This window comes from Microcoleus sp. AT3-D2 (assembly GCF_036705715.1).
Taxonomy (GTDB): Bacteria; Cyanobacteriota; Cyanobacteriia; order Cyanobacteriales; family Microcoleaceae; genus Microcoleus.
The window spans coordinates 68,094-120,805 of the sequence record NZ_JAUBVE010000011.1 but is presented as its reverse complement, the minus strand read 5'-3'; the positions used below and the strand labels follow the sequence as shown (position 1 = coordinate 120,805).

The following is a 52,712-nucleotide window of genomic DNA, read 5'->3' as shown; positions in this document are numbered from 1 at the left end:
ATATGGCACAGGCACAACGGCTCGCGGGCTATGGTCTAGACGTTTTGAAGAAGCTGTTTAGAATGAAATAGCCCTGGGAGGAACAATGACAGAGGAATATTTAGCAGAACGAACAGTTTCAGCCGTATTTAAGGAAGAAGAACAATTAGACGGCGTAATTCGGCGGTTGCTCGATCGCGGAGTTTCCCGCGACCACATCTCAGTAATGGGAAAAAACTTTCAATCTAAAACTAAAATTGCCGGCTTTATTACTAAAAAAGATGTGATATTAGGCGGTCTGCGAAGCGGGGCGATTTTTGGTTCCTTATTCGGTTCTTTTTTGGGTTTGCTAACAGGCGTCGGCGTGCTGTTTATTCCCTTTGTCGGTGCAGTAGTCTCGGCGGGCCCGCTGGGTGCGGTACTGTTGGGTGCAGCTAGCGGCGCGATCGCAGGTTCGGCCGGTGCGGGTCTTGTTTCCGCTTTAGTGGCTGTGGGAATGCCCGAAGACAAAGCAACTATCTATCAAACCCGCGTTGAAGCAGGCGAATTTCTCGTGATGGCAGAAGTTGCCGCCGACCGTGCGGGCGAATTTCAACTATTGCTAGAAAGTGCAGGTGGCGAAGAGATAGCTATTAGCGAAATGACGCTGCCACGCGCCGTCAAAGGTCGCTGCAATAGTCCGGCAGACTTGTCTCCCGAAGTGCGATCGCACCTGTCGGAAGCAGCTCAAAAAACCTTTATGGAATCCTACAACGCCGCATTTGACGAAAGTAACGACTCGATACAAGCGGAACACACCGCTTGGAACGCCATTCACCAGCAGTACGAAGAAGATGAAAACGGCGTTTGGACTAAGCCTTTAGCGAAAGTCTAGTCTTTCAATCGCAGCAAACTAATAAAAAATAAAATCCCGCCTCTAGAACTGCGGTTCTAGAGGCTTTGACGATTTTAGATTTTAGATTTTAGATTGAAAAATGGTGCAAAACTTAATTCGTAAAGACTTGGAAATTACCGAAAGTCTCATTAGTTTTTGAAAGTGATATAGCAATCCTAAATCATTTGTGAATTTCTTACTCCCTCCCCTTGGTAAGGGGAGGGTTGGGGTGGGATAAAAAATTTACGACTCATTTAAGATTTCTATATTGCACTAGGTTGCTTTGTCAAGTACAATCTATAGGCTTGCAATATAAAATTGAGTTAAGCAAATGCAAAAATACGTATGCATGGTTTGCGCTTACGTCTACGATCCAGAAGTAGGCGACCCCGACGGAGGCATAGCTCCCGGTACACCCTTTGAAGATATCCCCGACGATTGGGTTTGTCCCACTTGCGGGGCGGCAAAATCCGATTTTGAACCAGAATAAGCGAGAAAAAATTTGTCCGATCGAATCCTCAAAATTACAGTCATCGGCGGCGGTGCTGCGGGTTTTTTTAGTGCAATTACCTGTGCCAAAACCTACCCGCAGGCCCGCGTCACTTTACTAGAAGCTGGCCGGCAACTCCTGGCAAAAGTTCGCATCTCTGGCGGCGGGCGCTGCAATGTGACTCACGCTTGTTTTGACCCCAGTGTTTTAGTGCAGAATTACCCCAGAGGAGGGAAAGCTCTGCGCGGTGCTTTTACTCGATTTCAACCGCGCGATACTGTAGAATGGTTTGCCGGTCACGGTGTGAAGTTGAAAACAGAAGAAGACGGGCGAATGTTTCCGATCACCGACGATTCGGCGACAATTGTTAACTGTTTGATCCGGGCTGCTGAGGATGCAGGCGTAAAAATTCGCACTGGTGATGCAGTCGTTTCAGTAAAGAAATTAACCGGGAATAAAGCAGAGGGCGAACAAGAGGACACCGCCCCTAGGTTTGAAATTGAATTGAAATCCGGGGAGAGTTTTAAGTGCGATCGCATTCTTCTCGCTACAGGCAGCAATCCGTCGGGTTATAAGTGGGCAAAAGAGTTAGGTAATACTGTAGAACTGCCCGTTCCTTCTCTATTTACTTTTAATATTTCCGACAGCAGAATCAAAGATTTAGCCGGAATTTCTGTTCCTAATGCTAAGGTGAAATTGCCGGGAGCTAAATTAGAACAAAGCGGGCCTTTGCTAATTACTCACTGGGGTTTAAGCGGGCCTGCTGTACTCAAACTTTCGGCTTGGGGTGCGAGATTTTTGCACGATCGCCATTATAAAACATCTGTGCTGATTAATTGGCTTCCCCAGTACAATGCGGAAGTTTTGCGGCAGCAACTGCTAGCAGTTAAGTCGCAGTTGTCACACCGATTGATTGTCTCTAGCTGTCCGTTTCCGGTGCCGCGCCGCCTCTGGGAACGCTTGACAAGTTCGATCGGCATTGATGAGCAAAAACGCTGGGCCGACTTATCTAACAAAATCCTCGATCGCCTCCTGCAAGAACTCGTTCAAGGCGAATATCAGATTGCAGGAAAAGGCGCATTTAAAGAAGAGTTCGTCACCTGTGGCGGTGTCAACCTCAAAGAAGTTGATTTTAAGACAATGGAAAGCCGCCGCTGTCCCGGACTTTTCTTTGCGGGCGAAATCTTGGATATCGACGGCGTGACGGGCGGTTTCAACTTCCAAAGTGCCTGGACTACGGCGTGGTTGGCCGGGAACGCGATCGGCAAATGATACGATTTTAGATTTTAGATTGGGGAATATTTGTTCTGTAAAGGTTTGAGAGTTGCGATCGGCTTGTCTGTATTAAATTTTGTGTTATTTTTGAATTAAGGCGCACCAAATGTGTGTCAACTTCAGCTTGTAGACAAAATTCGCCGTTTTGCGGAGTTAACATCGGGTGAGATACATGAAAAACTTGAATCTAAAAACCCTAAAGTTCGATCGCAACCTTGACAGCCATCTTGACTCACCTTTCATCGAAAAAAATGGCTTGCTGGAATTCAACCCCAAATTTATCACTCCCGAATTTTTAACAACCTGGACGTTTGAAACACACCTGTACGACGAACAAGTTGCGATCGACCACTTTGTCCTCACATTCCCTAGCCGCACCGAACTCGAAAACTACGCCGAATCTTTCCGCCATTGCGGTGCCAAAACAGTCGAAGGCCCAGACTTATTCCCGATCAACTTTTGTGCGGAAAACATTAATGTTCCCTCCGATTTGTGGCTGCATTTAATGACCTTATTAATGCCAGCGGGCGGCTTAGTAGTATTAGATGCGCCCCACGCAGCCGGCGACCAAAAAAACCGCTTTCAGCAAGAAAGAGGATTAGAAGCAGTTCACCACGTTGCGCTTCGAGTCGAAAACGTGCAGAATGCTGCTAAAATATGGCAAAATAAAAACTTTAAACCGCTATCAGAGCGTCCTCTAGACTACGGCTCATTAACCCAGTGGTTTCTGCAAAACCCCGCCGGACAAATCATCGAATTAATCGAGCGCCACCCCGGCAATAACGCCACCTTCGACTGCAAAAACATCGCAGGTTTGCGCCTTAGCGAAGATAAAGTCAGTAGTCAGTAGTCATTAGTCAGTAGTCATTAGTTAACGGTTAACATTTAACAGTCAACAGTCAACAATGCCCAATGCCCAATTCCCAATGCCAAATTCCCAAATCTATGGTTGCAATAAAAATCCCCAAAGTCACCATTCAACCCCCAACATTCAACTCAATTGAAGAAGAACGCCGCCACCGCAAACAACGTTTAGCTGCGGCATTCCGATTATTTGCCCGCTTCGGATTCAGCGAAGGAATTGCCGGACACATCACCGTCCGCGACCCCGAACACCTCGACCATTTCTGGGTCAATTCTTTTGGAATGCACTTTAGTTTAATTCGAGTCAGCGATCTAATTTTAGTCAACCACAAAGGCGAAGTTGTTGAAGGAAATAAACCCGTAAACGAAGCAGCATTTGCCATTCATTCCCAAGTACACAGCGCCCGCCCCGACGTAATTGCAGCAGCCCACGCTCATTCTCCCTACGGCAAAAGTTGGTCGAGTTTGGGTCGCCTGCTTGACCCGCTGACTCAAGATGCTTGTTCTTTTTATGAAGACCAAAGTTTATTTGACGATTACACCGGAGTTGTTTTGGAAATCGAAGAAGCTAAACGCATCGCCAAAACTTTAGGTGAGAAAAAAGCCATTATCTTACAAAATCACGGACTGTTAACAGTAGGTCAAACAGTAGATGAAGCGGCTTGGTGGTTTATTGCAATGGAACGTTCTTGTCAAGCGCAGTTAATGGCCGAAGCAGCAGGAAAACCAATTCTCATCAAGCCAGAATGTGCGCGTTTAACACAGCAGCAAGTAGGATCTCACCGCATGGGATGGTTTAGCTTTCAACCGCTGTATGACATGATAGTGCGTCGGGAACCCGACTTATTAGATTAGAAACTCGGCGGTTGAAACCGCTATTACACAAACACAGTCCGCCTGCGGCGAATCAAGAATGAAGGGGGTATTAAAGCCGGATTTAGTATCAGGACTGCAAAATTTATAAATTCATCCTGACACGGATTCCAGCCAAGCTATCAAATCTTCTTGACTGGTAAAATCTAACAAGACTTCTCCTAAATCCTCTAATTGTTCGAGAGATAACTGCTGGATGCGAGCTTGAATTTCCGGCGCAATTTCACCAGTGCGCCGCACGAGTAGACGCAGGATTAATGCTATTTGCCCCTCAATTATGCCTTCTTTGCGACTTTTAATAATAGCACCGCGCTGGTCTTCAAAAAACATTTCCCGCTTTTCCACTTCCTCTAATTCCTTAAGGGTTAAATTAGTTCGGCTGGCGATGGAAAAAGCTGTTTTAATTTCGGGAATTGATGCAAATTTTTCAGGCATTTCATCGAAGAGGGGAGCATTTTTGATAAAATAAATCCAGCTTTGAATTAGGTTTTCGACTTGTTCTAGTTCTTTGTTAAACTTGGGAAGTTCGACAAACACTAATTCGATTTCTCTGTTATAATACTCGAAGTTTTCTTCGAGTTCTTTAAATACAAAATGGGTGAGAAATTTTTCTGTATTTTCAAAGAGAATAAAATCTGTAATTGTTAAAGCAATCAGAGGATTTAATTTAGAGTATCCTTCCCTGGGTCGGAGTTGAGTTGCGTAGGTTTTGGCGGCATTGTACACTACCCGTTTAGTAAAAGCTTCTACATTTATTACCTGCATTTCGATAATTACAGTTTTGTTGCCTGTAATTTTGGCTTTAACATCCAGGTAAGTGTCTTTTAATCCAGTAACGCTCGGCGCGGCGTAAGGATCAATAATTTCTAAGTCTTCAATGGTTGGCTGTGCGTCATAGAGCATCGCATTGAGGAAGCTAATCAAAATGTCTTTGCTCTGGGGCGAACCAAATATTTTTTTGAAACCAAAATCTGTTTTAGCACTGATGAAAGGCATAATTAATAGTGGGTAATTGGTAATGGGGGCGCTTAAATCACAAAAGTCCTTCCATTTCTAAATCTTCAATTATCTGCAATCCGCGCGGGTCGCCAACTCGCAAGAGCGAAGATTTAGCATCTTCCCGCACGCCCATGTCTTCATCTTCTTCTAAAGCTTCAATCAAACCGTCGATCGCCCCAGCGTACACTATATTATTCGGCAATTCGCGGGCCAGTTGCCCGATCGCCCAAGCGGAATTACTTCGCACAGCAGACACAGCATCTCCTCGCAGCGCTTCAATCAACGGCGGAATCGCCGCAATAACCACATAGTAACCAACTTTTGCCATTTGACCCAGAGAACTCGCCGCCCACAAACGCACCGCCGAAATATCAGTTTTCAGAGCATCAATTAAAGATGGCAAAGCGCGGTGATCCCTGCAATTTCCCAGGGCCCAAACTACCCCTTTGCGAACGTAACCGTTCCAGTCGCGGTTAAGCTGAAGAATCAGCGGTTCCACAGCATCGGGACTCGGATTTCGCCCCAACGCATAAGCCGCGCTCACCCGCACCAAGGGGCAACCGTCTCTCAATAAATTAATTAAATGCGAAATTGCTCGATCGTCCTGCAGTTCGCAAAAAGCCCGCGCCGCCATCATCCGGTGCTGAGGTTGCGGGGATTCCAGCAAAGGCAGCATTTCCTCGGGATCTGGCAGCGGGGGTTCGGAGTCATAAATTTGCTCCAAAGGGCTTTCCAGTTCCGTGTCAGTATCAAGGGCGTTGGAGTAGTCGTTATTGTTCATAAAAAAACTTTACCGCACAGAGGATGCTCCTAAGCAACTCAGTCAGCAGTCAGCACTCAGCAGTCAATAATTGTAGGGTGCACGCGCAGTACCTTACTACTGAGATATTGCACCATTGTCAGCAACAGGCTTTTCGGCCTGTTCCACAAGAAAATTTGTCTGTTGTGGAACAGGCCGAAAAGCCTGTTCATAAAAGGCTAATTGAGAATGGTGCAACATATGACTTACTACAAACAAATACCTCTGCTGTCACCTAAGTTTGTAGTGAGGACTTGAGTCCTCATAATTGCTGTCACCTAAGTTTGTAGTGAGGACTGAAGTCGTCATAATTGGGATGAATCAGGACTAAAATCCTTACTACAAACGAATATCTCTGCTGTTACTTAAGTTGGTAGTGAGGACTTCAGTCCTCATAATTGGGATGAATCAGGACTTTAGCCCTGATTCCAAACCAGTAGAATTTATATTTCAAAGGGATTTGAGCATCGAGAGGGAATGAGTTTGATAGCCTAATTTTTGATAGAGATTCACCGCAGGCTGATTGCTCAGAAATACTTGCAAACCAATTTGGCGATCACCTCTTTCCCGCGCCCAATTTTCAGCATGAATAACTAAAGCTGCACCGACTCCTAGACGGCGATGTTCCGGTGCTACGTACAGCAAAAAAATGTGAGCATAGCGTTCTCCGGTGGTTTGGTCGATCGCATTTCCCAACCACAAACATCCGACAACCGATTGGAGATTTTGCGCCTGAGATTGGGGATTGAGATACTGCGAGGGAAGCACGGGCAAAATTTCTGCCTCTTCTTGGCTGTTTTTCTGGCACTCTACCCACCAAACCGGCGTCTGGTTAGAAAAATACTGCTCGACAGTTTGAGCCAAATGTCCCAATTCCCCATCGGGGTAAAGCTCTCGGTATGTCCGGTGCATAAACTTTACCAGTTTTGCTCGATCGAGTCCCGATCCTGATCGCAGCCAGTAACCCGGTATCAGTTGAGCAGACATCAGCTCAGCGGACACGGAAAGCGGAATAATTTAGCCCCAAGAAAATTGGATGCACTACTGCCGCTTGCTTTTGGGGGATCGCTTCCTCAATCGGTGCGGGGGCAGCCATGTCACCAGGCAAAAAGATGCGAGCACTGACTGCTACCAGAGCCGCAAAAAATACTAATACCGCTATGAATGGAGCAATGTATTGACGAATGATACCCATAACCGCAAAAACTTAATTCTTGAGTTGATATTATCAAGTGTACCATACAAATCTTGTCAGCTATAATGGTTGCCATTGGACAATTAGCTCAAGAAGAGAGCGATCGCAAATACCAACAAACACAAAATATAATATTATGAGTGCCTCGCCTGCTGTTTATGAAGCTCTGGCTAAATCAATTGTTTTTTTGAATCAAAAGCCGAGCGAGCAAGATGAAGTTTCGAGTTTCCTGGATACTAATGGCTACTATATCGATCGCATATTCGACGACCCAGAAACAAACTTTTATGCGATCGGGTTCGGTTCATCCAATCCCGAAAACCCGCCCGCCCTCGTATTTAAAGGTACAGACTTCATCGACGGCGACGCTATCTTTTCCGACTCGCGGGACATTGGTTTACCTGAATTTGAAAAGAACAAAGATAATATCCAAAATTGGCTCACAGAAATCGGTCAAAATACTGGTAAAAACCCCAACAAATTATTGCCAGATGTCATCGGACACAGTTGGGGCGGAGCAGTCGCTCAAATTGTAGCAACCGAATACACAACTCTGACCGGCGATATCTTTACTTTCAACTCTCCGGGAGTATCAGCGAGTACATTCAACACTTTTCGGAGAAATCTCAGCAGGGCAGGCAACAAAAATGTCACTCACTACATTGTCAGCGGAGATTTCGTCAGCTTGTTTGGGGAAGCATTTATCCCAGGTAAAGTATTTATCCAAAGTTTTACAGATCCGAGTATTAATCCCTTAACTGTTTTGGCAAAACATCGAACTGAAAATTTGTTAACTACGCCGCCCGTGGGTTTTTTGCAGAGGCAAATTTCCGTAGAACAATTAAACAGTCCCGAATTTACTTATAACAACGATTCAGATTTTAACGAGTTTATCGGTGCGATGAATTTCGCCCTGCCCAATGTGTCAGTAGCAATCAGAAGCAGAGGCGGTGCAGAGAGTGTGAGAACAGCACCAGAATTTTCTTTTGTGCAGTTGATCAGAGAAATGCAATACGGTTTAGCTCCCTTACAACCGAATTATTTATTAGGGGACGCTCGCAACAATACTGCTACGGGGGGCCCTGGAGAGGATACAGTTATCGGCAACGGCGGTAACGATACTCTCAGAGGCAATCGAGGTAATGACAGCATCATCGGTGGTGATGGCGACGATTTCTTGTACGGCGGCAGAGATAACGATTATTTCGAGGGTGGCGACGGAAACGATTTGGTTTCCGGCGAGTTTGGCAACGATTTTTTAATTGGCGGCGCGGGGCGCGATCGCTTTGTATTGGAATCAGGTGGCGGAGCCGATGTGATTTTAGATTTTCAAGATGGTGAAGATTTAATTACACTGTCGCGGGGTCTAACTTTTCCTCAAGTTACAGTAACCCAAGGTGTTGACGGAGCTTTAATTAGTATCCCGATTACTGGGGAAATTCTTGCAACTCTCAGAGGCGTAGTTGCCAGCGATATTACTCGGGTAGATTTTGTATAGCTTTAGGGCGAAAAAAATTGGTATTTTTGGTGGCGCGAAACAGGCATTGGTTTTGTAGCGAGATGGTTTTTTTGTATAAAAAAACTTCTCCTCAATTTTCCCTTAAAAAGCCACTAAAAATGACCAATTAATATGGTCAATAAACTAAGTTTATAGTAAACTGAGTTAAGTAGCTTAAAAACTAATTCCCCATCAAACGACAGGAAATAAAAAAATATGCCTTCCTCCCCCGCCGCTTACGAAACTATAGCCAAGCAAATTGTTTACATAGATAACAACCCCCAGTCTCAAACTTTAGTTCAAACGGGTTTGAGCGCTGCGGGCTACCAAATCGATCGCACCTTTGACGATCCCGGAACTGGATTTCACGCGATCGGCTTAATTTCCACCACCCCAGACAAACCGCCAGTTTTAGTATTTCGCGGCACCGACTCGCTCATAGACGATATTGCCAACGGAGACCCGCGCGGCACCGGTTTTAACCAATTTGAAGCCAACAAACAAGCATTAGGAAATTGGCTGACCCAAATCAGTCAAGATACAGCAAAAAACCCCAGCCGCTTGCCACCAGACATTCTCGGACACAGCTTAGGTGGTGCCATAACGCAACTAGCCGCCACTGAGTTCACATCTACTATTGGAGATGTTGTCACCTTCAATTCTCCCGGAGTTGCTCAGAGTACAGTCAATACATTCAAGCAGAAAGTCGGCGCCGGAAAAAATGTAACTCACTACATAGTTAGCGGCGATTTTGTGAGCTTGGGAGGAGAAGCTTTTCTACCGGGAAAAGTAGTTCTTCAAACATTTACCAACCCGATAATCAACCCACTACTTGTCTTGGACAAGCACAGCCAAAGCGGTTTGTTGACTGCTCCTCCTCCCGGCTTGACTCAGAGAGAAATCTCTGTAGACCAGTTGAACCGCCCTGATTTCACTTTCACAGATTCCGATTATTTAGAGCTGTTAGCTGGCTTAGACTTTGCACTGCCAACCTTAGCAACATCTCTGGAATCGCGCAGCAGTTTAGAACAATTAAGAACCGCTCCGGGAAGCTCCTCTTTAGCAAACCTTGTGGCAATGCAAACTGCTCTCGATGTCTCCCAAATTAATAATTTAGTAGGCGACGATGCTAACAATACAGCATCAGGTTTTGCAGGGGACGATATTATCACTGGCAATGGGGGAAACGACACTCTCAGCGGCAACAAAGGCAACGATATTATCAGCGGTGGCAGCGGCAACGACCTGCTATTAGGCGGCAAAGGGGATGACAATTTGAGCGGTGGAGAAGGAGACGATACACTCATTGGCGCAAAGGGTGCGGATCTCTTAATTGGTGGCGCTGGACGCGACGTATTGGTGTTAGGAGCAGGTGCCGGTACAGATACACTTGTAGACTTTCAAAAGGGTCAAGATTTAATCGGTTTGAGCGGAGGTTTGACCTTCAACCAAGTGAGAGTTACTGCAGGCGATTTTATAACGACGATTGAAATTGCCAGTAACGGCGAAGTTCTAGCCAGTATTCCTGGCATTCCAAGTAGTCCGCTAACAGCTAGTGATTTTATTGCGATTTAGTTGGCGGCTGGCAATACAGATATTCGGTAAGGACACAACAATGTTGTGTCCTTATTTTGTGTTAGGAAAACAAACACCGACAATTTATACTCTTCCATGATTAAACACATCAATATTCCTCCAGGGGCGGGTTCACCGAAATCTCGAAAAAAAAGTACAGATATTGGTAAACCAGCCCCGCCAGAACCTGATAATTATAGCGACCGGACTTGATACTAATCGAAATCGTCCAGTCCAGGTCTGGGCATGGATGCTAATTTTTTCTCATCTTCTAAGGGCAGAAAGAAAATGGTTAGCATACCGGGAATCACAGCCAGCGCGCTCATCAAAAAATAATTTTGATAGCCGAGACTCGCCTGCAAGTAGCCGCTAAAAACGCCCGGAATCAGCACTCCTGCTGCCATAAAAGCAGTTGTAATTGCATAGTGAGATGCTTCGTATTCAGGGCGGACAGTCCGCATCAAGAACACTGTATAGGCAGCTACGCCAAGTCCGTAAGTAAATTGCTCGATCGAATTTACGGCATAAGCCCATTCAATCCCCGGTTGATGTATTGCCAACAGCCAATACAGCACGTTAGTTGAATTTTGCAAAATTGCCGTCGGCCACATCCATTTTTTCAATCCTTGTTTAGCAATCAAATAGCCGCCCAACAACCCTCCAATTAACAGAAACATTACCCCTAAAGTACCGGATAATAAACCCATTTCCGAGGTAGAAACTGCTAATCCTCCTTTCTCCACTTTATCCATTAAAAATGGCGGAGCCATTTTAAACGTCAAGGCATCGCCTAACCTAAAAATCACGACATAAGTAACAATCCAACCAATTTTATCTTGCTGAAAATAACTTTTAAATGCTTCGATAAAGCTTGTTGTTTGTTGGGGTGCGTCGGCTTCCATAGCATAATTTCTAGGATAGGGAAGATACCACCGCTGAAAGAGATATATCAGCACAAACATAATGGCACAAATGCCAAAGGCTGTCGCCCATCCGTAGTTAAGCGCAGACACGCTAAAATCCGAACCGAAAAGTGACAGCGGAATGTCTTGATATATTTTGGTATCGCCTGTATTTCCGGTGACTAAATGCTGTTCGGCCAGTTTCCCGGCGAAGAAAACCAATATACCGCTACCAGCAATGACAGCACCTCTATAAGCCGTGTTGCGAACCCCGACAAACAAGGCTTGCTGGTCTTTATTGAGAGTGTTTAAATAAAATCCGTCAATGGCGATGTCGTGAGTAGCTGACACAAAGGCGATCGCGGTAAAGATAACAAGCGATATAATAATCGGTGCGGGCGTTAATACGCCAAAAGCCAGGAAAGCAAACAGGAAAGCACAAATGATTTCGGTTGTTAAAATCCATTTGCGTTTCGTGGAATACAAATCAACAACTGGCCCCCACAAACCTTTTAATACCCAAGGAAAAGACAACAGACTTGTCAATCCGATCAATTCGTTGCTGGTTCCCATACCTTTCAAAAAAATCACCGACATTAAATTAACGACGGTGTAAGGGAGACCTTGAGCGAAGTATAATACTGATACCCACAATCCAGCGTTATGCTTTTTTTCCATTGCAGAGATATTTTACCTAGTTACTTATTTGATTTACGGAGTGCGATCGACAATTCCGGTCAATTCAACCCCTGGCATCACAGTATATGTCATTCCGATGCCAGCGGCAGCCATATAAATGGTGTATTTTAGCATCATTCTGAGTCACAAATATTTTCATTTTTGGAATAAGCCTGCAAAATTTTTTCTCCCTTAAAATGAACGAGGTAAGCGCGAACATTCTTGTCCCAGTCAGAAGTGTCATAAGTTCGCAGTAGTTCCAAAGCACTTTCTTCTATCTGATATGCAGTTTTTGGACTATTCGCCGGACGTTCGGGACTGTCAGGATTAACAACAATTAAACCTGCATCTAGAAACTGATGCACAGTCTGGCGGCGCACAGTTTCCCGCGTATTTGGTGCATGTTTTTTACTGTACTCCCGATCCATAAATTCCATAATTGGTGTGATTCCCCGAAGTGGAGATTTTGCCGATTCCCAAGCATCCTTTGGCTTGAGGTCAAGCAAAGCCAGAAGAGTTAAGGCGGAACGTTCGTTAAGCTGACTTTTTGGAAAACTCAGCGCTGCAAGTATTTCTAGAGATTCATCAATACGGTTCTTGATTGTTATCGGACTATTTTCTAACGGACTTGTCGCCTTCAGCAGTTGTGTCTCGACAAGTCGATCAATCTCCCGCTGTGTAGAAAATATTTCTCCTATTTGAGCGCCAAGTAAAAGTAATTGCTCTACATTAGGATACTTCAAATTGCGTAAATCCGTAGCATTAACTTGAGTGTGTCCGTTGAACAGTCGGAAAAACGCATCTACCAAACTCGAATTTAGATAAACGGCCAATCCCCGCGCCAGGGTGAGGTCTAATCCGCGTCCCTGTTGGTGAAAGTAATTCAAATGGTTCTCAAAACCCACGCTAGAACTATTAATTTTATTGGCATCCCAGACAACTGCAACAATTCGCTTTTTCTCTTCCTTTGAGGAGAAGCGCTTGCTCAAAACATAATGTTCGTTAGGTACGAGGAGTGCAGCAGTTTTTTCCGTGACAGCTAAAGCTTGATGCTTTCTCGTTGCTGTGGGATATTCAACACCGCCAGCCGAGAAATGTGCGGGATAAATCAGCGGAACTGTACCGTTCTCAGGTTTTAGCCGCAAGTCAGAGCGAACACGAAAATCTACAACTTTTCCGGTGGAAACTGTTAAGCCTAATCCCTCTAGGGTGCAAGTAAATTGAGCCATTTGCTCGACTACTTTCTGGCTGACAGAATCCGGTAGAATCCGAATAAATTGCTCGGAATCTTGGGGATTAATTAAGGCGGTATAGGGCAGTTGGTGAGACAAAACCAGGTCGTCGCCCGCGCTGCTGCTTGAGGTAATTAGTACAGTCTCTGGCTGTTCTATTTGTTTGGTGGCGCGCACAATAATAGTTTCTTGCAGCACCGCATCATCGCGAAATGGCAACTGTCGGGATTCAAAGATGTGTACTTGGCGCAAAGCCATCATTTGAAGGAATACTTTGCGGAAATCTCTAAAGTATAAACCGTTGCAAAAGCTGCGGGGAGTAATCGACACTAATTCACCGTTTGGTTTGAGCAGGTGAGCGGCAGCCACTGTAAAGCCAGCGTAGAGATTGCTGGTTTCTAGTCCTATAGAACGCAGCAAGGTTCGGGCTTGGGATTTAGCGTCTATTTTGGCATAGGGAGGATTGATAATTGCATGGGTAAATTCCCGTTTTACTGGTTGTGTAAATAGATTGGGCTGCAACATATCGGCGCTGTCTTGAATAAAATCTATTTCGCGAATCTCACAGGTAAAAGATATCCCGAAGCGCTGACATTCAATACTGCACAATTCTAAGGTTTGCTTGAGGTATTCTATCAAAACAAGGTCAATTTCATAAGCTGTAACGTGCAGGCTGTGCGGTCGGTTTTGGCGCTGGCAAAGTTCGCAAACAACGGCTGCTAACAGGGAACCAATACCAGCCCCGGCATCTAAAAGCGATATATCGGGACAGTTAAATTCAAACATTCCCGCCATCAAACTTGCGACTGAGGAAGGTGTTAAAAATTGTCCCTTTTCTCCTCTCTGGCTTTGCTGCAACTTTCGGGTTGCTTCTTGGCGCCAGCCATCTACTCGATCGAGTAAATTGCTTGCAGTTGAGTAGCTGTTACCCGGAAGGGCTAGCGTTTGAAAGTGCGGTACTATCATTTGTTCAAAAAGTGCGATTTCGAGTTCAGTTTATTTTCGCCAAAATAGGAATCTATAGGCTATCATAGTACCAGTTTACTCTCTTCCCATAACAGCAAAGGGCAGCCATGAGTCAAGAAAATTTTACATTTCTCCTTGATAGCGAAAAAAAAGAGGCGCTGAAGGCGATCGCTAGTGTCACCGATCGCGATTTAACTTATGTTTTGAACGAAGCGATCGCTTCTTACCTAGAAAATTATCAATGGCTGCTCGATGAGATTAACAAAGGCGTTGCCGAGGCCGAAGCTGGAGACTTTGCCAGCGATGATGAAGTCCAAGCAGTTTTTGCCAAATTGACCAATGAAAATTAAGTGGCTGCGACAAGCTTTGCGAAATCTAGAACAGGCTCACGCATATATTGTTAAAGACGATCCAGAGGCAGCAAGGCAATTAATTTTAAGGATTCAGAGTGCTCTAGGTCAACTCGCCGAATTTCCTTTTATGGGTCGAGTTGGTCGCGTAGAAGCTACTAGAGAACTTGTCATTTCCAATACCTCTTATCTCATCATCTATAGAGTAAAAGAAGAAAGCGTAGAAATTCTCCGTATCCTTCACAGTTCAAGAAAGTATCCAGAAAATTAGGTGATGCTGCCGATCGCCAGTTCAGTGTATTTTCGCCTAAATTTTCACCGATGTGCTAAAATGTCAAGCGCACTAGAAAATATATAACTTATCCAAAAGTATGTTGACTGTTCATATAGCTAGATCGGGAGGTAGCTAACGATGACACAAACTCAAACCAAGCGTTATGATTTTACTTAAGTATCTAACTGTAAATGATGACAACTATCAACTGGGGTCAAGTTTTAGATAGCATTCCAGAGAATGCCATTGAAGCGATAGTCAACTCTCAATTTGTGTCGGTTCTAATAGAAGCACTTGGATTCACTAAAAATGACCAGTTTCCACAGTTTCCAACAGGTCAGGGTGCTCAGAAAGTAGATTTCGCAGCGCGTAAAAATACTGAGAGTGAGAAGTTTTTGTTCTCTCCTGTCGCTCCCTACTTACTTGTTGAAGGCAAGGGACGGGCAATAGCGACAGGAGCTAAAATTAACTTAGCGGAAGGTACTCCCAAATATAACGAGTCTAGGGAACAGATTAAAAGATATCTGCTATCTCCTAAATGTCAAACGGCTCAATGGGGCATTATTACCAATGGCATTCATATCCAGTTATTTCGGAGGCATGGGAATGTTGTAATTCCTGCAACTCCCTGTACTCTGATTAACAAAGGTAATATTAGTGCCATTGTCCAACATATCAAAGATTTGATTGACAACCCACCCAAGGCATTGACAGTTTGTATCTATAACAATAAAGGAGGAGTGGGTAAAACGACAACAACTCTCAATTTAGCAGCAATTTTGCGAAAACAGCAAAAAAAGGTTTTAGTAGTTGATTTTGATTCACAAAGAGATTTAACGCAAACTCTTGGATTAGATGTAGGAGCTATTAGTTTATATAACTGTCTCACTGATTCAAAAGCAAATATTATCCAAACAGTAGTTCCTTTTATTCACACCGACAAACATGGAAAACCGTACAAGGACAAACAAGGGAAACCGTTACGTTTTTTTGACGTGATTCCCTCAACTGAAGAAATGGAACAATTTACAGATTCTCTTCAAGCTCAATCACACATTCAAAAGGGGCAAAAAAGATTGCGAGAAATCCTTAAAGCTTTTATTTATCTATATGATTACATATTGATTGATTGCCCTACCCAATGGTTATTTTTCAGTCAGAGCAGTGTTTATGCCTCTGATGTTGTTCTCATCCCTACCAAGCATAATGGATTAGCCTCACTACACAATGCAGCTAGGGTAATTACAAAATTTATTCCCGAAATTAAACAAGAAAGAGGAGATGGTGGGCCAATTGCCCTACCAATCTTTTTCAATGGAGAGAAGATCACAGATCCTTCGCTTCAGACAGCCAATCAGGAAATTGGAAAAATAATTAATCAAGCTAAAAAAGACGGCTTTGATCTGATACCATATTATTGGCCTAAATCTACAAGCGGGAATGCTGAAAAAACTATCTTCAGTATTCCCAGCTATGCAACTGTTGCCAATGCTGCTTTTTCTCATATTCCCGCTGTTTTTCTTAACAATACCGCTGCTGAACACTATGTTGGTCTAATTAAGGAGTATTTCTTAAAATGAGTAAGTATGATGACATCGGTAAGCTGATGCACCTGCCATTAGCTGAGATTGAACCAGGGGAACCCTGCTCTGAATCAGAGTTTATCATCACCGCCGCAGCCGAGGCTATTTTGAACGCTGGTGGACGTAATTGGATTCCTGTGATTGTTAAAGAAACAGGTGATTATCAATATCAAGTAGTCAGCAATTCCTTTATTTATGCAGTCGCTCAACAAGCTGAATTAGAGCGAGTCTGGTGCATAATCATCGAGCCAGAATCCAAAAATATTGAGCAAGCTAAAATTCTGGCAAGGGAAGCAATACCAAAGGTTAACCTTAGCACAGCATCAAGAGATACTATTCTCGGTGCACTTCGATATTTGGTAGCAGAACCCGGCAGTGCATTGAACAGATTGGATGTTATTGTCGGAGCCAATCGAATCTCAGAAGCCAATCGGGAAACGTGGTCAAACTTTAAGCCTATTACCGCCTTAAAATGTGGCATTACTAGCGGTAAAAAATTAGATACTTTAGCAAAAGTATTTTATCTCTCGCCGCCTGCTCCAGTTGCACCACCACCGCCACCACCTGAAAAAGTTAGCGTTAAACGTGCATCAAGAGATGAGATTTTCGATCGTCTCAATTACTTATCAACTAATAAAATAGGCGGCTTTGAAAATATAGATGCCGAAAAAACAGCCGATGCTATCTTCAACGCGAATAAAGGCAAGTGGAAAAGCCTAACTCCAATTGCCAAGCTTGAATGCGGCCTTGATACAGCCAAAATGAAAATCATTAAAACCCTATTTAGCCTGTAAAACTCTGTTAAGTGGTGTAGCGGATTCAATTTACTGGCTCAACCGCTATATTGAAAGATCGGAAAATATGGCCCATTTTGCCGAGGTCAATTTTAATCTCATTCTCGACTCTCCCAGCGGTATTACTCAACTATTTACCGATCGGCCCAATTAATGTACCCTTGTGCGAAAATGTCAAGCGGACGCTCAAACCAAAAGTCCGTAAAGGACTGTTAAACGCTCTCTCACACATTTCTGATGCCTAAACCCAAAACATTCTTTTTGTCAAGCTTGTTCCTGATTGGCTTAACAATTAGTTTTCTGCTGACTCCTGGTTGGTTATCAAACTGGTTCCCAAACCGCGCGATCGCAACTATGCCCCCGCAAACTCAAACCGCCGAATTTCGCGCCTTCTGGGTGGACGCTTTCAACCCCGGCTTCAAAACCCCTCAAGAAGTCACAAAATTGATCGCAGACGCGCAGCGGGCAAATGCCAACGCGATCGTCGCCCAAGTCCGCCGCCGTGGCGATGCTTTTTACACGAGTGCGATCGAACCCCGCACCCTCGATCCCAACGTTCCGGCCGGTTTCGATCCCCTGCAAGATTTAATTGACAAAGCCCACGCCGCAGGCATTGAAGTACACGCTTGGATGGTGACGCTGCCGGTGGTTTCGGGCACCAAACTTCCCGCCGGTCACGTTTGGCAACAACACGGGCCTTCTGCCCCCGGCAGCGACAATTGGGCAATGCTGACTTACGGTGGGGAAGCCCAAGGCTATCTCGATCCCGGCCATCCAGACGCCGTAGATTATACTGTTTCCGTCTATTTGGATTTGCTGAAGCGCTACGATGTGGACGGCGTACAGTTGGATTATGTGCGCTACGGCGGGCCGACTTGGGGCTACAATCCGACTGCGATCGCCCGTTTCAATCAGCAAACAGGTCGATCGGGCAAACCCGCACCCACCGATCCCGCCTGGATGCAGTGGCGGCGCGAACAGGTGACAAATTTAGTCCGGAAGCTTTATGTAGAAAGCCTTGCGATTAAACCGCGCGTTAAAATTACCGCCGCCACGATCGCCTGGGGAGACGGCCCCACAAACGATGCAGGGTGGTATCAAACGCAGCCTTACAAAGAAGTATTGCAAGATTGGCGCGCTTGGCTGGAAGAAGGGATCGTAGACATGGCGATGCCGATGACTTACCAGCGCGAGTACAAACGATCGCAAAAACTCGCTTACGACAACTGGATCGAGTACGCCAAAGACCACCAGTACAACCGCCAAATTGCGATCGGCCCGGGCAATTACCTCAACTACATCGAAGACACCCTAGCGCAGGTTCGCCGCGCCGAAGATCCCTCTGCAAAAGGAAATCACGTAGCCGGTACGGTGCTGTATTCCTACGCTAGCAGCAACGTGTACACGAATGTGGAACTGCGATCGGGCGGTAGCGGTGATTTGCCCCGCCAGCCTTGGAAATACGTTCCCCAAAGCAACGATTTGTTTTACACCGCGCTTTCTGTGCCGAGTCAATACGTTGATGCTGCGACGGGCAAAACCTATGAAACTCAGCCTGTGTGGGCGACAACCGCAGCGGTTCCCGATATGCCTTGGAAGTCGCGGCCGACTACAGGTGCGATCGCCGGAAATTTGCAGCGGTGCGCTCAAACTTGCGACGGTGCGAGCTTGACATTGCAGTCGATCGATGCTGCTGGCAAGGTGCGCCAACTGCGCGCCGATGGTAAAGGATGGTTTGGGGCGATCGAGCTTTCTCCGGGAACTTATCAGTTGAAAGTTGATGGAAGTCAAATTCAAGAAACAGTTAATGTTGTCGCCGGTGAAGTCACAAAAGTGAATTTCGGAGCCTCTTAATCAACTTCTAGTTTACTCGTTACCAGGCTCTGCCTGGTAACGCAGATCCGGAGGCTGTGCCTCCAATTTCCATAAAAGCTTGCGAAGCAGAGCCTCTAGATATCGGTTCCCAGGCTCTGCCTGGGAACCAGTTACCAGTTAAATCAGTTAATATCATAAGCTAAAATAAAATCATCCCACATCAAATTATAAATTTATCAATCGAGATATGCTAACAACTGAAGCTGCTTTCACGCTCCGTAAATGGACAGTTAAAGAGTATCACAAACTGGGAGAGATGGGATTTTTTCACCCAGAGGAACGAGTCGAACTACTTTCAGGAAATATCATCAAAATGAGTGCAAAAGGAACTGCTCACACTTCAGCCACGAGACGTACTGCCAGCGTGCTGAGCCATCTTCTGGGAAATCAGGCTGCTGTTTATACCCAAGATCCGATCGCCCTTGATGACAATTCTGAACCCGAACCGGATATTGCCGTAGTCAGAATCGATCCTTTTGACTATGCGACTCACCATCCCACTCCCTCAGAAGTATATCTCATTATCGAAGTGGCAGATAGCAGCTTAACTTTCGATCGCGAAATTAAAGCCAAAGCTTACGCGCGATCGGGAATTGCCGATTATTGGGTGCTAAATGTGGGCGATCGACAACTCCATGTTTTTCGAGAACCCGCTGAAAATGGGTATCAAAGCGAAGTAATTATTGGGGAACATGGGAGCATTTCACCGCTGGAATTTCCCGCTTTCAATATCGCAATTCAGGCAATGTTGCCCCCTCTGGTATCAAATTGAAAACGGCTGTATCAATTCTCTTCATTTGTGAATTATGTTTGTTTTATTAACCGCAGAGGGCGCAGAGGGCGCAGAGAAAGAGAATAGAAGAGATAGAGAGAATGGCTTTTTCCTTAGCAATCGCCTATTTATGCGTTCAGGACTACGATCGGTATTTTGCGTTTTGGTGATAGCGACTTAAATCACTGTCTAGTGACCAAATAAACACTTCACTCATGGGGAAACGCTGACATGACTTATTAAATTCTTCAATGATACTGAGATCGCCGAAGCTAGTTCCTTCATACTTATCAGGGGCTTTGTTTCTGCCAGCTAAATCAGGAAAATTATCAATCCACAGTAGTATTTCTTCTGTGTTTGGGAATTGAGTAAGTGACCAAGGAGCTTCACCCTTAAATGCAGCTTTAACTTCTTTAACAAAACGCATGGCTGTTTTCCTTCTCATTGTACCGTCGCCATTCTGGGCAATGTGGTTGCCTGTTTCTATTATGGTTGCCATCGGTAACAAAAAAGTACAACCAGATTCAGCATAAATCTTAAAATCTTCGAGGACTAATGCTCTATCCTGATTGCAGTTGGGAACATTAAGAAAGTTGAGGAAAATGCTAGTATCGATTAGGCAAATACTACTCATTCCCCGTACTCCTGCAAACGAGATAGCCATGCCATTGCTTGCTGTTTTCTCTCATCAGGCGTGTGCGGCGACTTGACAAACCGATCGACTACTCCCGCAGTTACCAATTGACCAAGAGGGCCTTGCGATATCAGGCTAGGAAACTCGTATATATCTCCCAGTCGTACAAGGCGGCTATCCCCTGCTTGTGGATCTCGGTAACAAAACACTACATCACCGAGGGCCGCGTCAGGTAAGGCATTCATGAGAGCGGGGTTATGAGTAGAAAGCAGCACCCGCAAATTACGACGCTCGGCAATATCTCGAATGCAGGTTAGTAGATGTTTGGCGCGGTTGGGATGAACCCCATTATCGATTTCTTCGATGACTACTAAACTACCTTCAGTTGCTGATAGCATGGCTGCTGTAATTGCTAACACCCGCAAAGTCCCATCCGATAACAAAGCAGCCTCGCAATAGCGCGGTTTGTTACCAAAGGTTTCTGCCAGCCTTACCATCACTTCATCTCGCGGGCCAGAAATGAAATCTAGCTTTTCTATAGCCTGTTCTGGTAGGCTCTGAATCAAGTTTAAAATTGTTTTTTGATTGTCGGGTTTCTTTTCCCATAGGCGAAACAAAACACTGGAAAGATTAGTGCCATCTTCCTGTAAGCGTTTATCCGATTTGAAACTGTACTCGCGCATTTTGGCGGGAACGGGATCGAGAAATAGGATGTTTTGCAATACTCTTTGATATTCGCGGACTGTTTCAGGAATGATTTTTTGGGATTTATGGTTTTTTGCATCAAAACGAGCAGGTGTGTCTAATTGAACAAAGATAGCCATTTGATCGCTGCAAATTACTCGTGGCTTATTTTTTCCTTTGGTAAAGTTGTTATAGGAAACATCAACATCCGTCCCTATTCCTTGAGATGGTTTATTTAGATCATATAGAGGTATTTGAGTTGTTTCAGTTGTCGAGCCAACAATCCGCTCACTACTAATATGCAGTTCTCCCTCACGCACATTGAGGGTTATATCAAGTTGGTTCCATTTTGTTGAGTCTAAATGGCAACCGATGGTAAAACTTGACTGTCCAAGATGGCACAAATCATCGACTCTACCGCGTATAATGCGATCGGCATTATTGACAGCATATTGAATAGTGGTGAGTTTTTGACCTTGTGCCAACCATGACAAAAAGCGCAAAGCTTCAATTGCATTACTTTTGCCTGCGGCGTTGGCTCCGATGAGCACAGTCAGCGCTCCAAGCGGTAATCGGCTTGTTTTGTAACTCTTGAAGTTTGCGAGGGTAAATTCTGTTAGCATGGTGTCGATCGGGAATTGCCGATTATTGGGTGTTAAATGTGAATGAGCGACAACTTCATGTTTTTCGATAACCTTTTGTGAATTATATTTTTTTTATTAACCGCAGAGGGCACTTAGGGCGCGGAAAAAGAGAAGAGATAGAGAAAATGGCTTTCCTTTTCAACCCTCAATTCTTCTCTTTTATTCCCTTCTCTATTCCTAATCGCTTTCTAGAAGGCTTGCCAGCAAAGCTTGCTGAGCGTGCATCCGATTTTCTGCCTGATCCCAAACGCGCGATTGACTGCCTTCAATCACTGCATCGGTAATCTCTTCATCCCGGTGTGCGGGCAAACAGTGCAATACAATTGCATTCTTATCTGCTAACTTCAGCAATTGTTCATTTACCTGATATGGCTCAAACAAAGGAATCCTGATTTTTGCTTCCTCTTCCTGTCCCATACTCGCCCAAACATCAGTATAAATCACTTGAGCATTCTTCACAGCAGCTTCTGCGTCCGCCGTCACAGTAACTTCTGTTTTTCCATTAGCAATATTCTTAGCTTTTTTCACTATCTCAGCATTCGGCTGGAAATCTTGAGGGCAAGCAATTCTTACATTCATTCCCGTCATTGCACAGCCCAACATCAGCGAATTAGCCATATTATTGCCATCGCCCAAATAAGTCAAAGTCACCCCTTCCAACTTGCCAAAACACTCTTTTACTGTCATTAAATCCGCCAGCACTTGACATGGGTGTTCGTCATCGGTCAGTGCATTAATCACAGGAATTTTCGCATAGTTGGCAAAAGTTGCTAAGTCCTTTTGCTCGAAAGTCCGAATCGCCAAAATGTCTAAATATCTGTCTAAAACCCTGGCTGTATCTACCAAAGGTTCGCCGCGGCTGACTTGTGTAACGTTGGGATTGAGGTCAATCACTTGCCCTCCCAATTTATACATTGCCACCGTAAAACTTACCCGCGTTCGCGTTGAAGCTTTGGAAAATAACAAGCCGAGAACTTTATTGCGTTTCAGCTTGACCATTCCCGATTTTAAACTCGTTGCTAGATCCAGCAAATAATTTAATTCGTCAATGCTTAAATCTGCCAGACTTAATAAATCTCGCCCTTTTAAGGAATCCATGCTTTCCCCACACACAAATTTTTAACTTTGTCTTAAATCTTAGCCCGCAGAGGCGGGTTTTGTTTCTCTAAGCCCTAGTTGACTCCGCCCAAAAACGGATACCGTGCCACGTACACTCCTGAGGGTCGATATTAAAATTTTAGACTAAAGTTCAAGCTCCCACATTCAATGCTGCAAGTAAATCTAAAATCTCAAATCTAAAATCTAAAATCGACTGACCTCTGCGGGTAAGGTTTATGCGGGCAATTGATCGATCGCGCGATCGATCGAATCGCAACCTTGTTCAACCGTTTCTACCACAGCCAACACGCCCCGCAATTCCCCAGCGCCGGGGAAACCCTTAGCATACCAGGTTAAGTGCTTGCGCGCTTGGCAGACACCGCTTTCACCTTTATATTCCCACAAAGCCCGCAAATGTTCCTTAGCACATTCGAGACGTTCAATTGGTGTCGGAGCTATCTTTTCTACACCAGTTTTCAAGAAATAATCAACTTCTCCCACCAAAAAAGGATAGCCCAAAGTTCCCCGCGAACACATCACTCCATCGGCGCCGGTTTCTTCCAGACATCGCATCGCTGCTTCGACAGAAAAAATATCCCCGTTAGCAATAACTGGAATCGATAAAACTTCTTTCACGCGGCGAATCCACTCCCATTTTGCCGGGCCGGTGTAACCTTGCGATCGAGTGCGGCCGTGCACGGTAATCATTTTTGCTCCCGCATCTTCCATCCGCTTCGCAAATTCCAAAATATTAATTTCTTTATCAGTCCAACCGATCCTAGTTTTAACGGTGACAGGAACATCTACTGCTTCCACAACAGCCCGCACAATTGCCTCGGCCGTTTCCGGGTCTCGCAGCAGAGAAGAACCGCCGCCGTTTTTAGTAATTTTGTTAACCGGACAGCCCATATTAATATCAACAGTATCCGCTCCTTCTGCCACTGCTTTCTGCGCCGCTTCTGCCAAGAAATCCGGCCGGCAGTCAAACAATTGAATGCTAATCGGACGCTCGTTTGGGTCAACTTCCATAATTCTCGGCAGTTGCTTCACGTAGTGCAAACCCGTAGCGTTCACCATTTCCGTGTACATCATCGAATCCGGCGCGTAGCGGCGCACCAGGCGGCGAAATACCAAATCGGTAACGCCGGATAAGGGTGATTGCAGGACGCGGCTTTTAACTTCAAAATCCCCGATTTTGAGGGGAGTTGCTAACCGTTCTTTTAATTCGGAAGATAGAGTAAGCATAGTCGATCGCACTTTTATTCTAATATCTGTATATTATACTACACTTCAGATAGTTGACCGTTGTTAACTATCTTTTTAGCCGATTATTGAGTGACCGCTAAAAGTATATTTAACCTGACCGCAATGCTTATTTTACACATCCCGATCGCCCGAATTTGAATATTGTTAAACCAGGGCCCAAACGCCAACGCCGACCACAGTTAAATCTCTGTGCCACTTCGATCTATCTATGGGGTGTGGCCATTAATGGGGGATCTACCTACTAAGAGTGTTGCCCAAGTCATATTTTTCTAGTTTAATTGTGCCGAATGGTTTGGCTGCCTTCGGCTCCGGCTGCCTTCAGACGACTAATGCTTAAATTTATTGGGATTCTGCAAAAGCCGTACATCAGATCGTTTTAAACTACAATTGGTGGATTCCTGACGACGCCGATCGAACATTAAAAAAATTGTAGAGAATTCCTATGGACGCCGCAGCACTCTGGCAACGCTATCAAGACTGGCTTTACTATCACGAGGGATTGGGACTTTACCTCGATATCAGCCGCATGGGATTCGACGACGCTTTCGCAGCAGCACTGAAGCCCAAATTTGACAAAGCTTTCAAAGACATGGCAGCTTTGGAAGCAGGTGCGATCGCCAATCCCGACGAAAACCGCATGGTGGGCCACTACTGGCTGCGAAACCCCGATTTAGCTCCCACTCCAGAATTAAAACAAGAAATAGTCGAAGGTATATCACAAGTCGAAGCATTTGTCAAGAAAATTCAAAACCGCGATATTAAACCGCCCTTTGCTCCGCAATTTACCGACATAATTTCGATCGGCATCGGCGGTTCCGCCCTCGGCCCCCAATTTGTCGCCGAAGCTTTATCCCCAGACATTCCGCCCCTAGCAATACATTTTATCGACAACACAGATCCGGCGGGGATCGATCGCATCCTTAACAAAATCAAAGACAAACTCGCCAGCACCCTAGTAATTACTATCTCCAAATCCGGGGGTACCCCCGAACCCCGCAACGGCATGATCGAAGTTCAAAAAGCCTTCGGCGCCGAAAAACTCGACTTCGCCAAACAGGCAGTTGCCATCACTGGAACAGACAGCAAACTAGACAAATTAGCCAAATCCGAAGGCTGGATTGCCAGCTTCCCGATGGCCGACTGGGTGGGAGGACGCACTTCGGAACTCTCAGCAGTAGGACTTTTGCCAGCAGCTTTGCAAGGCATCGACATTCAGGCGATGCTCGACGGCGCTAAAGTCATGGACGAAGCTACCAGAATTCCCGAGATTAAAAATAATCCCGCCGCCCTTTTAGCCATGAGTTGGTATTTTGCTTGCAACGGACGTGGCGAAAAAGATATGGTAGTTTTGCCGTATAAAGATTCACTGCTATTGTTCAGCCGCTACTTGCAGCAATTAGTCATGGAATCGATCGGCAAACAGGAAGATTTAGACGGCAACACAGTTCATCAAGGAATCGCAGTTTACGGCAACAAAGGCAGCACCGACCAACACGCTTACGTCCAGCAACTGCGAGACGGCGTGCCGAATTTCTTCCTAACATTTATCGAAGTTTTGGAAGACAGGCAAGGCATTTCTCCCGAAGTAGAAACCGCCGTCACTTCGGGAGATTATTTGTCTGGTTTGTTGCAGGGAACTCGACAAGCTTTGTACGAAAATCACCGAGATTCAATTACTGTCACAATTCCCCAAGTCAACCCTCGGACAGTAGGAGCATTAATCGCCCTCTACGAAAGAGCCGTAGGTTTTTACGGTTCCTTGGTGAATGTCAATGCCTATCACCAACCGGGCGTCGAAGCAGGCAAAAAAGCAGCCGCTGCTGTATTGGACTTGCAGCAACGGGTACTGCAAGTGCTCAAAGACGCCCAAAAACCTCTGTCTGTCGCAGAAATAGCCAAAAAAGCAGGAAAGCCAGAGCAAATCGAGACAATTTACAAAACTCTGCGGCATTTGGCAGCAAACGGGCGCGGCGTAGCTTTGGAGGGAACATTAGGGCAGCCTGCTACTTTAACAGCAAGTTATAAACAGAATTAAACAGTAGAATTAAAAATTAAAAGTGACTAATTTCACTTTTAATTTTTAAGGTTTAATTTTTAAATTCCCCTCATGCCCTTGACGATTCTGGTTGCTGACGACGATTTCGCGACTCGCTTGTCGATTACCGATTATCTAGAAATTACCGGATACTCTGTAATCCCTGCTGAGAATGGCAAAGAAGCTTTAGGTTTGGTAGAGAAATTTCAGCCCCACTTGATTGTTACCGACATTACAATGCCGGAGATGGATGGCTACGAATTCGTGCGGCGAGTTCGGACTCGTCCCGCTTTCCGCTTGCTGCCGGTGATTTTTTTGACGGAACGCACGAGCACGCAAGAACGGATTCGCGGCTATCAGATGGGGTGCGACAATTATCTGGCTAAACCTTTTGAACTCCAGGAATTGGGGGCGGTTATTCGCTCTTTGCTCGATCGCTACGCTTTAATCGCTCAGGCCCCCTCTCGTTCCCCTGAACCTGAACCGATGCCAACAGAGGGACCCAGCAGAGTCAAGGGCAATAGTGAATTGGATTTTTTAACTCACAACTCAGAAATGCGCGATCGCGCGTCTATGGGCCCAAGTTCTCCGATGTTGACCCAGCGAGAGCGAGAAGTGCTGAATTTACTCACAGAAGGTCTTTCTAATATTCTAATAGGCGATCGGCTCCACCTCAGCCCTCGAACTATCGAAAAGCACGTCAGCAGCTTGTTCAGAAAAACTGACAGCAACAACCGAGCAGAACTCGTTCGCTTTGCGATGGAACACCATTTAGTCAGATAACCGCCAACGCGATCGGGCAAGAAAATCACCTGCACTTACTTACCACACTGAATAAATAGCATCATGGTCAACAATTACTTAAAAAATCAGAAAATTCTATATGCTGCAGCATTAGCAGCTTCCATAATTTTCTGTATTGCGATGACCTCAATGGGAATCACCAAGTATTACAGCGTTTTACAGGGTGGAGAAAACTATAACGATTTCCCTTCCAGCGGTTTCAGCCTCATCCGACTTATAATTAACGGTTCCTACTTGATAGCAACAGTTACATATATTATCTGGTTAATTCAAAAAAAGCAGACAAATTCCAGCTTTCTAGACATTTGCAAGTATGCAATACCCTTTCTGGGACTTGCGCTCATAGCTTATCCTCACAGCAGTGACATTTATATGTACTTGCATTACGGAGCAATGAGCTTGCAAAAAATTAATCCTTATCTCAATAATGCCGATACCTTAATTTCTAATGTATCTCCCTTCCTCCACTGGGACCAGACTTCTACCTATGGCCCCGTTTCTTTATTTTTTTTTACCCTATCAGCACTTGGTGGATCAATTAGCCCTTTACTAGCCGTTTATATTTTTAAAATAATCTGCGTGTTGGTACACACGCTCAATGGCTACTTAATTTGGCGGTTGCTAACAAATTCTGAAAACCGTAACCTCATAACACTGGCCTATTTAGTCAATCCCATGCTATTGAACGAGCAAATAGCTAATGCTCACCTTGACGTTCTTCTGGCTAATACATTGATAGTTTTAATAGGATGTATTTATTGCCAACGTTATGTTTTTGCAATTTTGGCAATTTGGGTAGGTTTTTTAATAAAAACCTTACCTATAATTTGGCTACCCTTAGTTTTTGTTTTCCTCTGCAAGCAGCGTCGGTGGAGAGATTTAGCAGCATCAGTCTTGCTTTCTTTATTAATTATCGCGGTGATAACTTATACATTTCTGCCAACAGTTTCAGCTTGGAGAAGTCTTTTAAATCCAGGAACCGCCGGGGCGACAGCTCGATCTTTTCACCATGCGATTAATTTATTTCTGATTTTTTTGCCAAATGTAAGTGTTGAAACTAGGGAAAGTATTCTATCATTCCTAAAATATTTTGCTTATTTAAGCTGGATTGTGTACTATGCAGGGACGTTAATTAAAACATTCTTCCGCAAAAAAGATTTGGAAATTAATTTGGTATCAGATATTGGATGGACAACTCTGACTTTGTTTTTGTTTGCTACACCTTGGCTAATGCCTTGGTATCCATCTATTTTGTTGCCAATTGCTGCTTTGAGTATCAATTCTCCCCATTTTGTATTGACAAGTTTAACTTTTTCTTTGTCACCCAGTCTCATTTTGGGAGGGGGAGCGGGAACAACTGTGATCTCCCTAGTTACGAGTTTTGTTAGCGTTGTCCCCCCTACAGCATTGCTAATATTCGGGCGGAAAAAGGCACTTTTTTAATTTAAATTGATTGCTGACCGCCAACTGTTAATTTTTTCAGACTGACAACGTACTCTAACAAACCCTCGGAAGCGTCCAGCAGCAAATCAATTACTCGATTAAATCCCTCCGGGCCGCCGTAGTAAGGATCTGGCACTTCTTTAAGGTCGTATTTCTGGCAAAAATCGCACATCAACCGCACTTTATCTTTATACTTTCCAGCCGCATCTAGGGCAAGAATATTGCGATAATTGTCCCGATCCATCGCCAGAATCAAATCAAAATTTTCAAAATCTTTCCTGGTAAATTGGCGGGCTTCGCCTAACAATTCAATGTCTCGCTTCCGCGCCGCTAATGCCATCCGCCTGTCAGGGGGGCTGCCAATGTGATAGCTAGCAGTTCCGGCCGAATCGCAGGTGATACGATCGCTCAAACCAGCTTGTTCAATTAAGTGATTCATAATATTTTCTGCTGAGGGCGATCGGCAGATATTTCCGAGGCAGACAAACAATAATTTAGTCATTAGTTAGTAGTTAGTAGTTATTAGTTATTAGTTATTAGTTATTAGTTATTAGTCAGTCAACAGTCAACTGTGCTAATTTGTAGGTGCGTCGCTTTCAGAGTCAATCTGCAAGTTCCATCGAACATGGAGCAGCGACGCACCTTACTAGAGCGGTTTTCCAGAAAGTTTAATCAATCAGTCAACAGTCAACAATTGACTAATGACTGATGACTAATGACTAACCGAAACCGGGGAGATTTAGTCCACCGGTGAGTTCTTCCATTTTCTCCCGCATCGTCATCGTAGACTTAGCGTAAGCATCCTGCATCGCCACCGTGACGAGTTCAGAAACCACATCAGCACCTTCACCGAGGGCATCCGGTGAGATTTCCACGCGGCGGGGTTCTTGGTTGCCGCTGAGAAAAACCTTGACCAAGCCGCCGCCGGCAGTTCCCTCAATTTCCATTACATCCAACTCTTCTTGGAGCTTTTTAGCTCCTTCTTGAACCTGCTGAGCTTTTTTGAAAGCTTCAGTCAGTTCTTTCATTTTTCCCAGGCCGAAGCCAAATCCTTGTCCTGATTTTGTCATAACTACTTTGTGATGGTGTGTGGGCTGGCAGTCTGCCGTTTCCGTATTACTTCAATGATGCCTTAGAAGGGAAACTCTCCCAGTATTCTAACTTCTGGCTCCAACAACAGCGACCACCGCTGCTCGACTTGCTGTTGAACGTGGCGGATCACTTGAAAAATATCATTGGCCGTTGCCGACCCGCAGTTAAGAATAAAATTAGCATGGCGCTGAGCTACTTGTGCGCCACCGATCTGATATCCCTTCAGTCCCGCTTGTTCGATGAACCAACCTGCCGTCTTGGGGCCGGGGTTGCGGAAGACTGAGCCACAGCTCGGTAAGTGGTAAGGTTGAGTTGTCCGCCGCTGGCTGAAATGGTCATTAGTTTCTGCCATTACTTGCGATCGGTCGAATCCCGGCTGTAACTGGAAAGTCGCTTCTGTTACTAGCCGATCGCCCCCTTGCAGCACCGAAGTCCGGTAGCGGTACTCCAACTCTTGGGGACTCAGAATTTCCACCTTGCCACCAGGGGATAGGACGCGAGCGTTCACCAGAATATCAGCAGTACAGCCTCTGTGAGCGCCTGCATTCATCACCACAGCCCCTCCCACGGTACCCGGTATGCCTACTGCCCATTCTAGACCTTTCCAGCCCCGTTTAGCCGCCAACCAAGCGAGGCGGGGAATTGACTCCCCCGCCCCCGCTGTAACTTGACCTGTTTCTGGATTAAAATTCACCTGTTTGAGGTAGCGAGTGCCGACGACCAAACCGGACAAACCCCGATCGCTCACCAACAAATTAGAACCGGCACCCAGCAGAGTCACCGGCACCCCTTCATCGTGTGCCCAGGCAAAACTCGCTTGCAAAGCCTCCATACTGCGGGGAGCCACGTACCACTCGGCGGGGCCGCCGACTCGGAACGAAGTCAGGCCCGCCAGCGAAACTTGGGAGTTAATCTTGCAATCAGTTCCCCGCAAAGAAATAGGAGAATACACTCGCCGATTGTCCTTAACAGAGGAGTCATTCGAGATAGTCACCATCTTGAAAATCCTTAAAAATACCTTCGCTCGAAGACGTGGTTGAAAATTCGTTTAGCTAACTTATGTCGCCCCTTTGAGCGAGCCGTCCGACAGAAGTTTGGGCACAACGTGCAACGCCATAATGTCGATCGACTCTACTCTGTTCGCGAGCTAATCGGGGCGATCGGCTTGTTGATAAAAAGCCATAACCTCTGGAATAATCTGATTCAGATTACCAGCGCCCAAAAACAGAGCCAAATCCCCCGGTTGCAGATTTTTGGTTAAAAACTTAGTGACTGACTCCAGGGAAGGCGCAAACTCAACCTTTCGGCCTTCTTTAGCAATCAAATCAGCAACCTGCTGCCCACTAATCTCTCCTAAATTTGGTTCCCCAGCACTATAAATATCGCAAGCCACAACCAAATCAGCATCCCCAAAAGATTGAGCAAATTCTGGCAAAAATGTCAGAGTCCGGCTGTAACGGTGGGGTTGAAAAATTGCAACCACTCTTCGGGATTTGGGATTTTTTTCGCTACCTTCGATACGCAAGCGAGCCGCCGCCAAGGTAACGCGAATTTCGCTAGGATGGTGAGCGTAGTCGTCCACAAACAGGATGTCATTGTGAAAACCCCGCACCTCAAAACGCCGACGAGCTCCTTCAAAGCCAGCAATCGCTTTGGCAATCGCCGAAAACTCTAACCCCAACAATCGGCCCACTGCTACCGCAGCTAGTGCATTGCTGAGATTGTGTGTGCCTAGCAACTTCAACTCCATTTCTCCCAGGAAAGCTCCTCGCTCCCAAATCCGAGCCTTGGTGCTTTGTGCCCCGTACTCCACGCCCGAAGCTGTGTAGTCAGCACCGCTGTCCGGCTGCAAGCTATAACTGACATGAGGCTGAAGGCAGTCTTTGACTATTTGGTCGTCAATGCAGCCCACCAAAGTTTGACAGTTTTGGGCAAACACCTTAAATGTTTCTATTACCTGGTCTAGCGTATCGTAATGGTCTGGATGATCCAGTTCGACATTCGTCACTATGCCAATTTTGGCTACCAGCTTAACGAGAGAACCGTCGGATTCATCAGCCTCGGCCACTAAGTAGGGGCCTTCTCCCAAACGGGCATTGCCTTCCCAAGCATTTACCTCGCCTCCTACTACGATCGTCGGGTCTAGACCCGCAGCCATCAGCATGAAGCCGATTAAGCTGCTAGTAGTAGTTTTGCCGTGAGTCCCGGCTACGGCTATGCTTTGATAATCTTGAATTAACGCTGCCAACACATCCGATCGATGAAAAATCGGACAGCCCAAATCTAAAGCAGCTCGATATTCGGCATTGGCTGGGTGAATAGCCGTCGAACATACTACTTGAGGCAATCCCGGAATTGCTTGGGCGCTTGAACCGTTGCCATTCAATTGGACAGCTTTGGCTGTCGCGACAGAAGTCCCTACCGTACCCGCGACTATCGAGGATACTGCCCTTTCCTGTTGCCCGCAGTCGGGACTGCTACCGTTAAGGGCCGTTTGAAATAGTTCAAAATTGCTGGCGTCTTGACTCCAAAAAATATGAGCTCCCATTCCTTGCAAGCGCTCGGTTATGTGACTCGATTTAATGTCGGAGCCGTACACAGGCAACTTGCGTTTAGCTAGAATGTAGGCAAGGGCTGACATCCCAATCCCACCAATGCCGATGAAATGAAATGGTCTACCGCTAAAATCAACAGAACTCGGCATCTTTGCTCCTCACACACCACACCACGCCAATAACACGCGATATCATATCAAGAATTGTTTTTTCAGGATACAGTTCGCTAGAGATTTTGTACAAACTTCTCTGCGCGTCCCTAGATTTGAGGGACTTGTAGAGATGTTTGTCTTGTATCCTATATGACTTAGTACCGAGTAGTTTTCCGGAACAGTCACAGCTCGAAAATTGCAGGTAACAGAAAACGGGGTTTGGGGTCGGGGCCAATAGACTAATTTTGGGTGGTTGCATACTCCTGCATTCTTTCTATTTCTATCCGCCTGCTGTGCTGGGATACGGCAGCAAAAGCCCCACAACCTTTCTACCAAGATTGAGGGTAAAACCCATAAGGATTTACAAACACTACCACGAACAACAAAATTTCGCTCCTTTTATAGTCATTTATCTACTCGTACGCTCATTTTTTCTTGAAAGTCAGAGATTGACACGATCGCAGCTATAGTATATATTCTTATTTTATTGTATATATACAAGGTATGCAGTTAGTCGAAATAGTCGCAAAGCCATAGATCAAAGCAAATCATTGGTTTGATAGAGAAGCCGATCTACGCTCTTGGCAGTCCTTAAAATTTTTACCACTGCGCTAAGTATATCTACCCTCAAAACTTTTTCGGTCGCCCACAAACGAATGCTCAGGCGGTCGATCGCGCACTCAAAACAAGTTGGGATTAATATTGGCAAGGTTAATCATCCAGTCCCGCACCGAATCCAACGCTCAGAACGGGGTTTTTTAAGTATTATTGAAGGTTTGAACGAATTAAGGGGGTTGAAAAAACCAGTTTCAGCGTCCAGGACGATCGTCGAAACTAGGGTCGTCTTGGGGTTTGTCCCCGATGTAAAGCGAGGGTTTTCTAATAAACGAGCTTATGGTTAAAAGCGTATAAACATAAAATTGGCGCGATGTCTGTATTAATCCTGATTTTGGGGAAATATGGGGAAAATAGCGATTTTTGGGGGGACTTTTGACCCGGTTCACTGGGGTCATGTGTTGGTAGCCGAGACGGCTGCAAGTCAATTTGCTCTCGATCAAGTCATTTGGGTACCGGATCGCTCTCCTCCTCACAAAGAGCGCCCGGATTTGGCAAGCTTTGAGCAGCGGCGGGAAATGCTTGCTTTGGCGATCGCCGATCGCCCAGACTTCGTAATTTCGCCACGGTCGGTCAATCCCAGAGGCAGTTGTTTTGCGATCGACACCTTGCTGTATTTGCAAAAATTGTATCCCGGCGATCATCGCTGGTACTGGATTATTGGCAGTGACGCACTCCTTACTCTTCCCAAATGGCACCGGTGCGGCGAAATTGCCGGATTGTTCGACTGGTTGGTGGCCCCACGTCCGAGTCAGGGAGATCGAGAGACAGCAGAAAGCGGGGAGATTGGGGGACTGTCCGAGTGGGGATATTGTCCGGGTGGAAAACCCCTCGATTGCGGGGGGGACAGGATGCAGGTTCAGACAAATGCTGTTGGCCGGCGAGTTGCCGAACAAATGGCTCTTCTGGATGTGGAAATTCGCTGGGAGGTGCTTTCGATGGCGGCGATCGAGATTTCGTCGAGCCACATCCGCCGCTGCTGCGCCGAAAGGATCGACCTCCGCTACTTAGTCCCGGAAGTTGTCGGGACTTATATTGCAGCCCATCAGCTTTACCAGTAACCAGCGGCAGAAAGCCTAATGCCTTCTGCCTTGCAATTTCAGCCTTCTAGAAAAGTTCAAGCTTTTTTGATCGACACAAAAAGTTATAAAGGATCAACCTTTGCGATATGATCTGGTGTCATCAGAAAGGTGGGTGGAAACCCCGTCGTTTTAGGACGGCTTTATATTAAACTATAGTTTGGTCAATGACCCACCCGCGACGATGGATTCAGACAGCCTAACGAGCGAAGTCCAGTACAACTGGCGGCGCAGACAAATCGGTAGACCGGGAAAAGAGGATAGGGCAATGGTAAACATCCCTGGAATCAAAACAACAGATAAGAATTCCTTTTAGGTATTCGACGCATAAAAACCGCTGGGCTAGCGGGGTTAGTCTGTGGAGCGAACATAAGACCAGAAAACTCCTTGTGGGTGGAGGCAGTTGCGATGAAGCAGAAACTCAAATCGTGAGGTTTGGGAATCACCGTGGCTTTAGCCCGGTGAGAATGTCAAAAGTCAATTCTTAAATTTTTCCAAAATTTAAGCCTGAGCTAGGGGCTGCCATCGTTAGGAGGTACTAAAGTGATTCGAGTCGCGATCAATGGTTTTGGACGTATCGGGCGCAGTTTTGCGCGCTGCTGGCTGGGCAGAGAAAACAGCCAGCTAGAGTTGGTAGCTATTAATGACACTTCCGATCCCAGAAGTAATGCTCACTTGCTCAGATACGATTCCATGATGGGAACGTTGAAGAATGTGGACATCAGTGCGGATGAAAATTCCATTACCCTAAATGGGAAGACAGTTAAATGCGTGAGCGATCGCAACCCGCTAAACTTGCCTTGGAAAGATTGGGGTATTGATCTGATTATTGAATCGACCGGTGTCTTCGTTGACCAAGCTGGTGCATCGAAGCATATCACTGCCGGCGCTAAAAAAGTGCTAATTACCGCTCCCGGCAAGGGTTCTGAAGTTGGCACTTATGTGATGGGAGTCAACCATCACAACTACAAGCACAGTGACTACACAGTCATCAGCAATGCTAGCTGTACTACCAACTGTCTGGCTCCTGTACTGAAAGTGCTGCACGAAAATTTTGGCATCGTCAAAGGCATGATGACCACTACCCACAGCTATACTGGCGACCAGCGCTTGCTGGATGCCAGCCACCGCGACTTGCGGCGGGCCCGGGCGGCAGCAATGAATATTGTGCCGACTTCTACCGGAGCAGCCCAAGCTGTGGCTTTGGTGATTCCAGAATTGAAGGGCAAGTTAAATGGTATTGCCATGCGCGTGCCGACTCCCAATGTGTCCGTAGTTGATTTTGTGGCTCAGGTAGAGAAAAAGACTTTTACCGAGCAGGTAAATCAAGTGTTCCAAGAAGCTGCCTCTGGCTCCATGAAAGGGATTTTGGAGTACAACGATTTGCCTTTAGTTTCATCCGACTATCGCGGAAGTGATGCTTCTTCGATTCTGGATTCCAGCTTGACGCTGGTGATGGATGGCGACATGGTGAAGGTTTTGGCTTGGTACGACAATGAGTGGGGCTACAGTCAGCGGGTGGTTGACTTGGCTGAATTGGTCGCCGAACGTTGGGAAGCCTAGTACCCGAAGGCAGAAGGTATTAGTCATTCGGCAGAAGGTAAAAAATGCTGATATTTTTTACTTTTGAGTCGATTTCTAGCTGACTGGTTATTTCTGTTTTCGAGCGCTAGAGACTTTTGGCAGTCGATAGTTGGCGAGTAGAAGATGAAATATCGTAGGGACACGGGACTGCCCTGTCCCTACGATATTGGTAAGCTGCTACTCCCAGCTATCGAACTTTTTGCAATAATACTGCGATCAGGCTTTCGAGTCTGCTTGATGATAAATTTGTTGTTTGTTTGTAGTAACCGCTTAAACTTGCTGTGGTAAGTTTTCGGAAAATCCCAAAGATTAAAAAAATAAAAATTCCCACTATAAAAGTTAAACAACTGGAAAAATAGCAACAGCTACGGTGTAGTTTTGCCAACAAAATCTGATATGAAAAAAGCGTTAATTAGCGGTATATCAGGTCAGGATGGAGCTTATTTAGCTAAACTGTTGCTCGATCGAGGTTATGAAGTTTGCGGCACCTCCAGGGACGCCCAAATGTCTAGTTTCGGAAACTTGGCCCGTTTGGGCATCCGAGACAGAGTAAAACTAGAATCCATGTCTCTAAACGATTTTCGCAGTGTTTTGCAAGTGCTTGCTAAAATAGAGCCAGATGAGGTGTACAATCTAGCAGGTCAAAGTTCCGTCGGTCTGTCTTTTGAACAGCCGGTAGAAACCCTCGAAAGCATTGCCACAGGCACATTGAATCTGTTAGAAGCAATTCGGTTTACAGGCGGAAAAATCAAACTTTACAATGCCAGTTCCAGCGAATGTTTTGGGGATACCGGAGGCAGTCCAGCCGATGAAAATACGCCTTTTCGCCCCAGAAGTCCTTACGCGGTAGCGAAAGCAACGGCATTTTGGGAAGTAGCGAATTATCGGGAAGCGTACAATTTGTTTGCGTGTTCTGGTATTCTGTTCAATCACGAGTCGCCGCTGCGACCGGAGAGGTTCGTCACCCAAAAAATTGTATCTGTTGTGTGCCGAATTGCTGCGGGCAGTTCCGAAAAACTGCATTTGGGAAATATTTCAGTGCAGCGGGACTGGGGTTGGGCGCCGGAATATGTGGAGGCGATGTATTTAATGTTGCAGCAGGAAGAACCGGACGATTATGTAATTGCAACGGGTGTAAGCTATCCTTTGGAGGAGTTTGTGCAGACAGCTTTTGTTTCTGCGGGTTTGGATTGGCGGGAACATTTAGTAACCGATGCGAGTCTCTACAGACCGACGGAGATTGCTGTTGGGAATGGAAATCCGGGTAAAGCAAAAGAAAAATTGGGCTGGGAGGCAAAATATAAAATGCCCGATGTGGTGCGGATGATGGTAGAGGCGAGGATGGGTAAGGTTTGAGAATTTTTTCAGAAAAGATAGCTCTTTGTCTGGAATAAATACCTGTTGTGAATTATCAGCGGTTGTGTACCCTTTTCAAGATGTGAAACAATGCAAGTAGTTATATTAGCCGGCGGTTTGGGGACACGTCTCCGAGAAGAAACAGAATTTCGTCCCAAGCCCCTAGTTGATGTGGGCGGGCGTCCGATTCTCTGGCACATTATGAAGACCTATGCTCACTACGGCTTCCTGGACTTTATTGTGTGTTTGGGCTATCGCGGCAACATGATTAAGGAGTATTTTCTCAATTATGAAGCTATGAATAATGATTTTACTATTTGCCTGGGCCGCCAAAATCAGATTACCTATCACGAGGAACACCGCGAGCAAGATTTTAAGGTGACACTGGCGGAAACAGGGCCAGACACCATGACTGGGGGGCGGGTGAAACGTGTGGAGAAATACATTACTGATGATACCTTTATGGTGACATACGGTGATGGAGTTGCGGATATCGATATTGGGGCGCTGTTGGATTTTCACAAGGCTCATGGTAAGCTGGCAACTGTTAGTACAGTGCGTCCGATATCTCGATATGGTATTTTAGATGTGGACAACCAAGGCAAAGTTCTCCAATTCACCGAAAAGCCTCAAATAGATGGCTGGGCTAGTGCGGGATTTTTGGTACTTCACCGCAGCATATTTGAGGCTTTGAGCGGGGATGATTGTTTTTTTGAGCAAGAGCCACTAGAGCAGTTAGCGGCCGAGGGACAATTGATGGCTTACCGCCACGAAGGTTTCTTTTTTGCGATGGATACTTACCGCGAGTATAAATATTTGAACGAACTTTGGGATAATGGAGAGGCTCCTTGGAGGGTGTGGGAATGAGTGAATTTTGGCGCGATCGATCAGTATTGGTGACAGGTTGCACAGGCCTTTTGGGTAACTGGTTAGTCGCTGAGTTGCTGGAAAGAGGAGCCTTGGTAACGGGATTAGTCCGTGATTTGGTGCCCCAATCCCGACTGTATGCTGGAGAGTGGTATCGGCAAATTAATATCGTTCGCGGTTGTGTCGAAGATTTGCCAACGGTAGAACGAGCGATTAATGAGTATGAAGTAGATACGGTGTTTCATTTAGCAGCTCAGACAATTGTGGGAGTTGCAAATAGAGAGCCGGTCGCAACTTTTGAAACGAACATTAAAGGTACTTGGAATATTCTAGAAGCTTGTCGCCGCGTCGGTGGTGTGAGTCGAATTGTGATAGCCTCCAGCGATAAAGCCTATGGAGACCAGTTAGTGCTGCCTTACAGCGAAACAACTTCGCTGCAAGGAGAACACCCTTACGATGTGTCTAAAAGCTGTGCTGATTTAATCAGTCGCGCTTATTACGTCAGTTATGGTTTGCCTGTTTGCATTACTCGCTGCGGCAATTTTTACGGGGGCGGAGACTTGAATTTTAATCGGATTGTTCCGTCTACAATTCGATCGGCATTACGAGACAAGCCGGTAGTCATCCGCAGTGATGGCACTTTTATCCGGGACTATTTTTATGCGAAGGATGGGGTTTTAGCTTATCTGCATTTGGCTGAGCAAATGGACAGGAAAGAAGTTTTGGGAGAGGCGTTTAATTTCAGCAACGAGCTGCAAATTTCTGTGCGGGGAATGGTAGATCATGTTTTGAGATTGATGGGTAAGAGTCATTTAGAACCTGTCGTATTGAATAGAGCCAAAAATGAAATCAAACATCAGTATCTCTCTGCAGATAAGGCGCGAAAAATGCTCGGTTGGGAATCTAAGTATCCTCTAGAAGAAGGGTTGAAAGAAACAATTGAGTGGTATGAGCAATTTTTGATGGATGAAAATCCCTGTGTCATCAGCGTGTGATTGACCGTACTCAAAACTCAAAACTTTTAAAGGGGGCTAATTCTGTGCCATCTAAATGTCGTTTTTGCAGTCACCCATTGGAGCATACTTTTGTAAATCTGGGGATGTCGCCGCTCGCGAATGCTTTTCTCTCTCAAGAGCATCTCAATTGTGCAGAGAAATTCTATCCGCTTCATACTTATGTTTGTGCTAATTGTTTTTTAGTGCAGTTAGAAGAGTTTGAATCCCCGGATAGCATCTTCAGCGATTATGCTTATTTTTCTTCCTATTCAGAATCTTGGCTGCGTCATGCTAAGAAATACACAGAGTTGATGGTGCAGAGGTTTGGATTTGACGAAACCAGTCAGGTAATTGAACTCGCTAGCAATGATGGCTACTTACTCCAGTATTTTCAGCAGGAAGGAATTCCCGTATTGGGGATTGAACCGGCTGCAAATGTAGCCAAAGTAGCTGAGGAAAAAGGCATTCCCACTTTAGTTAAGTTTTTTGGCGTGGAAACGGCTAAAGAGTTGGTTTCACAAGGCAAACAGGCAGATTTGTTGCTGGGAAATAATGTGTTGGCTCATGTGCCTGACTTGAATGATTTTGTGGCGGGGATGAAAATTCTCGTGAAACCCAATGGCATATTGACAATGGAGTTTCCTCATGTATTGCAACTAATACAACACAATCTGTTTGACACGATTTACCACGAGCATTTCTCTTATTTTTCGCTGTTGACGGTTGAGAAAGTTTTTGCAAGTCACGGTTTAACTGTGTTTGATGTGGAGGAATTACCGACCCACGGCGGTTCTCTGCGGATTTACGGGAGGCATGAGGATTTTGATAGTATAGCAGTTGGCGATCGCATTTCCCAACTCAAAGCTAAGGAAGTGCAAGCAGGGCTAAATCAGATTGAAATTTATGTAGGATTTGGGGAACAGGTTAAGTCTACGAAGCGCCAAATGCTCAGTTTCCTAATTGATGCCAAAAACCAGGGCAAATCAATTGCGGGCTACGGTGCGCCCGCGAAGGCTAATACGCTGCTGAACTATTGCGGTATCCGCACGGATTTGATTGATTATACGGTGGATTTAAGCCCGCACAAGCAGGGTTTGTTTTTGCCGGGAACTCAGATTCCGATATATCATCCAGATAAAATTCGGGAGACTAAACCGGATTATTTGGCTATCTTGCCTTGGAACATTAAAGATGAGATAGTAAGTCAGATGGATTATATCCGCGAGTGGGGAGGTAAGTTTGTGGTGCTGGTTCCTCAAGTGGAGGTAATAGGGTGAAGTTTACTGAAACAAAGCTTAAGGGAGCTTATGTTATTGAGGTAGAACCCATAGCAGATGAGAGGGGATTTTTTGCCCGCAGTTGGTGTCAAAAGGAGTTTGCAGAACATGGTTTGAATGCTAATCTAGTGCAGTGCAATATTTCTTTTAACCTGAAGAAAGGTACTTTGCGGGGGATGCACTATCAGGCAAAACCGCGCGAAGAAGCAAAGTTAGTTAGATGTGTAAAAGGCGGAATTTATGATGTAATCATAGATTTGCGTCCAAATTCGCCTACTTTTAAGGAGTGGTTTGCGAGAGAGCTAAACTCCGAAAATCGCAAGATGATATATATTCCTGAAGGTATGGCTCATGGCTGTCAAACTTTGGCAGATAATACTGAGGTTTTTTACCAGATGTCGGAATTTTATTATTCTGAATTAGCAAGGGGAGTGCGGTGGGATGATCCAACTTTTAGTATTGATTGGCCGGAGATATCTCAGCGCGTAATTTCGGAAAAAGATCGCAATTTCCCCGATTTTGTGCTATGAAAAAAGTCCTGGTTACGGGGGCAGGGGGTTTTGTTGGCAGACACTCGATCAAGACGCTGGTGGAACGCGGGTTCGAGGTTCATGCTGTCGCTTCTAAGACTTTGCCGACTTTAAGTTCTGACTGTACGTGGCATCTGGCAAATTTGTTAGATCATACATCCATTAAAGAGCTAGTTTGTCAAGTAAAGCCAACACATTTGTTGCACTTTGCCTGGTGTTATACTGTACCCGGTCAATATTGGAAATCTGAAGATAACTTTTTGTGGGTGCAGGCAAGTTTGGAATTATTGAGGCAATTTCGAGAGCAAGGTGGCGATCGAGTAGTGGTGGGCGGAACCTGCGCCGAGTATGATTGGAAGTATGGTTATTGCTCAGAATTTATAACGCCCAGAAATCCAGATACTCCCTACGGTATTTGTAAAAAAGCTTTGCAGGAGATAGTGAACTCCTATTCCGAGACGACAAGTCTCAGCAGTGCTTGGGGACGTATTTTCTTTCCCTACGGTGCTTACGAGTACCCAAATCGGCTGGTTTCTTCAGTGATTCTTTCTCTCTTAAACGGAGAGCCTGCTCGCTGCTCTCACGGTAATCAAATCCGGGATTTTCTGTATGTACAGGATGTGGCTGATGCTTTTGTGGCTCTTTTGGAGAGTGAGGTGACAGGAGCTGTTAATATTGGATCGGGACAGCCGATCGCGATTAAAGATGTTGTTTATAAAATAGCTGATATAATCGGGCGCTCGGATTTAGTGCAGTTAGGTGCTATTCCGTCTGCTGCGAAAGAAGCGCCTTTGTTAGTGGCTGATGTGACTCGTTTATCTAATGAGGTAGGTTGGCTGACCAAATCAAACTTAGAAAGCGGATTAAGGCAAGCTATAATCTGGTGGAAAAATCAGCTTTTGTCCTAAAAATTGCTGTCTAAGATTCGTTACCTAAATCCAATTATAACTAGGAAAAATCATGAAATTAACGCTAGATACAGATGCCCAAAAATTGATTCAAGAAATAGACGGTGAGTGTCAAACTATCCCGCTCTATTCTAAGGAAGCTTTTGAACTCATTTCTCACTACTGGGTGAAATTAGGCTGGAATCAAAAATACACCTATACATTTAGCTGGATGGGAAGACCAATAATTCAGCTTCCAGAAGACATGATTCGGACTCAGGAAGTTATCTATCAGGTTAAACCCGATGTAATAATTGAAAGCGGGGTGGCTCACGGCGGCTCGCTGATTTATTACGCTAGCCTATTTAAAGCAATGGGCAAGGGTAGGGTTGTAGGAATTGATATTGAAATTCGCCCCCACAACCGCAAGGCTATAGAGGAACACGAACTGTCATCGTTCATTACTTTAGTTGAAGGCAGTTCTACAGATACCACTATTGTAGAGCAAGTTAAAAAACTGGTCAATCCAGGGGAGACTGTCTTGGTGAGTCTGGACTCGTGTCACACAAAACAGCACGTTGCTGACGAGTTAGAGGCTTATTGCAGTTTGGTGACACCAGGCTCCTATATAATTGCCACCGATGGTATTATGAAGGATTTGGATGATGTGCCACGGGGGAATCCTGAGTGGAAGTGGGATCATCCTACTGCGGCGGCTGCTGAGTTTGCAGAAAAGCATCCAGAGTTTGTTTTGGAGCAACCTAAATGGCCGTTTAGCGAGAGCGATTTGACGGAGAATGTGACTCACTGGCCAGGGGCTTGGTTAAAGCGAAAATAACAAGATTAGATTCTTTTTGGCAAGTTTTGTAAAATTTGCATCAGTTCGTTGTAAATCACTTGCCAATCACAATCATAATTGCGAGTCATTGCATCAGGGTTATTCTCATCCTCAGTGATATATTCTTTAGATATCAACACTGGCGGTACAGCATTTTCTCGATAAACAGGTGAAAATGAGTCCTCAACCGCATCATAGTAAGCCTTATTTCCATGACCTACCCCAGGCTTGCTTGCTATCCAGGTTACAAAAGTCATTCCTGTTCCAAATGGTACTGCATACAGGTCGATTGCTTCAGCCCAGACAATGGTTTCATAAATGGGATGACCAATGGTGCTATAAGTTTTAATTTCAGGCGGAAGGAGATTGAGAATAGGTTGTAAACAATCTTTCTCTAATGCCTCGATATGGGTCTCATTTAAGGCATTCTCTTTATCTCTTTCAGGTACAGACCAACCATCAAATACAACAGCTAAGTTAGGAAAGTTTGTATGTAAACTTTTAATAATGTTGGCTGTACCTTCTATTTGAGAAAACCAAGTTCTTTTATAGTTCCTAAGTGTAATCCACAATAAAGGAAAGTGATTCTTAGCCCGTTCTACTTTTGTAAAAAAATATTGAGAACATTTTTTTACAGAAACTTGATAGATATTCTTAGCTAGTTCTTCTTCTATAAAAGTGTCTGTGAGTCTCACGGCGCATAAGTTATGTTCTAGGACTTTTTTGAAAAAAATCTCATTTAAGCTATCTACATTAAAGCTATCTACGCGAATAATTTTATCGGACGGGATGTTGGGAAAAATATCGTCTATCATAATATATTCATGGCAACCAATCAAGAATTTATCAATATTATTGAGGGTTCCATTATTATACAAATAATAAATTCCTGATAATTCATTCCAGACATAATGTCCTACATTATAAGATATACCTAAAACAGCGGCAACCACTTTTTTAGGTTGAGAAATATAGGCTTGAAATTTTTGCCAATTACTCAAAACATAACTTTTGAGTAAATTAATTACACCTGTAAAATTTCCCATAGGAAAGTTGTCCAAAACAATCATCAGTTCTTGGTTAGGCAAATAAATACACTGCTTACTTCCCATCCAATCACCATACATTAAATAAAATACTTCTTTGCCCACAAACCGATATAATATAAATGGCGCAACATAAAATGACTGGTTTGAACGCAGAATTTTGCCAGTGAAAGGGCAAACTGAATAAACAAAACCTGTTTCTACTATGCTTTGCTGTAGATTAATAGCTTTGTCCCAATGAAAATACTGAGACATTTTGGGATGTCTTTTTACCTTTCTTGAAAGCTGAAATCCTTGGTGGTCATCAAAACTATTGATATAGATTTCCTCCCAAGTAATGTTGTCTTGCTTGATCAAGCCTAAATTCTGTATAGATAAACCTAGATTTTGTAAAATTGAGCGATCTGAATCATTTAAGCTCCAAAGATTAACAACTGTATATTGACTACTATTGACAAAATATTCATAGGCTGAATTTTGACTAATTTCAGATGGGTAATACAGATTTACTGTGTCAAGCGGTCTTAACTCATTTAATCCATCCCATATTAAATCGTAGGTTTTTTGCTCGTTACTTAATAGAATCTTGGGAATATTTTGGAAACAAACTATGGCTTCATCCATTCGGTTGGCTTCTGCCAAACGAAGACTTAGGTGATGATATATACTGATTGCTTCCTCACGTTTTCCTTGTTTTGTCAAAGCTTCTACTAAACCCTTGTAGAATGGGTGATGACAGGGATATAATTCAATGGCACTACGATAACACTTGACAGCCTCTTCTAAACCAACGATCATGCACGAAAGTTTCAACAATTTATGAAATTCTTCTAAATCATCTCGCCAAATTCTTAGCCCCAGTTCCCGACTGTGACCCGGAGTTTGCAACCACTGAATACAAGCTTGTTTTTCCGCTTCGGAAAGATAACGTCTCAGATAAACTCTGTACCATTCGACCGTATAAGTAGCATCATCCAGGTTGGCGGTAGCTTGCAAAAAGGCTTGGTCATTGAGGAAACAGACGAACGGTAATTCTGGGTCAAATAGTTGGTAGTCTTTATGGGTAACTTCGGCCAAGTTGTACTCGCAAAAAAAGGTTTCTGGGTTCTCCATTACCCGCTGATAGATAGCTTCCCCTAGCTGATGGTGACATTCATAGGCTTCAGGATTCAGTTCTAGGGCACGACTGTATGTGGCGATCGCCTCATTCCAATTTTTTTGTTGTGACAGGAGTTTTCCTAACTGCTGGTAAAGTTTTTCAGTCAATCCGCGATAGACAGCGATCGCTTCCTCTAGTTTGCCTTCTTGTTGCAGTTGGTTGGCCTTGTTGACTTCTGTTACAGTAATTTCTGAGTTCATCTTACTTTCCTTTTTGGGACATAACGATTTTTAGCAGTTGAATTGTCCGACACAGACTCTAAATTTCTATGAGTAGTTATTGTTTACGCTCGTAAGAAAAGTTGATATTTGTTATTTTACTTTCCACGAACAATTAAGCTCTGTTCGGGTTCAACGAATTGATAATTTTCAGAGTTTCATTGTAAACAATTCTCCAATCGAAATCATAATTTTGACAGGCTACTGATAAAATATAAGGTGAAGCTTGTTGATCGACGATACACTCAACAGGCACAAAGACCGGGGGTACGACATTTTCGCGACTATAAGTTACTTGTTCTCTCAGAGGTTCTGTATTTATTGAACTGTTTGCGTGCATCACACCAGGTTTATTAGCAATCCATGAAACGGCTGTACTTCCTGATGAAAGTGGTATAACATATAAATCAATAGCATAAGCCCAGACAACTTTCTCATAGCTCATGCTACCAATTGTACTATAAGCCTGTATATCAGGTGGTAAAATTTCTAAAATTTCTTGCTCGGTGGCTTGATCCTTAGCAATCATTAACTCTCCACGCTCATCCTCTCTTTCTATCCGAGACCAACCATCAAAGACAACTCCTAGACCAGGAAAATCCACCGCGAGACTTTTGATAATATTAACTATTCCTTCTACTTGAGAAACCCAAGATTTGTCATGACTGCGAATACCAAACCACAGCAAAGGAAAGTGTTTATTTTTTGCCCCTTCTACTTCAGCTAATAATTGTGGAGAACACCTTTTTAAGGAACCCTCGTATATCCTAGTTGTCAGTGTTTCTCTAACAAAAACATTGTCAACTCTAACGGCTAAATAATTATTTTCAATAATTGCCTTAAACATACTTTTTTTATCCGAAATTCTGATTATCTTGTCAGCAATTTCGGGGAAAGCATCAGCAACATTAAAATACTCATTTGGTTCGATTAAAATTTTATCGAGTTTATCCAAAAGACCATTATCCGACAAAAATTGAAGTCCAGTTACTTCATTCCAAAAATAGTGTCCTATGTTCGTCAGTAAGCCTAAAATTGCCACTACGCCTTTTTTCTGGGGTTTTGAGATATATTTGAGGCTGTCTTGCCAACAACTAACCATATAGCCTTTTAATCGGTTAATAATTGCTTGTTCAGAACCTTGGACAAATGGATTGAGGTGAATAATTAGCTCTAAACGGGGAAAATAAATAAACATCTTTGGACCCCAAAAGTGTCCAACGATTAAATAATAAATTTCACAGCCAACAAACCGATAACTCATCATGGGTAGCCATGCTACATCATAAAAGGATTGCTCTGACCTAATAACCTGACCACTCAACGGGCAAACTGAATAAATATAACCTGTTTCCACGATACTTTGTTGATAAATATTCTGTTGATTCAAATGGGATTGATATATAAATTGATAATTATTTTGCTTGGGTAATTGTTGAGAAAGCCTACTATTTTTGCCTTCTGCAAAATAATTAATGTATATTTCTTCTAAGGTTAGATTATCTTGGGCAATTAACTGCAAATTTGTTAGTAAAAATCCATTTTTTTCTAGGAGAGCTTTGTCTTCTTCGGTTAAAGACGAAAGGTTCATAATAGTATATTGACTGGTTTCACGGAAGTATTGTTCAATAGCTTCAGGTTGAAGGTCAGTGGGATAATAGGAATCTGAGGCTTCCAGAGGAGCCAATTGATTTAATTTTCGCCAAAGCATCTCGTACATCTTTCCTTCGTGAAGCGGCGGATGGGTGGCTTGTTGAAAACAGGCTACTGCTTCTACTATCTTGCCCTCTTCTGCTAACTTGAGACTTAATTGATGGTAGAGAACGAGAGCTTGCTCATGTTTGCCTTGTTCGGTAAACACTTCTGCTAAGCGATAGTATGATGAATGATGATTGGGAGACAATTCAAGGGCACGATGATAACACTTGACAGCCTCTTCTAAACCAACTATCGTGAAGGAAATTTTTAGCAAAGTCTGAAATTCTGCTAAGGTTTCTCGCCAAACTTTTAACCCCAATTCCCGACTATGACCCGGAGTTTGTAGCCAATTAATGCAACCTTGTTTTTCCGCTTCCGAAAGAAACCGTCTTAGATAAACTCTGTACCATTCCACTGTATAAGTAGCATCATCCAGGTGGGCGGTAGCTTCCAAAAAGGCTTGGTCATTGAGGAAACAGACGAACGGTAATTCTGGGTCAAATAGTTGGTAGTCTTTATGAGGATTCTTAGCCAGATTGTATTGAGAGAAAAAGGTTTCTGGGTTTTCCATTACCCGCTGATAGATAGCTTCCCCTAGCTGATGGTGACATTCATAGGCTTGAGGATTCAGTTCTAGGGCACGACGATATGTGGCGATTGCCTCATCTAGTCTTCCCTGCTCTACCAAAATATTTCCTAACTGCAACCCGACTTCCCAGTTATCGGGTAGAATTTGCAAAAGATTGTGAAAAGCTTCTACGTTGTCTGGATAGAGTTCTATAATGTGGCGGTAGGAGGCGATCGCTTCTGCTAAAGCGGACTGATTTCGCTGTTGCAGTGCATTGGCCAAGGCAGAATGAATCCAATCAGCATCAGGGTTCAACTCACTGGCACGGCGGTAAGCAGCGATAGCCTCATCTAGTTGACCCAATTTTGCTAAACTATTACCTAGTCCCACGTAAGTCCCAAAATGCTCGGGATTGAGTTCAAGCGCCCGGCGGAAGGCTGTAGCCGATTCTTCCCACTGTTGCTGTTGTGCTAGCGCATCCCCTAAGTGGTGGTAACTCCAACAAAAATCAGGTTTGAGTTCTATTGCATGACGGTAGGCGGTGACGGCTTCATCCCATCGATTCAGTTTCGCGAGGGTTTCTCCCATGTGGTGGTGTGTCCAGGGCTCGTCGCTATTTAGCTCGAGTTTCCGATGGTAAGCAGCGCTCGCTTCTTCTAGATTACCTTCCTCTTGCAATTGCCGATCGTTGTGGAATTCGCTCATAGCCGTATCATCCTTATATCTGCGATTACTTTTTATCTACAAATATTAAATTATCAGTTTAAACTGAATGACCCTACGCTTCGCAGCACTAGCTTGTTTATATTACCTGCTTTTACCACAGAAAGTTAAAGGGAATTATGTCTGTTGTTGGGGAGTAGGATAAAGTGATCGCGCGCCGTGTCCAAAACATCTAAGTTTGAGGTTTAGGGTAATGGCTTTCTGCCGTAACAACGTCTTCTAGGGTGACATCCCATCTAAATTTTTCAGGATTCACCTCAGCCACTTTTCTGGCAAGGATGGCAACACCACCAAATCCTGGGTGAGTTGCTAATTTCTCTTGACCTGGAATAAAAGTATCTAAATGCATTCGCAAAGGAACATAAAGGCTCGATCCGATCACCTCAAATCCCAAAGCAGGAGAAAATAAAACCTTAAGACCTTCGTCTGAAAAACGCCAGAAGTCCCACGGGCTTTCGTGGAGAGGCCAGGAAAAGTGCGTGCTCTGAAAGGTGATTCCGCCTATCTCTAGTAACTTATTAATTTCCATCGCCACTACCCAAGGCATGGCTAAGTGTTCAAAAACAGACAAGGAAAAAATAGCATCAAACCGCTGATTACCAAAATATTGAGATAGTTTGTGAGCGTCCCCTACCACATCTGTGTTGGCGTCTGGATAATAGTCAAATCCCGTGTAGGAGGATGCACCAGGAAACAAAGACCTTTTGCTAACGCTTCCTGGACTGACTATCCGCGAACCTATTTCTAGAACTCGTAAATGACCGTCATTCACCTGCTTGATAAAATCAACAAACAAACCTGTATCATCATTTGTAAAAGTAGCTGAATCATAAACTCCTGGTTTCCCTCCAGCAAAAGCCACAATTTTATGATGTATTTCCCTTTTTGTTTTCGCCTTAAAGGTGACTTGATGCTGGGCGACTCTCGGCAGATATGCTATGAAACCGCAGTTATGGTTGTGGTTGTATTGTGGGTAAGCTGCTACCACATCTGGGCGCGAATGCCACGATATAATTGGCACGCAATTATCTTCTACACAAATTTCTACTCCTTCAAGTACCCCTTCCTTCTTGCCTAAAATCCATCCTTGGAGTCCGAGTCCGCAGTCATTCGACCAGGAGTAATCGATCGCCAATATTAAGTTTTCGTCTTGTTCTAAGATGGCCATAAAATTTAGTGATAACCTTACTTTCCAGGCTGTTTTTTTTAGCGGCATCGCTAAAACTATAAAACTTAGCTAAGCCTGCATATTCCATGAACCTAAAGATGATTACTCAGATGTTAAACTGGCTTTCAATTGGCTATTTTCCTGAGAATCATAACAATTTCTATAGAATTTTCTTGGAATAATTCTATAGTAAAACCAAAGCCTAGCTGTTTCTGACAGTAGAATAGCCACTCAGAGAAAGTCTCTGATGTCCAGACGTGAAAATGGATGCTGTAATCTATGTTTATTAAAGCTTGCTGGCGCGCCAACACCTGTTCTTCAGGAAATTTCTCTACCAGTCTCACGTACTCATGGTAATGAGATACCTTAGACCATTCCGGCCCCTCTTTGTAGTCCCGAATTAAATGGTCGAGGGAAGTCAGGGGGCGATCGACATCAAAGATATAGCGCTTGTCCGGTACGCCCATGTAAACGATTCCTCCGGGTTTGACAACTCTCAAAAAGTTTTCTAGAGCGCCGATCGGGTTTTGACAGTGTTCTATCATGTGATTGGCAATGACAAAATCCCAAGAATTATCAGCTATGGATGACAGAGTTTCGCCATTATCTACAATGTCTGCTTCTATGAGATTGGTTCCATTTAATTCTGGGTATTGTTTTCTCAGTTCACTAACCGACATTCGATCGACGTAATAAACCTTTACAGTATCTGGAACTTCCAGAGGAGCATGAAGAGCTCCCACCTCTATTCCCTTCCCGCTTAGGTATTTAAAAGCTATATCTCTCCGTACTTGCATGAGCGCTGTAAGATCCACAGTCATCCTCTCCTTAAAAAATTGCTCAATCTCGATCAACTTTAATTTAATTTTTTGTGTGCCGAGTCCAGTGCTTCACTCTGATACAGAAGTTGGGCTTTGAGTCAAATGGCACGCGGGTAGAGCCCGATCGACCTTTCTAGTTTACCTGATCGCGCGTGTGGGTCGATCAATTGAGTGCGATCGTCTTCCTGTGTTGATTTTTGGGGTAATATCTATTGTTAAGGTCGATGGCTTAGGGCTTGGGGGTGATCGCCCATCTATAATACCTGGTTTTGCGGGAACATCCTCAGAGGGCTGAAGTCTGATATCCTTGGGAAAGCAACGGCTTGAGTTCATTGGGAGTTCATTGGGGGCGATCGGGCGAAACTTACCCTAAATTGTGATAAATTTCTAAGCAACCATTATACATCGACCAACTTTAAATTTCAGCCTAGATAGGAAAATGCTTGCAGATTCATTCTCTGAGATGTATATTCTAGGAATATCTTGTCTCAGACCGAAGAGGAGTTAAAAAAATACTATTGGGTTATATTTTTCTTGATAGGGACGGGAGTACACTGGAATACAAGTGGTAAAATGTTTCCTTGGTATCTACTAAAATCAGCATGAATAAAGAAAGACTAGAAAATATTAAAGGTGATTTGGAGCGTTCGCAATTAAAGCTCAAGCAAATTCGAGATGAACTAGAACAATCGTCTGATACTAATCTTCAAAAAGCAGTCAACAAAAGTGACCAAATTATCAACCATACAACAGAAAATAATTCATCTAATCGATTATTGTTGTCCAACGAGGAAGCTAACGCAGGTTTGCATAGAGAGTCTGTTGGAGGAATGTGGGACGAAATAGGTCAATTACAGTTTGATTTTATTTTAAACCAGGGCTTAAAGCCCGAGATGAAGTTTGTTGATATAGAGTGTGGATGTTTTAGGGGAGGAGTTCATTTCCTTCGTTATCTCAATAGTGGGAATTACTACGGTATAGACATGAACTCTTCCCTTATAGATGCTGGCTATCAACAAGAATTAGATGTTGCCAACAGAAACAAGCTGCCTAAAAAAAATTTGTTAGTTAACGATCACTTTGAATTATATTTGTTAGGAGTAGAATTTGAATTTGCTCTAGCACAATCAGTGTTCACTCATCTTCCGCTGAATCATATTCGACGCTGCTTATTTGAACTCGCTAAATGTGTTAAACAAGGAGGTAAGTTTTATGCAACGTTTTTTGAATGTTCATCAGAGTCACTCTATAGGTTGACAACACACCAACCAGGTGGAATAATCACCTATATGGATTCAGATCCTTATCATTATCAGTTACAAGATTTTTTTTTGTTAATCAAAGGACTCCCGTGGACAATAAGTTACATAGGTGATTGGAAGCATCCAAGAGGTCAAAAAATGTTATCTTTTACTAAAATCTAAGCAATGTTTGATGAAAGGAAAATTATCGACAAGCAAAATATCTTTCATTCTTATATTGCTTACACTCATCGTTCAGGAGTTTGTTGATTGAAAAGTCTCTGGGATTAGAAAAATAAAGTTTACATAATAGGAGTTTAGACAACCGATGAACAATCATAGCACAGCAAAATCCGAGATCCTGGTGATAATCAGTATGCACCGTTCTGGTAGTTCCTTGACAGCATCCTTGCTTCAAAGTGCGGGTTTGCACATTGGTCGCAAGTTACTAGGAGCAGATAGTGTAAACATCAAAGGTCATTTTGAAAATATTGATTTTTATGAATTTCACAGGGCGGTGCTGCGTTCGCAAGCAATTATTGAGGATGGTTGGACTTTACAGGGAAAAATAAATGTTGAAGATCGTTTTGTAGAACAAGCTAAAGAAATAGTCGCCAAAAACTCTGTGAGTAGAGTATGGGGATGGAAAGAACCGCGCACAACTTTATTCTTGGATTTCTGGTCTGACTTGTTGCCAGAAGCGAAATTTTTGCTGATTTATCGTTCTCCTTGGGAAGTAGTAGATTCTCTTTATCGTAGGGGCGATCGTACTTTTCAAGATCAGCCTGAATTGGCATTGAAAGTATGGCATCAATACAATCAAATAATTATTGATTTTTACGATCACTTTTCTAATCGTTGCCTTCTAGCAAATATTAACACCATAGTCAATTTTAAAGAATCATATATTAAAGCAATAAACCAGAAATTCAAGACTAACTTAACGGCTCCTGAATCAACGGTTTATGACCCATCTTTATTTCACGCTCAACCATTAGACAGCTATCGACCTAGCTTGGTTAATCATTACTGTCCAGAAGCAGTAGAGATGTATCAAGAACTCGATGCTAGGGCATGGTGGCCGGATGAAACACCCAATTTCTCTTGGCGGGAACTAATAAAACCAGTTTACAAGGCTGAGGCTTTTCAGGAGTGGGTGAATACTCGCAACCAGGAAAGAGAAAATAAAGCACTGCGAGTCCAATTGGAAAACTTCCAGTCTCAACTGCATCAAACTCAGGGGGAATTGGAAAACTCCCAAACTCAAGAGGCTCAGACTCAAAGGGAATTAGAAAGCTCCCAAACTCAACTGCATCAAACTCAGGAAGAATTCGCATACTCGAAATCTCAACTGCATCAAACTCAGGGGGAATTGCATCAAACTCAGGGGGAATTGCATCAGACTCAGGTGGAATTTAAAAGATCCCAGTCTCAACTGCATCAGACTCAGGGGGAATTGGAAAACTCCCAAACTCAACTGCATCAAATTCAGGGGGAATTGGAAAACTCCCAAACTCAACTGCATCAAACTCAGGAAGAATTCGCATACTCGAAATCTCAACTGCATCAAACTCAGGGGGAATTGCATCAAACTCAGGGGGAATTGCATCAGACTCAGGTGGAATTTAAAAGATCCCAGTCTCAACTGCATCAGACTCAGGGGGAATTGGAAAACTCCCAAACTCAACTACATCAGACTCAGGGGGAATTGGAAAACTCCCAAACTCAACTGCATCAGACTCAAACGGAATTGGAAAACTCCCAAACTCAACTGCATCAGACTCAAAC

General features: G+C 44.3%; 45 protein-coding genes and 1 pseudogene. 28 read left to right on the top strand and 18 right to left on the bottom strand.

The features are described from left to right. Positions 1 to 85: 85 nt before the first annotated feature. The 5 genes from QUB44_RS07550 (at position 86) to QUB44_RS07530 (ending at position 4,337) form a co-directional block, all read left to right on the top strand. Complete coding sequence (locus QUB44_RS07550) at positions 86 to 853, top strand: ChaB family protein (RefSeq protein ID WP_333364994.1); 768 nt, start codon at positions 86 to 88, stop codon at positions 851 to 853. A gap of 331 nt (positions 854 to 1,184) precedes the next feature. Further along, positions 1,185 to 1,343: a rubredoxin gene (gene rd, locus QUB44_RS07545; protein ID WP_333364993.1), complete on the top strand. Its 159-nt coding sequence runs from the start codon at positions 1,185 to 1,187 to the stop codon at positions 1,341 to 1,343. A 24-nt stretch (positions 1,344 to 1,367) separates the two neighbouring features. Beyond that, the gene (locus QUB44_RS07540; RefSeq protein WP_445299876.1) at positions 1,368 to 2,615 is read left to right on the top strand and encodes an NAD(P)/FAD-dependent oxidoreductase; all 1,248 of its coding nucleotides are present in this window, start codon (positions 1,368 to 1,370) and stop codon (positions 2,613 to 2,615) included. A gap of 175 nt (positions 2,616 to 2,790) precedes the next feature. Next, positions 2,791 to 3,468, top strand: coding sequence for a hypothetical protein (locus QUB44_RS07535; RefSeq protein ID WP_333364991.1), 678 nt, complete (start codon positions 2,791 to 2,793; stop codon positions 3,466 to 3,468). A gap of 95 nt (positions 3,469 to 3,563) precedes the next feature. Next, positions 3,564 to 4,337 carry a class II aldolase/adducin family protein gene (locus QUB44_RS07530; RefSeq protein WP_333116814.1) on the top strand — a complete coding sequence of 258 codons (774 nt, stop codon included), beginning with the start codon at positions 3,564 to 3,566 and terminating at the stop codon, positions 4,335 to 4,337. A gap of 111 nt (positions 4,338 to 4,448) precedes the next feature. Here the strand turns inward: QUB44_RS07530 and QUB44_RS07525 are convergent, their stop codons facing one another. The 4 genes from QUB44_RS07525 to QUB44_RS07510 all read right to left on the bottom strand — a co-directional run bounded on the left by QUB44_RS07525 (position 4,449) and on the right by QUB44_RS07510 (position 7,348). After that, the gene (locus QUB44_RS07525; RefSeq protein WP_333364990.1) at positions 4,449 to 5,351 is read right to left on the bottom strand and encodes an Rpn family recombination-promoting nuclease/putative transposase; all 903 of its coding nucleotides are present in this window, start codon (positions 5,349 to 5,351) and stop codon (positions 4,449 to 4,451) included. 37 nt (positions 5,352 to 5,388) lie between these two features. After that, entirely contained in the window at positions 5,389 to 6,135 is a 747-nt protein-coding gene (locus QUB44_RS07520; protein ID WP_333364989.1) for a HEAT repeat domain-containing protein, read from the bottom strand. Positions 6,136 to 6,603: 468 nt separating this feature from the next. Beyond that, positions 6,604 to 7,140, bottom strand: coding sequence for a GNAT family N-acetyltransferase (locus tag QUB44_RS07515; RefSeq protein ID WP_333159100.1), 537 nt, complete (start codon positions 7,138 to 7,140; stop codon positions 6,604 to 6,606). Between the two features lie 4 nt (positions 7,141 to 7,144). Then, the gene (locus QUB44_RS07510; RefSeq protein WP_333364988.1) at positions 7,145 to 7,348 is read right to left on the bottom strand and encodes a hypothetical protein; all 204 of its coding nucleotides are present in this window, start codon (positions 7,346 to 7,348) and stop codon (positions 7,145 to 7,147) included. Between the two features lie 136 nt (positions 7,349 to 7,484). Between QUB44_RS07510 and QUB44_RS07505 the strand changes: the two genes are divergently transcribed. Both QUB44_RS07505 and QUB44_RS07500 read left to right on the top strand, forming a co-directional pair. After that, positions 7,485 to 8,846 carry a calcium-binding protein gene (locus QUB44_RS07505; RefSeq protein WP_333364987.1) on the top strand — a complete coding sequence of 454 codons (1,362 nt, stop codon included), beginning with the start codon at positions 7,485 to 7,487 and terminating at the stop codon, positions 8,844 to 8,846. Between the two features lie 216 nt (positions 8,847 to 9,062). Beyond that, positions 9,063 to 10,421, top strand: a complete 1,359-nt coding sequence (locus tag QUB44_RS07500) for a calcium-binding protein (RefSeq protein ID WP_333364986.1) — start codon at positions 9,063 to 9,065, stop codon at positions 10,419 to 10,421. A 215-nt stretch (positions 10,422 to 10,636) separates the two neighbouring features. On the opposite strand, the gene QUB44_RS07495 is transcribed toward QUB44_RS07500, so the two are convergent. Both QUB44_RS07495 and QUB44_RS07490 read right to left on the bottom strand, forming a co-directional pair. After that, positions 10,637 to 12,001: an MFS transporter gene (locus tag QUB44_RS07495; RefSeq protein ID WP_333364985.1), complete on the bottom strand. Its 1,365-nt coding sequence runs from the start codon at positions 11,999 to 12,001 to the stop codon at positions 10,637 to 10,639. A gap of 134 nt (positions 12,002 to 12,135) precedes the next feature. Then, on the bottom strand, positions 12,136 to 14,199 hold the full coding sequence (locus QUB44_RS07490; protein WP_333364984.1) for an Eco57I restriction-modification methylase domain-containing protein: 2,064 nt from the start codon (positions 14,197 to 14,199) through the stop codon (positions 12,136 to 12,138). A gap of 107 nt (positions 14,200 to 14,306) precedes the next feature. On the opposite strand from QUB44_RS07490, the gene QUB44_RS07485 reads away from it, so the two are divergent. The 7 genes and pseudogenes from QUB44_RS07485 to QUB44_RS07455 all read left to right on the top strand — a co-directional run bounded on the left by QUB44_RS07485 (position 14,307) and on the right by QUB44_RS07455 (position 19,847). Beyond that, a complete protein-coding gene (locus QUB44_RS07485; protein WP_333364983.1) occupies positions 14,307 to 14,549 on the top strand; it encodes a CopG family transcriptional regulator in 243 nt (80 codons plus the stop codon). Beyond that, a complete protein-coding gene (locus QUB44_RS07480) occupies positions 14,539 to 14,820 on the top strand; it encodes a type II toxin-antitoxin system RelE/ParE family toxin (protein ID WP_333364982.1) in 282 nt (93 codons plus the stop codon). The genes QUB44_RS07485 and QUB44_RS07480 overlap by 11 nt, the downstream gene beginning before the upstream one ends. Before the next feature lie 194 nt (positions 14,821 to 15,014). Further along, positions 15,015 to 16,403 carry an AAA family ATPase gene (locus tag QUB44_RS07475; RefSeq protein ID WP_333102370.1) on the top strand — a complete coding sequence of 463 codons (1,389 nt, stop codon included), beginning with the start codon at positions 15,015 to 15,017 and terminating at the stop codon, positions 16,401 to 16,403. Continuing rightward, positions 16,400 to 17,200 carry a hypothetical protein gene (locus QUB44_RS07470; RefSeq protein WP_333364981.1) on the top strand — a complete coding sequence of 267 codons (801 nt, stop codon included), beginning with the start codon at positions 16,400 to 16,402 and terminating at the stop codon, positions 17,198 to 17,200. The genes QUB44_RS07475 and QUB44_RS07470 overlap by 4 nt, the downstream gene beginning before the upstream one ends. Before the next feature lie 4 nt (positions 17,201 to 17,204). Next, positions 17,205 to 17,330 (top strand): annotated as a pseudogene (locus QUB44_RS07465) (alpha-E domain-containing protein); the annotation flags it as partial. Between the two features lie 107 nt (positions 17,331 to 17,437). After that, a complete protein-coding gene (locus QUB44_RS07460; RefSeq protein WP_333364980.1) occupies positions 17,438 to 19,054 on the top strand; it encodes a family 10 glycosylhydrolase in 1,617 nt (538 codons plus the stop codon). Positions 19,055 to 19,262: 208 nt separating this feature from the next. Beyond that, the gene (locus QUB44_RS07455) at positions 19,263 to 19,847 is read left to right on the top strand and encodes a Uma2 family endonuclease (RefSeq protein WP_333364979.1); all 585 of its coding nucleotides are present in this window, start codon (positions 19,263 to 19,265) and stop codon (positions 19,845 to 19,847) included. 142 nt (positions 19,848 to 19,989) lie between these two features. Here QUB44_RS07455 and QUB44_RS07450 read toward each other — a convergent pair whose 3' ends face one another. The 4 genes from QUB44_RS07450 to dusB form a co-directional block, all read right to left on the bottom strand. Further along, on the bottom strand, positions 19,990 to 20,481 hold the full coding sequence (locus QUB44_RS07450) for a type II toxin-antitoxin system VapC family toxin (protein ID WP_333364978.1): 492 nt from the start codon (positions 20,479 to 20,481) through the stop codon (positions 19,990 to 19,992). Next, positions 20,478 to 21,788 (bottom strand): AAA family ATPase, encoded by a 1,311-nt coding sequence (locus QUB44_RS07445; protein ID WP_333364977.1) that lies wholly within the window; start codon positions 21,786 to 21,788, stop codon positions 20,478 to 20,480. Before QUB44_RS07445 ends, QUB44_RS07450 begins: the two co-directional genes overlap by 4 nt. A gap of 198 nt (positions 21,789 to 21,986) precedes the next feature. After that, positions 21,987 to 22,907: an ornithine carbamoyltransferase gene (argF, locus tag QUB44_RS07440; protein WP_333364976.1), complete on the bottom strand. Its 921-nt coding sequence runs from the start codon at positions 22,905 to 22,907 to the stop codon at positions 21,987 to 21,989. A 234-nt stretch (positions 22,908 to 23,141) separates the two neighbouring features. Continuing rightward, positions 23,142 to 24,152 (bottom strand): tRNA dihydrouridine synthase DusB, encoded by a 1,011-nt coding sequence (gene dusB, locus QUB44_RS07435; RefSeq protein WP_333364975.1) that lies wholly within the window; start codon positions 24,150 to 24,152, stop codon positions 23,142 to 23,144. A 463-nt stretch (positions 24,153 to 24,615) separates the two neighbouring features. Here dusB and QUB44_RS07430 point away from each other — a divergent pair, with 463 nt between their 5' ends. The 3 genes from QUB44_RS07430 (at position 24,616) to QUB44_RS07420 (ending at position 28,455) form a co-directional block, all read left to right on the top strand. Further along, positions 24,616 to 26,208, top strand: coding sequence for a glucose-6-phosphate isomerase (locus QUB44_RS07430; RefSeq protein WP_333364974.1), 1,593 nt, complete (start codon positions 24,616 to 24,618; stop codon positions 26,206 to 26,208). 72 nt (positions 26,209 to 26,280) lie between these two features. Beyond that, entirely contained in the window at positions 26,281 to 26,991 is a 711-nt protein-coding gene (locus QUB44_RS07425) for a response regulator transcription factor (RefSeq protein ID WP_333364973.1), read from the top strand. A 63-nt stretch (positions 26,992 to 27,054) separates the two neighbouring features. After that, positions 27,055 to 28,455: a hypothetical protein gene (locus QUB44_RS07420; protein ID WP_333364972.1), complete on the top strand. Its 1,401-nt coding sequence runs from the start codon at positions 27,055 to 27,057 to the stop codon at positions 28,453 to 28,455. 1 nt (position 28,456) lies between these two features. Here the strand turns inward: QUB44_RS07420 and QUB44_RS07415 are convergent, their stop codons facing one another. The 4 genes from QUB44_RS07415 to murC form a co-directional block, all read right to left on the bottom strand. After that, positions 28,457 to 28,957, bottom strand: a complete 501-nt coding sequence (locus tag QUB44_RS07415) for a low molecular weight protein-tyrosine-phosphatase (protein ID WP_333364971.1) — start codon at positions 28,955 to 28,957, stop codon at positions 28,457 to 28,459. A 217-nt stretch (positions 28,958 to 29,174) separates the two neighbouring features. Further along, positions 29,175 to 29,525, bottom strand: a complete 351-nt coding sequence (locus QUB44_RS07410) for a YbaB/EbfC family nucleoid-associated protein (protein WP_006634273.1) — start codon at positions 29,523 to 29,525, stop codon at positions 29,175 to 29,177. 62 nt (positions 29,526 to 29,587) lie between these two features. Continuing rightward, positions 29,588 to 30,544: a UDP-N-acetylmuramate dehydrogenase gene (gene murB, locus QUB44_RS07405; RefSeq protein WP_333364970.1), complete on the bottom strand. Its 957-nt coding sequence runs from the start codon at positions 30,542 to 30,544 to the stop codon at positions 29,588 to 29,590. A gap of 150 nt (positions 30,545 to 30,694) precedes the next feature. Beyond that, positions 30,695 to 32,251, bottom strand: coding sequence for a UDP-N-acetylmuramate--L-alanine ligase (murC, locus tag QUB44_RS07400; RefSeq protein ID WP_333364969.1), 1,557 nt, complete (start codon positions 32,249 to 32,251; stop codon positions 30,695 to 30,697). 962 nt (positions 32,252 to 33,213) lie between these two features. Between murC and nadD the strand changes: the two genes are divergently transcribed. From nadD to QUB44_RS07355, 9 genes are all read left to right on the top strand, one after another. Next, a complete protein-coding gene (gene nadD / locus QUB44_RS07395; RefSeq protein ID WP_333364968.1) occupies positions 33,214 to 33,930 on the top strand; it encodes a nicotinate (nicotinamide) nucleotide adenylyltransferase in 717 nt (238 codons plus the stop codon). A 561-nt stretch (positions 33,931 to 34,491) separates the two neighbouring features. Further along, positions 34,492 to 35,511: a type I glyceraldehyde-3-phosphate dehydrogenase gene (locus QUB44_RS07390; RefSeq protein ID WP_333364966.1), complete on the top strand. Its 1,020-nt coding sequence runs from the start codon at positions 34,492 to 34,494 to the stop codon at positions 35,509 to 35,511. A 417-nt stretch (positions 35,512 to 35,928) separates the two neighbouring features. Further along, positions 35,929 to 36,888: a GDP-mannose 4,6-dehydratase gene (locus QUB44_RS07385; protein ID WP_333364964.1), complete on the top strand. Its 960-nt coding sequence runs from the start codon at positions 35,929 to 35,931 to the stop codon at positions 36,886 to 36,888. Between the two features lie 90 nt (positions 36,889 to 36,978). Next, positions 36,979 to 37,755, top strand: a complete 777-nt coding sequence (gene rfbF / locus QUB44_RS07380; RefSeq protein WP_333364963.1) for a glucose-1-phosphate cytidylyltransferase — start codon at positions 36,979 to 36,981, stop codon at positions 37,753 to 37,755. After that, positions 37,752 to 38,750 carry a GDP-mannose 4,6-dehydratase gene (locus QUB44_RS07375; protein ID WP_333364962.1) on the top strand — a complete coding sequence of 333 codons (999 nt, stop codon included), beginning with the start codon at positions 37,752 to 37,754 and terminating at the stop codon, positions 38,748 to 38,750. The genes rfbF and QUB44_RS07375 overlap by 4 nt, the downstream gene beginning before the upstream one ends. Next, a complete protein-coding gene (locus QUB44_RS07370; protein WP_333364960.1) occupies positions 38,747 to 40,027 on the top strand; it encodes a class I SAM-dependent methyltransferase in 1,281 nt (426 codons plus the stop codon). Before QUB44_RS07375 ends, QUB44_RS07370 begins: the two co-directional genes overlap by 4 nt. Further along, positions 40,024 to 40,557, top strand: a complete 534-nt coding sequence (gene rfbC, locus QUB44_RS07365) for a dTDP-4-dehydrorhamnose 3,5-epimerase (RefSeq protein WP_333364959.1) — start codon at positions 40,024 to 40,026, stop codon at positions 40,555 to 40,557. Before QUB44_RS07370 ends, rfbC begins: the two co-directional genes overlap by 4 nt. Next, positions 40,554 to 41,465: an NAD(P)-dependent oxidoreductase gene (locus QUB44_RS07360; protein WP_333364957.1), complete on the top strand. Its 912-nt coding sequence runs from the start codon at positions 40,554 to 40,556 to the stop codon at positions 41,463 to 41,465. The genes rfbC and QUB44_RS07360 overlap by 4 nt, the downstream gene beginning before the upstream one ends. A gap of 52 nt (positions 41,466 to 41,517) precedes the next feature. Then, on the top strand, positions 41,518 to 42,282 hold the full coding sequence (locus QUB44_RS07355; protein WP_333364955.1) for a CmcI family methyltransferase: 765 nt from the start codon (positions 41,518 to 41,520) through the stop codon (positions 42,280 to 42,282). Between the two features lie 5 nt (positions 42,283 to 42,287). On the opposite strand, the gene QUB44_RS07350 is transcribed toward QUB44_RS07355, so the two are convergent. The 4 genes from QUB44_RS07350 to QUB44_RS07335 all read right to left on the bottom strand — a co-directional run bounded on the left by QUB44_RS07350 (position 42,288) and on the right by QUB44_RS07335 (position 49,683). Then, positions 42,288 to 44,687 (bottom strand): tetratricopeptide repeat protein, encoded by a 2,400-nt coding sequence (locus tag QUB44_RS07350; RefSeq protein ID WP_333364953.1) that lies wholly within the window; start codon positions 44,685 to 44,687, stop codon positions 42,288 to 42,290. Between the two features lie 133 nt (positions 44,688 to 44,820). Continuing rightward, positions 44,821 to 47,676 (bottom strand): tetratricopeptide repeat protein, encoded by a 2,856-nt coding sequence (locus QUB44_RS07345; protein WP_333364951.1) that lies wholly within the window; start codon positions 47,674 to 47,676, stop codon positions 44,821 to 44,823. A gap of 190 nt (positions 47,677 to 47,866) precedes the next feature. Continuing rightward, positions 47,867 to 48,862, bottom strand: coding sequence for a methyltransferase domain-containing protein (locus QUB44_RS07340; protein WP_333208669.1), 996 nt, complete (start codon positions 48,860 to 48,862; stop codon positions 47,867 to 47,869). 125 nt (positions 48,863 to 48,987) lie between these two features. Then, entirely contained in the window at positions 48,988 to 49,683 is a 696-nt protein-coding gene (locus QUB44_RS07335) for a methyltransferase domain-containing protein (RefSeq protein ID WP_333364949.1), read from the bottom strand. 602 nt (positions 49,684 to 50,285) lie between these two features. Here QUB44_RS07335 and QUB44_RS07330 point away from each other — a divergent pair. Next, entirely contained in the window at positions 50,286 to 51,107 is an 822-nt protein-coding gene (locus QUB44_RS07330; RefSeq protein ID WP_333364947.1) for a methyltransferase domain-containing protein, read from the top strand. 193 nt (positions 51,108 to 51,300) lie between these two features. Next, the coding region (locus QUB44_RS07325; protein ID WP_333364945.1) for a chromosome partitioning protein ParA at positions 51,301 to 52,712 on the top strand (1,412 nt) is incomplete at its 3' end.

Coding starts and splice junctions, on each gene's coding strand:
- QUB44_RS07550 (WP_333364994.1), top strand. CDS start 86: ATGACAGAGGAATATTTAGCAGAACGAACAGTTTCAGCCGTATTTAAG.
- rd (WP_333364993.1), top strand. CDS start 1,185: ATGCAAAAATACGTATGCATGGTTTGCGCTTACGTCTACGATCCAGAA.
- QUB44_RS07535 (WP_333364991.1), top strand. CDS start 2,791: ATGAAAAACTTGAATCTAAAAACCCTAAAGTTCGATCGCAACCTTGAC.
- QUB44_RS07530 (WP_333116814.1), top strand. CDS start 3,564: ATGGTTGCAATAAAAATCCCCAAAGTCACCATTCAACCCCCAACATTC.
- QUB44_RS07525 (WP_333364990.1), bottom strand. CDS start 5,351: ATGCCTTTCATCAGTGCTAAAACAGATTTTGGTTTCAAAAAAATATTT.
- QUB44_RS07520 (WP_333364989.1), bottom strand. CDS start 6,135: ATGAACAATAACGACTACTCCAACGCCCTTGATACTGACACGGAACTG.
- QUB44_RS07515 (WP_333159100.1), bottom strand. CDS start 7,140: ATGTCTGCTCAACTGATACCGGGTTACTGGCTGCGATCAGGATCGGGA.
- QUB44_RS07510 (WP_333364988.1), bottom strand. CDS start 7,348: ATGGGTATCATTCGTCAATACATTGCTCCATTCATAGCGGTATTAGTA.
- QUB44_RS07505 (WP_333364987.1), top strand. CDS start 7,485: ATGAGTGCCTCGCCTGCTGTTTATGAAGCTCTGGCTAAATCAATTGTT.
- QUB44_RS07500 (WP_333364986.1), top strand. CDS start 9,063: ATGCCTTCCTCCCCCGCCGCTTACGAAACTATAGCCAAGCAAATTGTT.
- QUB44_RS07495 (WP_333364985.1), bottom strand. CDS start 12,001: ATGGAAAAAAAGCATAACGCTGGATTGTGGGTATCAGTATTATACTTC.
- QUB44_RS07490 (WP_333364984.1), bottom strand. CDS start 14,199: ATGATAGTACCGCACTTTCAAACGCTAGCCCTTCCGGGTAACAGCTAC.
- QUB44_RS07485 (WP_333364983.1), top strand. CDS start 14,307: ATGAGTCAAGAAAATTTTACATTTCTCCTTGATAGCGAAAAAAAAGAG.
- QUB44_RS07480 (WP_333364982.1), top strand. CDS start 14,539: ATGAAAATTAAGTGGCTGCGACAAGCTTTGCGAAATCTAGAACAGGCT.
- QUB44_RS07475 (WP_333102370.1), top strand. CDS start 15,015: ATGATGACAACTATCAACTGGGGTCAAGTTTTAGATAGCATTCCAGAG.
- QUB44_RS07470 (WP_333364981.1), top strand. CDS start 16,400: ATGAGTAAGTATGATGACATCGGTAAGCTGATGCACCTGCCATTAGCT.
- QUB44_RS07460 (WP_333364980.1), top strand. CDS start 17,438: ATGCCTAAACCCAAAACATTCTTTTTGTCAAGCTTGTTCCTGATTGGC.
- QUB44_RS07455 (WP_333364979.1), top strand. CDS start 19,263: ATGCTAACAACTGAAGCTGCTTTCACGCTCCGTAAATGGACAGTTAAA.
- QUB44_RS07450 (WP_333364978.1), bottom strand. CDS start 20,481: ATGAGTAGTATTTGCCTAATCGATACTAGCATTTTCCTCAACTTTCTT.
- QUB44_RS07445 (WP_333364977.1), bottom strand. CDS start 21,788: ATGCTAACAGAATTTACCCTCGCAAACTTCAAGAGTTACAAAACAAGC.
- argF (WP_333364976.1), bottom strand. CDS start 22,907: ATGGATTCCTTAAAAGGGCGAGATTTATTAAGTCTGGCAGATTTAAGC.
- dusB (WP_333364975.1), bottom strand. CDS start 24,152: ATGCTTACTCTATCTTCCGAATTAAAAGAACGGTTAGCAACTCCCCTC.
- QUB44_RS07430 (WP_333364974.1), top strand. CDS start 24,616: ATGGACGCCGCAGCACTCTGGCAACGCTATCAAGACTGGCTTTACTAT.
- QUB44_RS07425 (WP_333364973.1), top strand. CDS start 26,281: ATGCCCTTGACGATTCTGGTTGCTGACGACGATTTCGCGACTCGCTTG.
- QUB44_RS07420 (WP_333364972.1), top strand. CDS start 27,055: ATGGTCAACAATTACTTAAAAAATCAGAAAATTCTATATGCTGCAGCA.
- QUB44_RS07415 (WP_333364971.1), bottom strand. CDS start 28,957: ATGACTAAATTATTGTTTGTCTGCCTCGGAAATATCTGCCGATCGCCC.
- QUB44_RS07410 (WP_006634273.1), bottom strand. CDS start 29,525: ATGACAAAATCAGGACAAGGATTTGGCTTCGGCCTGGGAAAAATGAAA.
- murB (WP_333364970.1), bottom strand. CDS start 30,544: ATGGTGACTATCTCGAATGACTCCTCTGTTAAGGACAATCGGCGAGTG.
- murC (WP_333364969.1), bottom strand. CDS start 32,251: ATGCCGAGTTCTGTTGATTTTAGCGGTAGACCATTTCATTTCATCGGC.
- nadD (WP_333364968.1), top strand. CDS start 33,214: ATGGGGAAAATAGCGATTTTTGGGGGGACTTTTGACCCGGTTCACTGG.
- QUB44_RS07385 (WP_333364964.1), top strand. CDS start 35,929: ATGAAAAAAGCGTTAATTAGCGGTATATCAGGTCAGGATGGAGCTTAT.
- rfbF (WP_333364963.1), top strand. CDS start 36,979: ATGCAAGTAGTTATATTAGCCGGCGGTTTGGGGACACGTCTCCGAGAA.
- QUB44_RS07375 (WP_333364962.1), top strand. CDS start 37,752: ATGAGTGAATTTTGGCGCGATCGATCAGTATTGGTGACAGGTTGCACA.
- QUB44_RS07360 (WP_333364957.1), top strand. CDS start 40,554: ATGAAAAAAGTCCTGGTTACGGGGGCAGGGGGTTTTGTTGGCAGACAC.
- QUB44_RS07355 (WP_333364955.1), top strand. CDS start 41,518: ATGAAATTAACGCTAGATACAGATGCCCAAAAATTGATTCAAGAAATA.
- QUB44_RS07350 (WP_333364953.1), bottom strand. CDS start 44,687: ATGAACTCAGAAATTACTGTAACAGAAGTCAACAAGGCCAACCAACTG.
- QUB44_RS07345 (WP_333364951.1), bottom strand. CDS start 47,676: ATGAGCGAATTCCACAACGATCGGCAATTGCAAGAGGAAGGTAATCTA.
- QUB44_RS07340 (WP_333208669.1), bottom strand. CDS start 48,862: ATGGCCATCTTAGAACAAGACGAAAACTTAATATTGGCGATCGATTAC.
- QUB44_RS07335 (WP_333364949.1), bottom strand. CDS start 49,683: ATGACTGTGGATCTTACAGCGCTCATGCAAGTACGGAGAGATATAGCT.
- QUB44_RS07330 (WP_333364947.1), top strand. CDS start 50,286: ATGAATAAAGAAAGACTAGAAAATATTAAAGGTGATTTGGAGCGTTCG.